The following is a 53,767-nucleotide window of genomic DNA, read 5'->3' on the forward strand; positions in this document are numbered from 1 at the left end:
TCAACTGCCTCTCCAAAGAATCCTTTCTCAGCCTAAACTCAACCCCAAAATCGCCATATGCGATTCCCCTGCCCTCGAGGGGGAGATGTCCGGCAGGACAGAGGGGGTCGTCTCGCGTGGAACACCAGCCTGTTCCGTCCGCTATGGGAGTTGCGTCAAGACCTACCGACCCCCTCTGTCGCCTTCGGCGACATCTCCCCCTCAAGTGGGGAGATTGCCAGCACCTTCAACCGATTTGCATTCCCGTCACCCGCAATCTCCGCTTGAAGGCATTTGTGCAACGCGATACGCCGATTGCAAATTGCAAACCGGAGAGACACGTGAGCGCGCCAGAGACCAGAACCGAAACCGACACGTTCGGTCCCATCGAGGTCGCCGCCGACCGCTATTGGGGCGCGCAGGCGCAGCGTTCGCTGGCCAATTTCAAGATCGGCTGGGAGAAACAACCTGCCTCGATCGTGCGGGCGCTGGGCATCGTCAAGCGGGCGGCAGCGGAGGCCAATATGGAGCTGAAGCGGCTCGATCCGGCAATCGGCAAGGCCATTATCGAGGCCTCCCAGGAGGTCATCGACGGCAAGCTCAACGAGCATTTCCCGCTGGTCGTCTGGCAGACCGGTTCGGGCACGCAGTCCAACATGAACGCCAATGAGGTGATCTCCAACCGGGCAATCGAGCTTCTGGGCGGTGTCATGGGATCAAAGAAGCCGGTGCATCCCAACGACCACGTCAATATGAGCCAGTCGTCGAACGACACCTATCCGACGGCAATGCACATCGCCTGCGCCGAGCGCATCATTCACGACCTGCTGCCGGCGCTAAGACATTTGCATGCGGCACTCGACGCCAAGACCAAGGCTTTCGCCCATATTGTCAAGATCGGCCGCACCCATACACAGGACGCGACGCCGCTGACGCTCGGCCAGGAATTCTCAGGCTATGCGGCGCAGGTCGCCTCCTCGATCAAGCGCATCGAGATGACGCTGCCCGGCCTGCAGGAATTGGCACAGGGCGGCACCGCGGTCGGCACCGGCCTCAATGCACCGGTCGGCTTTGCCGAAAAGGTGGCGGCGCGCATCGCCGCAATCACCGGCATCGATTTCGTCACCGCGCCGAACAAGTTCGAGGCGCTTGCCGCCCATGATTCCATGGTCTTCTCGCACGGCGCCATCAATGCCTGCGCGGCGGCGCTGTTCAAGATCGCCAACGACATCCGTCTGCTCGGTTCCGGCCCGCGTTCGGGCCTCGGTGAATTGTCGCTGCCGGAAAACGAACCGGGCTCGTCGATCATGCCGGGCAAGGTCAACCCGACCCAGTGCGAAGCGATGACGCAGGTTTGCGTGCAGGTCTTCGGCAACAATGCGGCGATCAGCTTCGCCGGCAGCCAGGGCCATTTCGAACTCAACGTCTACAATCCGCTGATGGCCTATTGTTTCCTGCAGTCGGTGCAGCTGCTGGCCGACGCTTCGGTGTCGTTCACTGACAATTGCGTCGTCGGCATCGAGGCCCGCGAAGACAACATCAAGGCAGCGCTCGACCGTTCGCTGATGCTGGTGACGGCGCTGGCGCCGACGATCGGCTATGACAACGCCGCCAAGATCGCCAAGGCGGCGCACAAGAACGGCACAACGCTGCGCGAGGAAGCGCTGGCCACCGGGCTGGTCAGCGAAGCCGATTATGAGCGGCTGGTGCGGCCGGAGGACATGACGCACCCAGGGTAAGTTGATCGCGAAAACGTTACCTGGGTGAACAATCCGTAACCAATCTGGCATCTTTGGTGAACAGTCGGCCTGCGCTAACTAGACGGGTATCCCAAGCCGTTTGGCCAAACCCTTCTGGAGAGTTACGCATGTCCACCAACACGTCCACCAACACTTCGTTTGCCGGTTCCGGCACCGCCTCCGGCGCCTCGGGCACGATCCTGCTCGGCCGCATCCTGCTTTCGGTCATCTTCCTGCTTTCCGGTTTCGGCAAGCTGACGGCGATTGCCGGCACGGCCGGCTATTTCGGCAGCCTCGGCCTGCCGCTGCCGATGGTGACCGCCATTGTCGTCGGCCTTATCGAACTGCTTGGCGGCCTGGCCATCCTCGTCGGCTTCCAGACCCGGATCGTCGGCTGGGTAATGGCGATCTTCACCGTCGCCACCGCGCTGGTCGCCCACACCGGCTGGGCCGATCAGATGCAGATGATCAATTTCATGAAGAACCTCGGCATTGCCGGCGGCTTCGTCGTGCTCGCCTCCTCGGGCCCAGGCGCGTATTCAATCGACGCCAAGCGCGGCTGAAGCAGCCCAGCATTTCCTGAACAAAGGGGCGCGGAATTTTCCGCGCCCCTTTTTCGTTGTCGTTTGTGCCTGTCGGTCCGCTGACCGGAATTCTGCTAGGATCGGGGCTCTTGGCCACCCGGCCGACAACGGAGGTTGCCATGCCCCGCAATGCGCTGCTTTTGCTTTCCCGACTAATGTTCGCCGCACTGTTCGTGCCGTCCGGCTTCCATGCGCTTGCCGACATTGCCGGCACGACCGGCTATTTCGCCGGCCTCGGCCTGCCGCTGCCGACGCTGGCTGCCTGGGGCACCGGGCTGTTCGAACTGATCGCCGGGCTGCTCATCCTCGTCGGCCTCAAGACGCCGATCGTGGCGCTGCTGCTCGCCGCCTTTTGCGTCGCGACAGCGTTCATCGGCCACTATGGCCAGGGCGGCGGCGATCCGACGCTGACCTTCATGCATTCGCAGATGCTGATGAAGGACATCGCGATATCAGGCGGTTTTCTGGCGCTGGCGATGGCTGGCGCGGGTGCATGGTCGGCCGACGGCCGGATGGCTGCAGGGACTGGCTAAGCTGCCGCCCGGCTCGGCTCATTTGCTGTCGAGAAAGACGAACTCCGCAAGCCTGGTTATGTTTATGGGCTGAGAGAGAAAGGCGCCATGCCCCATTTGACCGACGCTGATGGTCAGGCAAACCAGTCTGCTTTCCACCGCGATCGGCAGCCATTCATATCCATATTGATCTGCGCCCTTGGGGGAGTAGCTCCGAAGATTGCTGTCAATCGCGACATACAGGTAGTTACGCAATTGGATCAGGCTTGCCCTCTTCAGGTATGGCAACAGGTCGGTTCGGCCCACGACAGGGTCAAGAAAGTTGCCGAGGGGCTGATGAACGGACAGAGTTCGATCGACAGCGCCAGGACAGAGATTAACGTCCGCAAAAAACGTGTTCATCGAAATCGATCTTTGAAATTTGATCATTTCGTCGCTTATTCTAAATACAAAGTAATTTATCTTTTGCCCACTTTTAGGTTTTAAAAAACCTTTGAGCAGATTGAATGGTGTTTTGCCGTCTGCGCCTTTTGGATAACTCTTCTCAAACTCAAACGCGCCTTTTGCAGCAACGGAAACCTTGGAAACCGTCTGAGCTCTGGCCGCGTCGACAATCAACAATGACAGGACGGAAAGCAGCAGCGGCAGGATTTGACTGGATTTCACGATCTTCTTCCCCTCAGCGTGCAGTCGTCGCGATTGGCATCCATTTCAGTGCCGCGCCTGAAGCTACTTCACCGAAACACTAGGCCCGCCCTCGACCGCCAGCACCAGCCGACGGTTGGTCACCCTTGCCAGTTGTGCCAGCCGGCCGGCGGGCCGCTCGCCGTAAAGATCGGCCAGCGCTGCCGGCAGCACCAGCGCCAGCACGCCATTGCCGCGGTTTTCCCATTTCAGTCGCGACATGACGCCGGGCATTGCCGCCGTCAGGAGATAGACGACGCGCAGCAGCGCCGCCAAGACGCGGGCGCGCTCGAGATAGCGCGGTGTCGCCAGTCCGCGGATTTCCGGAGCGGCTTCATTGAACACGCCCTCGTGGCGAAACAGGCTGACAAGCGCCAGGAAGGCGCGGCCGGGATGATCGACGCCGATGAAGGAGGCGTGGGCGATGATGTTGAGCGATTGCTTGCCGCGATATTCGGGATGGGCACGCCAGCCGATATCGGCGAGCAGGCAGGCGGCGTGGCGGTAGCGCGCCTCATCCCTGGTCTCGTCGATGCCGAAGGCGGCGAACGCCTTGCCGGTCCACTCGACAAGCTCATGCGCGTGGTCGACCGAGCGCGAGCGCAGGCGGGCAAGCTCTTCCGCCGCCGAGATCAGCGGATCGGCTTTCTGCTCGGCCTTGTCGAGCAGCGAATAGAGAAAGCCCTCGCGCACGCCCAGCGCCGACACGATGATCTTCGACGGCTGCATCGCCGCCATGATCTCCTGCAGCACGATGGCGCCATAGGGCAGCAGCGAGCGGCGGTTCTTGGAGATGCCCTCGATGCCTTTGATCTTGTCGATCTCGGCCTTGGCAACCTGCCGGAGGAAGTTCGCGGCGCTTTCGATGCCGATCTCGTAATGGTGCATGACGCCGAGCGGGTAGTTGGTCATTTCCATGTGTAGCCGGGCGAGATTTCGCCAGGTGCCGCCGACCGTGTAGAAGGTCCTGCCCTGCCCGCCCTTCAGCAATTTCGCCCGCGCCAGTTGGTCGCGCGTGATCCTTGCCGCCTGGGTCAGCGAGTTCTTCGCCATGTCCTGCAGGCGCAAGCCGCCCAACGGCAGCGTGATGCCGTCACCGATCGTCTCACCATCGATGTCGATCAGTTCGAGGCTGCCGCCGCCAAGGTCGCCGGCAATGCCGTTGGCCGGGTGGAAACCGGAGATGACGCCGAGCGCCGAATAATGGGCTTCCTCGCGGCCGCTCAGCACCTGGATCTCGGTCTTGAGCACATCCTCGGCGCGGTGGATGAAGTCGGGGCCGTTGACGGCCTCGCGAGCGGCGGCGGTCGCCAGCACATATATGCGCTCGGCGCCGGCCTGGTCGGAGAGTGCGCGGAAACGGCGGAACTCTTCCATCGAGCGCGTCACCGCCTCGGGATCGAGCTTTCCGGTCGAAACGATGCCGCGGCCGAGGCCGGCCAGCATCTTTTCGTTGAACAGCAAGGTCGGCGAACGCGCCAGCCCCTCATAGATGACAAGACGGATCGAGTTCGATCCGATATCGATGATGGACAGCGGTCGGCGGTCCTGAAGCCGGCCCTGGGACGCTGAAATCATCAGCCCGTCGCTGCGTTCTGTTTCTTGCGGCGCTTGAACTGCGCGATGCGCTTGGGCGCATGCGACTTCAACGCATCGCCCCGTCCGGACAGGCTCGGATTGGTCATGAAATATTCCTGCGCGTTGAACGGTTCCTCGCCCTCCTCCAGCACGACGCGCCGGGAGGTTCCGTCAGCCAATACGTCGAAACTTTGCTGGTTGTCCATGATGTTGCCGAGCATGATCTGGCCGAGCACCTGCTCATGCACAGTTGGATTGGTGATCGGCACCATGGTCTCGACGCGGCGGTCGAGATTGCGTGGCATCAGATCGGCCGAGGAGATGTAGACGATCGCCCCGTCCGAGGGCAGGCCGTGACCGTTGCCGAAGCAATAGATGCGGCTGTGCTCGAGGAAACGGCCGACGATCGATTTCACCCTTATGTTCTCCGACAGGCCGGGCACCTGCGGCCTCAGGCAGCAGATGCCGCGCACGACGAGATCGATCTCGACGCCGGCGCGGCTGGCATCATAGAGGGCATCGATGACGATCGGGTCGACCAAGGCGTTCATCTTCATCCAGATGCGGGCCGGCCTGCCCTCCAGCGCGTGGCTGATCTCATCCGAAATGTGCTGGAGGATGCGGTCGCGTAGCGTGAACGGCGAGATGGCCAGCCGCATCTGCTCGGCCGGCTCGGCATAGCCGGTGATGAAGTTGAACAACTGGGCGACATCGCGCGCGATCGTCGGGGCGGTGGTGAAGAAGGACAGGTCGGTGTAGATGCGTGCCGTGACCGGGTGGTAGTTGCCGGTGCCGAGATGCACGTAATTGCGCAGCCTGCCGTCCTCGCGCCGCACCACCAGCGACATTTTCGCATGGGTCTTCAGTTCGAGAAAGCCGAAGACCACCTGGACGCCGGCGCGCTCGAGGTCGCGCGCCCAGCGGATGTTGGCCTCCTCGTCGAAGCGCGCCTTGAGCTCGACCAGCGCGGTCACCGACTTGCCGGCCTCGGCGGCGTCGACCAAAGCGCGTACGATCGGGCTGTCGTTGGAGGTGCGATAGAGCGTCTGCTTGATCGCTACCACTTCCGGATCGGCCATCGCCTGACGCAGGAACTGCACCACGACGTCGAAGGATTCGTAGGGGTGGTGGACGATGATGTCCTTCTCGCGGATCGCGGCAAAACAATCGCCGCCATGCTCGCGGATGCGCTCGGGAAAGCGGGGATTGTAGGGGGTGAATTTCAGATCGTCGCGGGCGACGGCGACGATCTCCGAGATCTGGCTGAGCGCCAGCGGACCGGTGAGCACGCTGATGCGGCTTGCCGAAACGCCAAGCTCGCCGGCGACGAAGTCGCGCAGTTCGGGCGGCATCAGCCGGTCGAATTCGATCCGGATAACCGAGCCGCGGCGCCGCCGCTTCAGCGCCGTCTCGAACAGGCGCACCAGATCCTCGGATTCTTCCTCGACCTCGATATCGCTGTCGCGGATGATGCGGAACGTGCCGGAACCCTTGACCTCGTAGCCCGGGAACAGCTTGCCGATATAAAGACCGACCGCCTCCTCGAGCGGGATGAAGCGGACATGGCGCTTGCGATCCGGCAAGCGGATGAAGCGCCTCAGCGCCACCGGCAGGCGCAAAAGCGCGCTCATTTCCTCGCTGTTCTTACGGTGGCGCAATTGCAACGCCATCGAGAAACCGAGATTGGGAATGAACGGGAACGGATGCGCCGGGTCGATCGACAGCGGCGTCAGCACCGGAAATACCTGCTCCTGGAAATGGTCCTCGAGCCAGATCTTCTCGTCCTTGCTCAGCGCATCGCGGGTGATGCTCTCGATGCCTTCCTTGTCGAGCAGCAGCATCAGCGCCGAAAGGCTTTTCTGCTGGTCCTCCTGCAGGCGCTCGACCTCGCGCAGCAATTGTTCGAGCTGCTGCTCGGGCGTGCGTCCGTCCGGGCTCTTCAGCACGATGCCCTCGCGCACCTGGCCGGCAAGACCCGCAACGCGGACCATGAAGAACTCGTCGAGGTTGGCGGCCGATATCGACAGGAAGCGAACACGCTCGAGCAGCGGATGGTTGGCGTTCAGCGACTCTTCGAGCACGCGCCGGTTGAATTGCAGCCAGGAAAACTCGCGGTTGACGAAGCGGTCGGGATTGCCGCCTTCGCGGCTCGCCGCCTCGACGGTGATGAATTCGTTCTGCACCGGCTTCAGTTCGTTCATGGTTTCCGCTCTTCCCACACCGTTCGACGACCATAGCCTTAACCGGCTTAACTTATCCTCTGACAGGCTTTTGCGACAGTTTCATTTCATCGATCTTGCAAAGAGACGGGTTATGATCCAGATGCAATCGACAAGATCAGGAGACGACGATGGCAGGCGGTTCCATTCCCCATTTCCAGAACGATGCGGGCTATCCGGCAATCGACATCGGCGTCAAGGAATTCATGTGCACCGGCGCCAATCCGCCTTTCGACCACCCCCATGTATTTCTCGACATGGGCGACGACAACGAAAAAGTCTGCCCGTATTGCTCGACGCTCTATCGCTATTCGCCGAAGCTGAAGGCGTTGGAAACGCAGCCGCCGGGCTGCCTCTATCTCGACCAGGCCGCCTGATTCTTCCGCGACAAGCCTGATGCAGGAAACGCAGTCCCGGCAGGTGGTCATCGCCGGGGCGGGCGTCGCCGGGCTGACCGCGGCACTGGCCTTCGCCGAGCGCGGCTATCGGATAAAACTGTTCGAACAGGCGCAGCACCTCGAGGCTGCCGGCGCCGGTATCCAGCTTTCGCCCAACGCGACGCGCATCCTACGGCAGCTCGGCGTACTCGATCGGCTGCTGGCGACGGCGGTGCGGCCGGAGGCGGTCGTGCTCAAGGATGCCGCCACGCTGCGCAAGCTGGCGCGCGTACCGCTTGGCCAGGCGGCCGAAACGCGCTGGGGAGCGCCCTATCTCGTTGCCCACCGCGCGGATCTGCAGTCAGCGCTGATGCAGCGAGTTTCGGAGCAGCCCGGTATCGATCTGATCGCCGGCGCGCGGGTGACCGACATCGCAGCCGGATCGAAAGGTGTTACCGTCACTGCATCGGCTGATGGCGACACGGTCGAGGCTGGCTGTCTGCTGATCGGCGCCGATGGCGTCTGGTCGTCGGTGCGAGAAAAACTGGCCCGCAAGGCGGCCGAATTCGGCAGAAGCCGGTTTTCGGGCGAGCTTGCCTGGCGCGCCACGGTGGCCGCCGACAGCCCCGCCGGACAAGCCTTCAGGGTGATCGGTGCGCCCGATTGCGTTACCGCATTCCTCTATCCCGGCTTCCACATGGTCGCCTATCCGGTCAGCCGTGGCACTGCCTTCAACCTTGCGGCCTTCACCAGGGGCAAGCGCATCGCCGAGGGCTGGTCGGGGCATGCCAACCCCGCCAGCCTCGCCAGCGCCATGCGCGGTACCGCGCCGGCGCTGGTCCGTCTGGCGAGCGAGGCCGCGCCATGGACGGCATGGCCGATCCACACCGTCGAGCAGCGGCGGTGGACGACGCCGGAAGGGATCGCGCTGATCGGCGATGCGGCGCATGCGATGACGCCGTTTGCCGCACAGGGCGCGGCGATGGCGATCGAGGACGCGGTAACCCTTGCCGGTTTCGTTGCCACCTCGCCTGCCGATCTCAGCAGCGCGCTTGTCGCCTGGGAACAGGCGCGGCGGCCGCGCGTCGCCCAGGTCGCCCGCCGCGGCGTCGTCAACCGCCTCGCCTGGCATGCGGCCGGGCCGGTGGCGATGGCCCGCAACCTGTTCCTGGCGATGCGCTCGCCCGAAAAACTCGCCGCCGATCTCGACTGGCTCTATGGCTGGCGGGCGTTGGACGCTCGGCGGTCCTAAGTCGCCTTGTCAATTGTAAAGCCGCATCGAAAGGCCGAGCGAGGCCGGCAGCGGGTTCCACCAGCCGGTGCGCAGCCCGGCCGTGCGCAGTGCAGCCGCCGCCCAGGTGTTGCAGCCGACCAGCGCGTTGAAATGGCCATTGGCTTCGAAGAAACGATCGAAACGGGAATACGCCGCATTCTCGATCGGCATGGCCCCGTTGGGTCCGTGCCGGAAGCTTGCCGCAATGTAATCGAGCAGCGCGGTAAACCGCTCCTCGCCGATGTCGAAGCCGGCGACGTCGGGATGCGGCTCGGCGATGTCGCCTGAAATGTCGACATGCATCACCGAGGCATCGACGGTCAGCGCCTTCATCACCGGCACTGCCTTCAGTTCCGACCAGGTCGGCGTCTCTAGATAGAAGGCGCGGCCGCCCCAGCCGAAGACGATGTAGCGGACCTCCGCCATGTCGGCGGGAATGCCGGCATCGACCAGGAAATGGAAGCGCCGGCGCACATCGTCGTCGACCGGGATGGCGATGTCGGTGTGGATCGGATTTTGCAGCACCAGGATACGGTGGCTTGTGCCGATCGGATCGGCAACGGCCGCCGGCCAGAGCGGGCGCGGCAGCAGCGTGCCCAGCGCCACCGCAAGGACTGCTGCAACGACCAGCAGGCCAAGAAAACGGGCAAGCTTCTTCATGGGAAAGGCATAGAACAAGCAATGCTCAAGGTGAAGCCCCTCCGAAAGTTGCACAGCTGACTTAGAGCTTGACGCGTATCCTCCCCGGGAGGATATGCTCAAGCATGTCAGATCACCTCCACGCCTCGCATCCTTCCATCATAAAGCGCCTAAAGCGCGCGCAAGGCCACCTTGCGGCGGTGCTGGCGATGATCGAGGCGCATCGCCCTTGCGTTGACCTGGCGCAGCAGCTTCATGCCGTCGAAAGGGCCATCAGCAGCGCCAAGCGCGAGCTGATCAACGATCACATCGAGCATTGCCTGACGGACAGCGTCGAAACCGGCGGCAACTCGCTGGCGGAACTCAAGCAGCTGGCGAAATATCTGTGAATGCCATCGTAGCCCCCATTCTGGAATGGCTCGGGTTCGGCTCGCACGCCGCACATCATCACGGCGGTCACGGTCCGCACGGTCACAGCCATGGCGTCATCGACGCGACAATTGCCACCACCGACCGGGGCATCTGGGCAATCAAATGGTCGTTCGTGATCCTGGCGATCACCGCAGCATTGCAGATGGTCGTGGTTGCGTTGTCGGGGAGCGTGGCATTGCTGGCCGATACGATCCATAACATCGGCGATGCGACCACGGCGATCCCGCTATGGATTGCGTTCGTGCTGGCGCGGCGCAAGCCGTCGCGGATCTTCACCTATGGCTTGGGCCGGGTCGAGGATCTGGCCGGCATCATCATCGTGCTCATCATCCTGTTCAGCGCTGTAGTCGCTGCCTACCAAGCCATCGACAGGCTGATCAATCCACAAGTGGTGACACACCTGGGCTGGCTGACTGCGGCGGGCATTGTCGGCTTCCTCGGCAACGAGGCGGTTGCCGTGTTCCGTATCCGCGTCGGTCGGGAAATCAACAGCGCGGCACTGATTGCCGACGGCTACCACGCCCGCACAGATGGACTTACCAGCCTTGCCGTGGTCATCGGAGCCATCGGCGTCTGGTTCGGCTTTTCCTTGGCCGATCCGATCGTCGGTCTGCTGATCACGATTGCGATCTTCGGTATCGTCTGGCAATCGGCCCGCTCGGTGCTGACCCGCATGCTGGATGGAATCGAACCCGGTGTGATGGACGAAATCCGACATGCCGCCGAGCATGTTCCGGGCGCGCGCATTGTCGATGCCAAGGCGCGCTGGATCGGTCATAGATTGCACGCCGACATCGCAATTGCCGCGGACGAAACCCTGCCGCTGTCGGCGGCGAACAAGATCGCCGCAGCGCTGAAGGACGAACTATCCCAGCATATGCCGGCCCTGGCAGAGGCGAATGTGCGGTTTTCAACGGAACGTGGAGAGAACGACCATCCTCACGAGCACACGCATGACCACGGCCACATGCACTGACGCTCGCCGATTTTCTGCTAGTCTCGTCCGATGTTCCAGACGCTCGTCGAATTTCAGCGCACGATCTATCTGACGCTCGGCGAACAGATCAAGCTGCTTGCGGCCGGAGGCAATTGGCTGGCGTTCATGGCCTTCCTGCCGATGGGCGTCGTGTTCGGGGCTGCCCATGCGCTGACGCCGGGGCACAGCAAGGCCGTCCTGGCGACGTATCTTGCCGGTTCGGATGCGAAGGTCTCGCGTGGTCTGCTCGTATCTATCACGCTATCGTTCACGCATGTGACGATTGCCGTTCTGATTGCGGCTCTCTCGCTGCCACTGGTCTCAATAGCATTGGGCAGCGTCGGCCGCGCTCCGCTTCTGGAGCACATCAGTCGCGGGCTGCTCGGCCTCATTGGCGTCTGGATGCTCTGGCGCGCTTTGAGCCACAGCCATCACCACAGGCACGAGGGCGAGGCTGTCGGCGTCATGGCAGGCCTGATCCCATGTCCGCTTACGCTTTTCGCTATGACTTTCGCGATGTCCAGGGGTGTTCCGGCAGCGGGCGTCCTGTTTGCCATCACCATGATGGTCGGCGTGGCGCTGACGCTGTCCTGCGTCGCCGTGTTGTCGATCGTGTTTCGGGAACGGCTTGTACAGTTTTTCGCGCGCCAGCCACGGCTGTTCGAACCATCTCCCGGGCCATCGAGGGCGCCGCCGGTCTCGCCCTTGCCGGCGTCGCTGTCTGGCAGATCACATCAGCTTAAGAGAAAATATGGTTTCAGCCACTGCATGGTGTCCGGTCCGGTGCAGCGGCTGGAACGCGCCAAGGCGACGCCGGTCATGTCACATCGATCACGACCATCAGTCCGCCGCCGCCCTTCTCCTCGACATTGTTGTTCGTGGTGTGATGCGGGATGTGGCAATGGATCAGCCATTTGCCCGGACGCTGCGCCTTCCAGATCACGTCGTAGCGCTGACCCGGCCCGACGTTGATCGTATCGGCAAGGAAACGACCCGAAGCGGGGACCGTCTCGCCGTCGCGGGCAACGACCTCGAACGGTCCGCCATGGATATGCATCGGATGGATGAAGCCGTTGTTGGTGCCGATGAACCGCACCTTGAGCGTCTCGCCGACCTTCATCGGGATCGTCTCGGTCGAGGGATAGGCCTTGCCGTTGATGGTGAAGAAATTCGGCATGCCGCCGTCCATCGGCATCGACGGGTAGGTCAGCCCTTCCCGCACCAGCCATTCCTGAAGCTGGATGACGTAATCATCGTCGGCCGCGACCTCGTCGGCAGGATTGGCGGGATCGATGATCAGCGCACCGTAGAGGCCGAGCGCCTGGGTCCGGTCCGGCTTGGCATGGGGGTGGTAGAAATAGGTTCCGTGCTGGGTTGCGGTGAATTCGTATGAATAGGATTGGCCGGGCTCGATCGGCGCCTGGGTGATCTCGGCCGGCCCATCCATCTGGTTCGGCAGGATCAAGCCATGCCAATGCACCGTCGTTTCCTCAGGCAGGCCGTTGGTGACGTTGATCCTGACCCGATCGCCCTGGCGAATGTGAATTCGCGGGCCGGGAATCTGGCCATTATAGGCATAGGCGTCGACCGCGACGTCCGGCAGGATCTGCCAGCGGACCACTGAAGGCCTGAGCTCGAACACCTTGATGCCATTCTCTATCCGAAACGGCAGTTCCTGGTCGCCCCTTGCCGTCAGGCCATAAGAGGCGGCCACGAGGCGTGGATCGGTAGCGGCCATGTCGCGCATCGTATCAGCCGGCGTGTCGCGATCCATGATCATGCCTCGCGGCATGATCACCCCGCCGACGTCGCGTGCCGACAGCGTCAGGTTCAGCCAGTTCGCCGGCGCGATCATGCCGATGGCGAGCGCCAGCAGGGAGACGGCACCCAGGGCAGCCACCTGCGGCGTTGTGGCATCTGTCTCCATGTGATGGCCGCCGCCTTTGCCTTTGTGGGAAGCTATATCGTGGCGCTGTCCGCGATGGCCACTGGCGTCGGCCTGCTGCATTTGCATCTGCGCATGTTGCCCCGTTGCAGGCTGCTCTCGACCATCGATGCCGGCTGCCTGCGCGCGCTGTGTCATCAGCCCATGCTTCAGCCCCCGGGCGACCAGCCAGACATTGGTCGGGTAGGCAAGCGCAAAGCCGGCGATGACGCCGATCGACATCACGCCCCAGAACAACAGCTCCGTCGGTTCCATCGCGCGCATGTCGCGGCCCATCATCAGGAAGCTCATGACCGGCGCCATGCCGGCCATCATGAAGTTCATGGAGATGAACTCGGGCAGGAAGCTCTTGCGTACGTTTTCCCAATAGGTGCCGCCCATCATCGATTTCATGAACAGCGACTGGAAGATGAACAGGCCGAAGGCAAAGCCGGCGAGATATTCGACGATCAGGTCGATCCACATCGGCAGGCCGAGCGCCGCCGTGACGGCGGCGGCAAGAATGATGCCGGTCGCATCGCCGGCGACGCAGTGGATGGTGGAGCCGACGCCCTGCTTCCAGAGCGGCCGGGTGAACACCTCATGCTCGTCCGGTCGGGGTTCCTTGTCGGCGAGCACGTAGAGCAGCAAGCCGAGCGGACCCATATAGAGGGTGACCAGGATGAAGCCCCATTTCATCACCACCGGCTCGGGATTGTTGCGATATTGGTCGAAGCCGACATAAAGCGTCGAACCCAGCGCCAGCGCGAACCAGACGACGAGGAAATAATCGATCGGTTGGATGAGCATCAGGATGAACCCTTGACCTATCGCCGCACTCGCCCACTCGGCTTGTTATACAACTCCTAATGGCAACAAACGCGGCTGGCGCGCTTATGATCCGCGCCGACCGTACGCTGTTCAGGCAGGCCAATTTTCGTTGTAACCGACTGATCTGATGACGCCTGCCCGCAGCTCCGGAACTGTCAGTCTTATCATTGCGGCTCTCCTCTAGTGGGGTTGTTATGGGGCTTCCCATCACAGGAAGGTCAAGGGCTTTTGAGCCAGCCCAAATCATCGCTGTCGTGCCGAAGCAGCCCTCGAAATTTGCCCCTTGACCTTCCCGTGATGGGAACCTTTATCGTGTCGCAGTTACCCAGTTGGAGCTGCAAACCCATGAACGCTGTCGCTCATAACCCCAGCCGAGCCTGTTTCCGCTCCCGCGATTCAGATTGGGATCGAGGGCATGACCTCCGCCTCCTGTGTCGCCCGCTTGAAAGGCGCTGAAGACGGCGGCATGACGTGACCGAGGCTAGTGTCAACCTGGCTACGGAGCGTGCCACGTGAGTTACACCGCGTGCCGACGCGCGTGACCTTAATCTCGGAGACAACACATGGATCGACGCTGTTTTCTGGCCGCAGGCGTTGCCACGGTTCTCGCCAGCCCGCGCGCCATCGCCCAGATGAAGATGGACGAGATGCCCGGCATGGATATGGGGCACGCGGGCCACGACATGGGCGCGGCACCAAAAAGCGCGACCATGCTGCCTGAGGGCCAGGCGTTGCGCGAGTTGCCGCTGCTAGCCAATGAAGCCAATGCGCCCCGCCTGTTCAGAGCAAACCTCACGGCTGAACCCGCCATGGTTCGCTTTGCAGAAGGGCTCGACACGCCAATCCTTGGATACAATGGTATGAGCCCGGGGCCATTGATCGAGGTGACTGAAGGCGACCGTGTCGAGATTGCATTCACGAACCGAATTCCTGAAGAGACGAGCACCATCCATTGGCATGGCATGCCGGTTCCAGCTGACCAGGATGGCAATCCTATGGACCCCGTTGCGACGGGCACGGAGCGCACCTACAGCTTCGAACTGCCCGAAGGAAGCGCGGGGTCGTACTGGTATCATCCGCATCCGCACGGCAAGACGGCCGAGCAGGTCTATCGCGGACTTGCCGGCGCGTTCGTGGTCAAGCCGAAGGCGGACCCGATCCCGGCCGAGTATGGCGACACTGTGCTGATGTTCACAGACCTTCGCCTTGCCGCCGACGGCACCATGCCGGACAACACCATGGTCGATTTGATGAACGGGCGCGTCGGCGATCACGTGCTGGTCAATGGACAAAAAAATCCCGCGCTATCCGTCCCGTTTGGAACAAAGCGGCGATTTCGGTTCTACAACGCGACTAACGCGCGCTTTTTGCGGCTCTCCTTCGACGGCGCACCCATGACGATCATCGGCACCGATGGCGGTCTGCTGGAGGCGCCGGTGGCAGCCAAGGATGTCCTGCTCAGCCCGGCGGAACGCCTTGAACTGATCGTCTCGTTTGAGAAGCGCGGCCCCGTCACCCTGAGCACGCTCGACTACGATCGCGGCTGGATGGGCGCAGGCCGCCCCGCCGATGCAGGCCTGACATTGCTTACGGTCAATGTTTTGGACACGCCTGCAGAGACGTTTCCTCCGCTGCCGGAAAAGCTTCGACCAATTGCGCAACTTGGCACCCCTGCCGTCAGCCGGCGTTTCGTGTTCACCGAAACGACGACGATGAGCGCGACGGATATGCAGATGGGCTTCCTGATCAACAGCGCGGCGTTCGACATGGGCCGCATCGACGTGGTGTCGAAAACAGGACAGGTCGAGCTCTGGGAAATCGTCAACAAGGCCGACATGGACCATCCGTTCCATGTTCATGGGACGCAGTTCCAAGTGGTCGAGCACGAACGTGGTGGGCAGGTCTCGAAACCGGCCTATCTCGCCTGGAAGGACACGGTCAACGTGGCGCGCGGCGAAACGATGCGGCTTTTGCTGCGCCAGGATCGCCCCGGGCGGAGGATGTATCATTGCCACATCCTGGAGCACGAGCAGCTCGGCATGATGGGCGTCGTCGACGTGCAGGCCTAGCCGGTCGCTCGACGTGGCTGCACTGGCAATCTATGGCGCCCTGTTCACCAGCGCATTCCTAGCCGCAACCATCTTGCCGGTCTCGTCGGAAGTTGTGCTCGCCGGCTTGATCGCCGGCGGCCGTGGCGATCCGGTGCTACTGCTTGCGGTCGCCACAATCGGCAACACGCTCGGCTCGGTGGTGAACTGGACGCTGGGGCGTGGCATCGATACGCTGCAATCTAGGCGATGGTTTCCCATCACCCGTGAACGATACCAGCGGGCCAGCCGGAGCTTTCGCCGCTTTGGCGCGTGGCTGCTCCTATTCGCCTGGCTGCCGGTCGTCGGGGACGCCTTCACTGTCGCGGCAGGCGCGGCCCGCATGCATCTCGGCATATTCGTGATGCTTGTCGCATTGGGCAAGGCTGCACGATATGCGGCAATCGTCGCAGGATTGTGGGTGCTAAGATAATTGCTGATGCTCGCCATCGACCAAAGGGCAGATCCTCCCGAGCATCACCGCTCGTCGAATACGCGTAAGGCCCGAGCAAGACAGAGAGCCCGGTCCGCCGGTCTTGTCCCGAACCGGCGTACAGGATCAGTGCAGGATCTGCGACAGGAACAGTTTCGTGCGTTCATGGCGCGGGTGGTCGAAGAACTCGGCCGGCGTGTTCTGCTCGACGATCTGACCCTGATCCATAAAGATCACCCGGTTGGCGACTTTGCGCGCAAAGCCCATCTCGTGGGTGACGCAGAGCATGGTCATGCCTTCCTCGGCCAGCCCGACCATCGTCTCCAGCACTTCCTTGATCATTTCCGGATCGAGAGCCGAAGTCGGCTCGTCGAACAGCATGATGCGCGGGTTCATGCACAGCGAGCGGGCGATCGCCACGCGCTGTTGCTGGCCGCCGGAAAGCTGGCCGGGATATTTGTTGGCCTGTTCCGGAATCTTGACGCGCGTGAGGAAATGCATGGCGATTTCCTCGGCCTGCTTCCTCGGCATCTTGCGCACCCAGATCGGCGCCAGCGTGCAATTCTCCAGGATGGTCAGATGCGGAAACAGGTTGAAATGCTGGAACACCATGCCGACCTCGCGGCGCACCTCGTCGATCTTCTTCAGATCGTTGGTCAGTTCCTTGCCGTCGACTATGATCTTGCCCTTCTGGTGTTCCTCCAGTCGGTTGATGCAGCGGATCATCGTCGATTTGCCGGAGCCCGACGGGCCGCAGATGACGATGCGCTCGCCGCGCATCACCTTTAGATTGATGTCCTTCAGCACATGGAATTCGCCGTACCATTTGTGCATGGCAATGATGTCGATGGCGACATCGGTGGTGGAAATGTGCATCTTGGCGGCATTGACCTTGATCTCTTCCGCGCTGACGGCGTTTTCTATGGCCATGACAAGGTCCCCTTTTTTAGCGTTTGTGGCCGGTGTCGAGACGGCGTTCCGTGTACATTGAATAGCGCGACATGCCGAAGCAGAACAGCCAGAAGATGAAGGCCGCGAACACCAGGCCGGATCTGGCCGTCTGCGGCGTCGCCCAATTGGCGTCGGAGAAGTTCTGCTTGACGATGCCGAGGAGGTCGAACATCGAGATGACGATGACCAGGCTGGTGTCCTTGAACATGCCGATGAAGGTGTTGACGATGCCGGGAATGACCAGCTTCAGCGCCTGCGGCATGACGACCAGGCCCATCTTCTGCCAGTAACTGAGGCCGAGCGAATCGGCGCCCTCATACTGGCCTTTGGGGATCGCCTGCAGGCCGCCACGCACCACTTCGGCCATGTAGGCGGCGGCAAACAGCGACACGCCGATCAGCGCGCGCAGGAACTTGTCGAAGCTGACGCCGGCCGGCAGGAACAGCGGCAGCATCACGCTGGCAAAGAACAGCACCGTAATCAGCGGGATGCCGCGTACCGTCTCGATGAAGATCACGCACAGCAGCTTGACGATCGGCATGTTCGAGCGCCGGCCGAGCGCCAGCACGATGCCGATCGGCAGCGACACGGCAATGCCGACGAAGGACAGGCTGAGCGTCACCAGCAGCCCACCCCAACGCGACGTCTCGACATGCGGCAGGCCGAACATGCCGCCGACCAGCAGAACGAAGGCGACGACCGGCAGCGCCAGGAAGAGAAGAATGGCGTTCAGCCCTTTGCGCGGTACGCGCGGTATGAGCAAAGGCACCAGCAGTGCCACGAACAGGATGGCCACCACGATCGGCCGCCAACGCTCCTCGACAGGATAGGTGCCGAACATGAACTGGCCGAACTTGGCGTTGACGAAAGCCCAGCAGGCGCCGGTCCAGCCGTCCGACTGGATGCCGCCCTGCGCCACGGTGGCGCAGACCGTGCGGTCCGGTCCCGTCCACTGGGCGTTGATGAAAGCCCAATTGACGATCTGCGGCAGGATCATGGCAACCAGCGCGATGCCGACGATGGTCAAGATGGTGTCGCCCGTGGTGGCAATCAGGTTCTTGCGGATCCAGGCGGTGAGGCCACGCTCGCTCGACGGCGCCGGCTGCGCCAGCGTCATCTCCGTCCGCACCCAGGACATGTCGTGTTCCTGCATGGCCCTACCTCTCCACCAGCGCCATCCTGGCATTGACGACGTTCATGATCGCCGACGTGATCAGGCTGAGCGCGAGATAGACAGCCATCATGATCACCACGCCTTCGACCGCCTGCCCGGTCTGGTTCAAGACAGTGCCGGCAGTCGCCGTCAGGTCCGGATAGCCGATGGCGATGGCGAGCGAAGAGTTCTTGGTCAGGTTCAGATACTGGCTGGTCAGCGGCGGAATAACGATGCGCATCGCCTGCGGCACGACGACAAGCCTGAGGATCGATCCCGAGCGCAGCCCGAGTGCCGCGGCCGCCTCGGTCTGGCCCGTGCTGACGCCCCTGATGCCGGCGCGCACGATCTCGGCGATGAAGGCGGCCGTATAGCAGGACAACGCCAGATAGAGTGACAGGAACTCCGGTCTGACCTGAAAGCCACCGACCAGGTTGAAAGTCGATTGTTTCGGGAATTCGAAGCTCAGAGGAAAGCCGCTCAGCGCGTAGGCCAGCAGCGGCAGGCCGACGATCAACGCTATGGATGTCCAGAGCACCGGGAACGGCTGACCCGTCGCCATCTGCCGCTGCCGCGCCTTGCGGGCGACGAACCAGGCCATGGCAATGCCGAGGAGCAGGGCGACCAGGATCAGCCAGGAGCCCTCGCCCCAGACAGCGCGCGGAAAATAAAAGCCGCGCTGGTTGAGAAAGGAGCCGAACGGCAAATTGATGCTCTCGCGCGGTGGCGGCAGCACGGCGAGTACGCCGGAATACCAGAAGAAGATGACCAGCAGCGGCGGGATGTTGCGGAAGACCTCGACATAGACCGTGCAGATCTTCCTGATCAGCCAGTTGCGCGACAGTCGGCCGATGCCGACGATGAAACCGATGATGGTGGCGGTGATAATGCCGACGACGGCCACGATCACGGTGTTGATGAAGCCGACCAGGATGGCTCGGAAATAAGTCGAATCCGACGAATAAGCGATGGCGCTTTCGCTGATGTCGAAGCCGGCGCGGCCCTTGAGAAAGCCGAAGCCGGAAGCGATGTGCAAGCGCGTCAGATTGACGATGACGTTGTGGGTAACCCACCAGACCCCCGCTACCAGCAGGACGAGGACCAACGCTTGAAAGAATATACCGCGGACACGAGGATCATTGATGAAGGAACCGCGGCTTGGCTCCTCGCGAAGAACTTCCTGCGATGCCATTCGACAGTCCCCTGGAAAGAGAGACCGGAAGGCAGACGATCTGCCTTCCGGATCCATTTTCGATCAGCGGATCGGCGGAGCGTATTGCAGACCACCCTTGGTCCACAGCGCGTTGATGCCGCGCGCGATCTTCAGCGGGCTGCCCGAGCCGACATTGCGCTCGAACATCTCGCCGTAATTGCCGACGGCCTTGACGATGTTGACGACCCAGTCGTTAGAGACGCCGAGATCGGTGCCGATCTTGGTGTCGGCTTCCTGGCCGAGCACGCGCTTGATCTCGGGACTGTCCGAGTTCTTCATCTCGTCGACATTGGCCTTGGTGATGCCGAGTTCCTCGGCGTCGAGCAACGCGAAATAGGTCCACTTGACGATGTGGTACCATTGGTCGTCGCCCTGGCGTACAGCCGGCCCAAGCGGTTCCTTGGAGATGATCTCGGGCAACACGACGTGGTCGGCCGGCGCACCGAGCGTCAGGCGGATGCCATAGAGGCCCGATTGGTCGGTGGTGTATACGTCGCAGCGGCCGGCGTCATAGGCGGCGTTAACCTCTTCCAGCTTTTCGAAGACGACAGGATTGTACTCCATCTTGTTCGACTTGAAATAGTCGGCAAGGTTGAGCTCGGTCGTGGTGCCGCTCTGCACGCAGACCGCCGCGCCCGAAAGTTGCAGCGCCGAATTCACGCCCGGTAGCTTCTTGGCGTTGATCATGAAGCCCTGGCCGTCATAATAAGTCGTGCCGATGAAGTTCAGGCCGAGTGCGGTGTCGCGATTGATGGTCCAGGTGGTGTTGCGCGACAGGATGTCGATCTCGCCCGACTGCAGAGCGGTAAACCGCTCCTTGGCGCTGAGCGGCGTAAACTTCACCTTGGTGCCATCGCCGAACACGGCGGCCGCCACAGCGCGACAGAAGTCCGCGTCGATGCCTTGCCACTCACCCTTGTCGTCCGGCGCCGAGAAGCCGGCCAGACCGGTCGAGACGCCGCATTGGATGAAGCCCTTCGCCTTGACATCGTCGAGCGTGGCCGCCGAAGCCGCCGAAGCCGCGAATCCAAACGCGGCGGCGCCCAAAACGCCGATTGCAATGTGTTTCATGACCCACAGACCCTTTTCTGTTTTTTCCAGGCGAACCTGACTTTTTCCCGTGTGAACGCAGCTATGTATCCCGGCCCATTACCGGAATCCCGCATCGTAACCGACGCGCTGCCTCCCATTCACGAACAACATCGAAGGCGATTATTCCTGTGAGGTCAAGGGAAATGACCAAATCCGAAAGACTTTGAAAACCAACCGCCTGAAATGCCTGAAATTGCAGACAAACGCGCTCGCAAATTGGTCAGCGCGCCAATAAAGCCGGCAAAGTCGGACCGTGACTTGCCAAGCGCACCTGGCAGCCGTCCAGAGGATCTACGGCGCATTGCTGAATTGGCATATTCAAGACCTTGGCCTGGCGAGTGCGGTGCGGTTGCGCGGCCAATGCCGCCGCACTATGGCTAACGACTTACTCATGGGATAAAAAGCAATGGCAAAAGACGGCAGCGAGATGGGCATCAACACGCGGCTCGCCCATTCCGGCAACAACCCGCATGACTATTTCGGCTTCGTCAATCCGCCGGTCGTGCATGCCTCGACCGTGCTCTATCCCAATGCCGCGACAATGGCGGCGCGCAGCCAGAAATACACCTACGGCACGCGCGGCACCCCGACCACCGATGCGCTGACCAGCGCCATCGATGCGCTGGAAGGCTCCGCCGGCACGGTCGCGGTGCCGTCCGGCCTGGCGGCCGTGGTGCTGCCGCTGCTCGCCTTCCTGTCGGCCGGCGATCATCTGCTGATCGTCGATTCCGTGTATCATCCGACCCGCAATTTCGCCGACACGATGCTGAAGCGGCTGGGCATCGAGGTCGAATATTACGAGCCCCGCATCGGCGCCGGCATTGCGGCGCTGCTCAGGCCCAACACCAAGGTGGTACTCACCGAATCGCCGGCCTCCAACACCTTCGAGGTGCAGGACATACCGGCCATCGCCAAGGCAGCACACGCCGTCGGCGCCATCGTCATGATGGACAACACCTGGGCGACGCCGCTCTACTTTCGCCCGCTCGACCACGGCGTCGACATCTCGATCCACGCGGCGACGAAATACCCGGCCGGCCATTCCGACGTGCTGCTCGGCACCGTGTCGGCCAATGCGGACTGCTGGAAGCAGCTTTGCGAGACGTTCAACACGATGGGCTGCTGCGCGGGGCCGGACGACGTCTACCAGGTGCTGCGCGGCCTGCGCACCATGGGCGTGCGGCTGGAGCACCATCAAAAGAGCGCGCTTGCCCTCGCCGGCTGGCTGGAGGGCCAGCCGGGCGTGGCGCAGGTGCTGTATCCGGCGCTGCCCAGCCATCCCGACCATGATCTTTGGAAGCGCGACTTTTGCGGATCGAGCGGCATCTTCTCGATCGTTCTTGCGGGCGGTGGACAAAAGCAGCAGCACGCCTTCCTCGACGCGTTGAAGTTTTTCGGCCTCGGCTATTCCTGGGGCGGCTATGAGAGCCTTGCCGTGCCGGTATTCCTTGGCGACCGCACCATCGCCAAGGGCCCGTATGACGGGCCGCTGGTGCGCCTGCAGATCGGGCTTGAGGATGTCGGGGATTTGAAGGCCGACCTGGCGCGCGGGCTGGCGGCGGCCGCTGAGGCCTGAGCCAGCACCTTTCCAGACTGAGTCAGGAAATCGGCGTAACAGCCTGGAAAAATTGCGATCCTGAGCGATGTCATGGCGACCGATCAGCCGATGACACGGCGTCTACAAAATAGAGACGCCGGTGTGGTGGAGGCGTTAGAATAGCCTCTGCCGGCGCTTGAAACGGATCGAGGCCGGCCAGCGGATTGGTCGGGAACCTTTTGTCGGCCGATTCATCCAATGTCCGATGAGAAGCCTATCAGGAGATCGGCCATGCCTGCTGCGTTGACGGCAACGCCCGCCGCTTCCGGTGACATGCAGCTTGTCGGCCGCGCGCTGGCACGTGATGGCGATGCATTCCGCACCATCATCAAGACGCACAACCAAAGGCTCTACCGCATCGCCCGAGGCGTCGTGCGTAACGACAGCGAGGCCGAGGACATCGTCCAGGAGGCCTATGTCAGCGCCTTTGCCCATCTCGAGGCCTTTCGCGGCGATGCCTCGCTCGCCACGTGGCTATCGCGTATCGTCATCAACGAAGCGCTCGGCCGCTTGCGCAAAAGGCGGCGAATGGTAGCGATGCCTGAAAACCCGCAAGCCGAAATCATCCGGTTTCCCCTCAACCCGAGCGACGATCCGGAGCGGACGATGGCGCAACGGCAGATCCTTGAGCTTGTCGAACGGGCAACCGACAGTCTTCCCGATGTCTACCGGATGGTATTCGTGGCGCGCGTCATCGAGGGATTGAGCATCGAGGAAACCGCCGAACTGCTTGGCGTGCGACCAGAAACCATCAAGACCCGGCTGCACCGCGCCCGCGCGCTGGTGCGCAAGGCGCTGGACGACCAGATCGGCCCGGTGCTGCTCGACGCCTTTCCCTTCGCGGGCCGGCGCTGCGAACGGCTGACCAATGCCGTGATGCAGCGGCTTGGTCTTTCCGGATAGGCCGCGCCGATTTTCGCGGGAACGTTTGGCGGCGACCTGCATCCAATGAGCATCACTGAAAACGAAGCCCGATGCAGTTCCGCGTCGGGGCGAAGGAGAGCATCATGTTTATTCGACCGACCGCGGCACTGGCCGCATTTTTCCTGCTTAGCGCAGCGCCCTTGTCGCAAGCTGCCGACAAGCCGACCGATCCGCAGATCGCACATATCGCCTACACAGCGGGCGTGCTTGACGTCGAGGCGGCCAAGCAGGCGCTGAAGAAATCGAAAAACAAAGAGGTCGTGGATTTCGCCAAGGACATGGTGCGAGATCATGAGGCGGTCAACAAACAGGCTCTCGACCTGGTCAAGAAGCTCAAGGTCACGCCTGAGGATAATCCGACCAGCAAAGCGCTGACCAAGGCAGCGGCCGAGGAACGTGCCAAGCTTGCCAAGCTCAAGGGTGCGGCGTTCGACAAGGCCTATGTCACCAGCGAGGTGGCCTATCACAAGCAGGTCAATGGCGCGCTCGAAACACTGTTGATTCCGTCGGCCAGCAATGCCGAGCTGAAAAGCCTGCTGGAAACCGGCCTGAAAATATTCCAGGGCCACGAACAGCACGCCGAACACGTCGCCGGCATGCTGAAGTGAGGATTGGGCCGATGATGTCGAGGCGGCATCTGTGGGTTGCGCTGGCACTGGCCATGGGTGCCGCGCCGGCCAAGGCCGACACCATTGAGGTGACGATCGAGAAGCTTGTGTTTTCGCCGGCAAAGATCGAGGCGAAGGTCGGCGACACGATCAGGTGGGTGAACAAGGACGTGTTCGCCCACACGGCAACCGTCAACGGCGCCTGGGAAGTGATGATCCCGCCGAAGAAGGCAGCGAGCCTGACGGTGAAGAAGGCGGAATCGGTCGATTATTTCTGCCGCTTCCATCCCAACATGAAAGGCCATCTGACGGTGACGTCGCCCTGACTGGCTGATGCATGCCGCGCAAAAGTGTGCAGCGGTTTTGCGATAACGGCATGCATAAACAAGAGCCTAAAGCGCGCCGCATGAGGCTGGTCGAATGCGACGCGCTTTTAGGCCGCCAGCCATGCCGTCCCAACAAGAAGCGTGACCAGCGTCAACGGCAGGCCGACCTTGAAGAAGGCGATGAAGCCCAGCGGTTTGCCGGAGACCCGCGCGTGCTCGGCAACGATCAGATTGGCGACCGAGCCGAGCAGCGTGAAATTGCCGGCCAGCGTCGAGCTCATGGCGACGACCAGCCAGGCCCGCTCGGGGTTTTCCAGTCCGGGCACGAACGGCTTCAGCGCCAGCACGGCCGGGACATTGCTCATGATGTTGGATAGCACTGCGGTGAAGCCGGACAGCCGCCAGACATCATTCAGCCCGAGGTCCTTTGCCGAGGCGACGATGTCGGGCGTCAGCAGCGTCTTCTCCGCTCCGGCGACGACGATGAACAGCCCGGCGAACATGAACAGCAGCGGCCCATCGATCTCGCGATAGATGCGCTCAGGTTTGATGGCGCGGGTCAAAAGAAGAATGGCGCCGCCGATCAGCGCAGCCTTGGCAACGGGAACGCCGGCAAAGAAGGCGACCGCCAAACCGACACAGACGACCACCGCCTTCACCACCTGCCCCGGCAGCATGCGGCCGCGATAGACTTCGGGGCTGAGCTCGGCCTTGCGCGAAAATTCAGCGCGGTAGACGATGCGGATGATGCCGATGACGGCGACGAGGCCGAACGCCGCGACCGGCGCCAGCGCCGCCGAGAAGGCCGGATAGGAAATCCCCGACAGCGCGCCGATGACCATGTTCTGCGGATTGCCGGTGATGGTGGCGACGCTGCCGCAATTCGAGGCCGTGGCGGTGGCGATCAGATAGGGAACCGGGTTGCGGTTGATGACGCGGGTGACATGGACGACGATCGGCGCCATGACCAGGCAGATGGCGTCGTTGACCAGGAACGCCGACAGGACGCCGGTCAACAGCGTCACCATCACCAGCAGCATGAACGGCGCATGCGCATGCTCGATGGCGAAGCCGCCGAGCGCGCGAAAGGCGCCCGACACTTTCAGATGCGCCACGACGATCATCATGCCGAGCAGAAGCGTGATGGTGTCGAAGCTGATGGCGCGGTAGGCGTCCTCCATGTCGAGCGCGCCGATGGCGATCATCGCCGCACCGCCGAGCAGCGCGATCCCTGCCCGGTCGAGGCGCAGTCCGGGTATCCTGCCGATTGCGACGCCGGCATAGGTCAGGACCAGGATCAGCAATGCCGCCGCGCCCATCGCTGTCATGTGTTGGAAAATCCTGTGCGACTGGCGAGTGAACCTGTCCGGAATGGACCTGAAGATATTGGCGATCCCGACAGGATTCGAACCTGTGACCATCGGCTTAGAAGGCCGGTGCTCTATCCAGCTGAGCTACGGGACCGCTGGCCGGCCGCATGACCGGCGGATTGTGCCGGCAGGGCCGGCATAGGATCAATGCGTCCAGGGCGTCCTGCGGTCATAGCGGAAATTCTCCGCATAGGAAATCTGGCGGCGCTTGATTTCCTTCGGCTCCTCGACCCGAAAAGCCAGCCCTTCCTTCTCGGCATAGGCGACCGCCTCTTCTCTTGTGTCGAAGGTCAGCCTGATCTGGCTGCGCATGTCGCCGGACGTGGTGTAGCCCATCAGCGGATCGATCTTCTTGCGCTGCTCCGGATCGAATTCCAGCACCCAATAGCCGGTCTTGGCCTTGCCGGACTGCATCGCGGTTTTGGCTGGGCTGAAAATGCGGGCTGACATGACCACCTCATTGCTTGTTGCAAGCACACGACCCCGAGACCAGATTACTGTTCTCTGGCCATGCACTAGCCCGTCATTACTGCGCAATGCCGCCGGCAGCAAGGCCGATGGCTTTTTACGCTTGCTTTGGCGGGCTGAAATCACTAGGCAACAGACCGTTCGGAGTGTAGCGCAGCCTGGTAGCGCATCTGGTTTGGGACCAGAGGGTCGGGAGTTCGAATCTCTCCACTCCGACCATTCATCAAGCAAATCTCGTCGGCAGGGCAAGCGGATCACGCTCGAGCATGTCTCCCGTCGCCGGTCATGTTTAAGCGACGGACGGACAGCACGAGCCCGCGCTGCCCGTCCGACATGCAAGCCGTCAGCCCTGGATGAAGGCCAGCAGATCCGGATTGATGATCTCCGGATGCGTGGTGCACATGCCGTGCGGCAGGCCCTTGTAGACCTTGAGCGTGCCATGCTTCACCAGCTTGGCCGCAAGCAGCGCGGAATCGGCGATCGGCACGATCTGGTCGTCGTCGCCATGCATGATCAGGACGGGAACCTCGATCTTCTTGAGGTCGTCGGTGAAATCGGTCTCCGAGAACGCCTTGATGCAGTCGTAATGGGCCTTGGCGCCGCCCATCATGCCCTGGCGCCACCAGTTGTCGACGGCGCCTGGCGAGACCTTGGCGCCCTCGCGGTTGAAGCCATAGAACGGGCCGGCCGGCACATCCCTGTAGAACTGGGCGCGGTTCGCGACCAAAGCGGCGCGAAAGCCGTCGAAGACCTCGATCGGCAGGCCACCCGGATTGCTGTCGGTCTTGACCATGATCGGCGGCACGGCGCCGATCAGCACCGCCTTGGCAACGCGGCCGCCACCGCCATAAAGCGCGACGTAACGGGCCACCTCGCCGCCACCGGTCGAATGGCCGATGTGGATCGCATCCCTGAGATCGAGATGCGCCGCCAGCGCCGCAACGTCGGCGGCGTAGGTGTCCATCTCATTGCCAGTCGCGGTCTGCGACGAGCGGCCGTGGCCGCGGCGGTCATGGGCGATGACGCGGTAGCCCTTTTCGAGGAAGAACAGCATCTGGTTGTCCCAGTCGTCTGAGCTCAGCGGCCAGCCGTGATGGAACACGATCGGCTGGCCCTTGCCCCAGTCCTTGTAGAAAATCTCGGTGCCGTCATGGGTGGTGAATGTGCTCATCGTCCTACTCCTTGATGGAAAAGTCGGGGGGTAACAGGGAAGCTTTTAGCCCCTTCAGCTGGACAAATTATAACAGCGCGGCCAGGGTGAGCATTGGCAAAACGGACATTCAACGTGGCAAAACTGACAAATGACGGCTGCGCGTGATCTGATCGAAATCGGCCTTGTCTTGTATCCCGGCGTGCAGGAAGCGGCCGTGCTCGGCCTGACCGATCTTTTCATGCTGGCAAACCGGCTGGCTGTCGAGCGGTCGCCCGAGGCGGCGAGGCTTCGCGTCAGTCATTGGCAATTGGAGGACGCGGGCCACACCGTAGTCCGCACCTTCGACAGCGACCCCGGCGCCGACAATGAACCAGCCATGGTTATCCTCCCGCCGACCTTGGGAGATCCGATCGCTCGGGAAGCAGCCGCGCCCTATGCCGGCTGGCTCAGGGATCGCCACACGGCAGGCGCGACGCTCGGTTCGGTCTGTGCCGGCGCTTTCGTGCTTGCCGAAACCGGCCTGTTGTCCGGCCGTGCGGCGACGACGCACTGGGCTTATCGCGACGCGCTGGCGCTGCGCTTTCCAGACATCCTGCTCGACGCCGACAGGCTGGTCATCGACGATGCCGATATCATCACCGCCGGCGGCTACATGGCCTGGACCGACCTCGGCCTCAAGCTCGTGGACAGGGTGCTCGGGTCAACCGTGATGATGGACACGGCGCGTTTCATGCTGGTCGACCCGCCGGGCCGCGAGCAACGTTTTTACAGTCCGTTTGCGCCGCGACTGACCCATGGCGATGAAGCGATTCTCAAGGTGCAGCACTGGCTGCAGGCGAACGGCGCGCGCGATGTGACGCTTGGCGCCATGGCCGATCACACCGGGCTGGAGGAGCGGACTTTTCTGCGGCGCTTCCGCAGCGCCACCGGCCTCAAGCCGACCGAATATTGTCAGCACCTGCGGGTCGGCAAGGCGCGCGAGATGCTGGAAACCACGATGCGAGCGATCGACCAGATCGCCTGGGAGGTCGGCTATGACGATCCCGGCTCGTTCCGCAAGGTATTCGCCAGGATAACCGGCCTGGTGCCCGGCGACTATCGCCGGCGGTTTGGCGTGGAACGAGCGGTGCTTGGGGGAGACGATCGGTCTGAAACGGTACCGAGGCTAGAGCAATGACGGACCGACCAATCGCGACCTGCGATGAGTGCGGCAGCACGTATTTTTCCGGCAGCAGCGCAATGGCCAGTCTATGTGCCGAATGCGCATCTCTGCTCTATGGATATCCAAACTGCGAACATCATTTCGAAAGCGGCCGATGCACGGCCTGCGGATGGGACGGCTCTCGATCAAAATACGTCGCCGACATCATTTCCAGGCAAGACCGACAGCGTTGAGAATAGCGCTATCAGCTGGCGAGAAAATCTCACTTCAAGGCGACTGGTCGGATCGCCGCATATGGCAAGCTCGCCGGGAAGAGAACCCCAACCGCCCCATCTCCCGGCGAGCCTACAACCTGATTTGATACGCAATCAGGACCGGGATTAGCCGGCAAGCTCTTTGTTGCAAGACAGGTGCCAGTCTTTTTTCTCGAAATGGGACACAGACGGAAGTGAGCTCCCTGATGTTCACGCCGAGGCTTTTTGCCTGATGTGCCGGATCAGTCGAATTCCTGAAATCAGCAGTAATGCGCCTCCGACTTCCACGACCAGGATCACGGCCGAGCCCCAGGGAATAGCTGGCCAAAACTCCGAAAAGGCTTGCCTGAGCCAGGTGATATGAGCAGGCTCCTCGCCGTAAGCCCTGAGCATCAAGTCCGCGTAATCGAACATCTCTTTGACCACGATCGCCGACCAGAACAGCGATGAGACAAACCATATCAGTGCGATTCGTCTGACGATCGGGCTCATTCCAATACCTACTGTCAAAAAGATCGACTTGATTAGCACACCCGCCAAACGAGATCATCCCGCTATATCTCGAACTCGCCCTGCCCTTCGTCCATGGCGCTGACGGTCTCGGCTGCCAGGGCGCGGGTGATCGGCGTCTTGCGCTCGAGCGCGGTGCGGTCGAGCCGCTCGACCACGCGCATGGCGGTGGCCAGCGAGCGTTCGATGCGGCGCACCAGATATTGCACGACATGCGGCTCGACCTCGACCTGGCGGTCGGTGAACAGCTTTGTGATGACGCCGGCCAGCAGAAGATCGTCGGGTTCGTGGATCTCGACGGTCGCCGCCGCCTTCAGCCGCGACGCCAGGTCGGGCAGCCTGACGCCCCAGGCGGACGGGAAGCGCCGCGCCGTCAACAGCAAGCTCGAGCCGGCGCCGCGCACCGCGTTGATTAGGTGGAAAAGGCCGTGCTCATCGATCGGTTCGGCGTCGATATCGTCGATCAGGGCCGGATGCGGACCGAGGTTTTCGATGCAGTCGCCGATGCGGCCGGCCTCCACTTTCACCGCGTCGGCGCGGGTCCGCCAGATCGAGGCCAGATGGGTTTTCCCCGAGCCGGCCGGCCCGGCCAGCACAACGACCGGCGACGGCCAGTCCGGCCAGCGGTCGACAAGCGCCGCCGCCTGGCTGTTGGTGCTGGAGACGACGAGCTCGTCGCGCGAATAGCCGGTGCCGTGGCCTAGATCGAGCGGCAATTGACGCGGCGGATCGATCTTGTCCGGCATCTGGCTCAACCGCGCGCGCCCCCGCGGCGCCGCACCTGCAGCGGCGGCACCGGCTCGTCGGCATGGCCCTTGTAGAGCGGCGATTCGAGATAGCGGGCGATGGCGAAACGCACCAGAACGGCAACGGCGGCGGAAGCCGGCACGGCAATCAGCAGGCCGACGAAGCCGAACAGCGCGCCGAAGGCAAACAGCGCAAACATCAGCCATACCGGATGCAGGCCAACGCTTTTGCCGACCAGCCTTGGCTGCAGGATGTTGCCCTCGATGAACTGGCCGACGAAGAACACACCGGCCACCGCTGCGATCATGGTCCAGTCCGGCCAGAACTGGACGAAGGCGACGCCGACGGCCAGCACCAGGCCGGTCAGCGAGCCGACATAGGGGATGAAGGAGATCAGCCCGGCGAACAGACCGATGAGGATGCCGAAATTTAGGCCCGTCAGTGTCAGGCCGGTGGCATACATGGCGCCGAGCACCAGGCACAGCGTGCCCTGGCCGCGCACGAAGCCGGCGGTCGCCGTGTTGATGTCCCTGGCGATCGTCCTGACGGTCTTGACATAGTCGCGCGGCACCCAGCTGTCGACGATTGCCACCATGCGGTCCCAGTCGAGCAGCATGTAGAAGGCGACGACCGGCGTCACGACGAACAGGCTGACCACCGAGACCAGCGCCACACCGGAGCTCCAGATCGAGGTGAAGACGGTGGTCAGGAGGCCGAAGCCGGAGGTCAGCAGCGAGTTCAGGCCTTCGCGCAGGCCGTTGGCGTCGACGCCGAATTTCTCTTCCAGCCATTTCGGGTCGAAGCTGGTGATAAGGCTCTGCAGCCGGGTCAGATAGTCCGGCAGCTTGCTGGCGAAATCAGCCATCTGCGAGGCAAGTACCGGAACCAGGATGACGACGGCCAGCACCAGGACGACGATAAAGGCGATGAGGATGACCACCGTCGCCATCAGCCTGGACAGGCCGAGCCGCTCCAGCCGGTCGGCGACAGGGTCGAGGAAATAAGCGAGCACCATGCCGGCGACGAAGGGCAGAAGGATGCCGCTGAAGACATAAAGGAAGACGGCGAGGATGATGGCGCTGACCAGCCAGAAACGGATCTGCCGGCGAAACGACGCCGATGCCGCAGCCTCCGCTGCCGCGGCTTCAGCCTCGGCGTCGATGGACCGTTCGTCAGGTGCCCGGTGGTCAGGTGCCCCGTGTTCAGGTGCCGGGTGTGGAGCCTTCGCCATAGCCGCTCATATGCCTCAGCCAAGCCACGAGATAGGCCGCGGCCGAAGCCACGGTCAAGACCCCGGACAGCAATATGAGGGCCGGCCTCAGCGGATCGAGACGGATGTCGAAGGCGAGTTCGCCCAACACCACTGCCGCCAGCACGATCTGGATCGCGGTGTTGGCCTTCGACACCAGGAGCGGCTTCATCTCGACCGGATGCGCCATGACGGTGGATAAAAGCACGGCGCAGACGATCAGTGCGTCGCGCGACACCATGGTAACGACCAGCCACAGCGGCAGTTCGCCGCTGAAGCCCAGGACCACGAAAACCGAGACCAGCAGCAGCTTGTCGGCCATCGGATCGAGATAGGCGCCGAGCCTGGAAAACTGGTTGAAATGACGGGCGATGAAGCCGTCGACGCCGTCGGAAATGCCGGCAATGAGGAAGCCGGCAAAGGCCCAGTCCCAGCGTTCCTGCAGCATGGCCAGCACCACGGCCGGCACCAGCACGAAGCGCATGATCGTGATCATGTTGGGGATGGTCAAACGCATATCCCGTCGCTCTTGTTTGTCGATACATGATGGAGATGGAGGGTTACGGCAAGTGAGAAGCGACACAGAAGCTGCCAATCTCCCCACGAGGGCGCCAGCAATGAAATAGGTCAAGACCGATGTCGATTTCGGGGAGGCTCATTCGTCTCACGATAGGAAGCCGAGGAAATTTGCCCAGCAAGGAAACGGACGCGATGACAATCACTATCACAGCATTTGAACGATCGCCCGATGGCGGCAAGGGACTGGCGCGCGAAACGCGCGTTCGCTGGGCGCTCGAAGAAGTGGGGCAGCCGTATGAGGTTCGTCTTGTTTCCTTCGCAGAGATGAAGGCGCCTGGCCATCTGGCCATCCATCCCTTCGGCCAGATCCCCACCTATGAGGAAGGTTCTCTCTCGCTGTTCGAAACCGGCTCGATCGTCTTTCACCTTGCTGAGCAGCATGCGGGATTGCTGCCGAAGGATCGCAATGCCCGCGCGCGTGCGATCACGTGGATGTTTGCCGCACTTAACACCGTCGAGCCGCCGATCCTCGAATTAACGACGGCAAGAATATTCGAACGTGACAAGCCTTGGAGCGAGGAGCGCTTGCCGTTGGTAAAGGACCGTGTTCGCGCTCGGCTGGACAAACTCTCGGCCCACTTGGGCGTCGCCGACTGGCTCGATGATACGTTCAGCGCAGGCGATTTATTGATGGTATCGGTGCTGCTGCGACTAAGAATGTCAGGCATTTTGGACGAATATCAAAACTTGGCTGCCTATGTAGCGCGCGGGGAAGCTCGGCCGGCTTATATCCGGGCTTTCGCCGCGCAATTTGCAATCAACGCAGAGGTGCGTGAAGAATAGCCAGCGTTGAACTAACCAAATGGAAGCGAGCCCGAAGCGCGCTATCCTTTGGCCGTTAGGAAACAAGGCGCGCTGTGGATGGACTAATAGGCCGCTAGCAAGGCACGATGCGCAACAGAGAGGGAGTGGAACCTTGTCTTTGGCCGTTGGCGAAGCGCGTAAGTATCTCGATACATTCATGACGGGACATGGCTTTCGCCGCATCCGGAAAGGCGTCTTCGAAGTCGACCGGGGCGACGATATCAGCCTGATTCTCGAAGAGGCCTTTACTGCAAGCTATGGCGATGTTCATTTGAACATGCTCGTTTACCTGGACTTTCTTACCGTCAGGCCGTTGCTTGAAAGGCTGTACGGCAAAAAATGGATCTGGCCCGGACTGTCGCAGTTTCATCCTGAAACGATATTTAACAATGAGCTGAAAGCTTATGCTCGTTACTTCGAGCACCTTGACCAGACGAGCATAGACAGGTTGCTGGGGAAATATGTCGAGCTGGCGCGACGGATCAGCGCTCAGAACCCGGACCTCGCCAGTTACGTCGCCGGACATAGCGAGTTGCTCGACAAACCTTACGAATTCACACAGCCCTTCGCAGTTCGAATTCCTCGCGCTGATTGCCTGCGAAATCGAACTTGGGCACTACGAGCGGGTAAAGCAGGCTGTGCACTGGATTCGAACGAACAATGGCGGAATAGCGCTGAGCGGCTACGCCAAGGCACAACTCGACCGCGTCGACATGGTTCTGGCGGAACGAGAGAGGCGTCCATAAGGGGGGCAGCTTGGGCGACTGTCCACTCCTTTGTCGAGCCAAGACCGTCTGATCCCGCCGTCATCCTTGCGAGGTGCGGCCGTTCATGCGAAGAGCCCGTGAAGCGACAGCCTATTTCCCCACTGCTGAATGACGATGGCGCAGAGAATCACAATCGCTTGGCGAGTAACGCTTTGTTATCTGGCCGGACTGACAGAAAGTCTTTTGGTCTTCGCATTTTTCGGAGCCCCGCACCGCAAGGTGGCGACGCAAGATCTCCTGTGGGCCTTCGCTCTTGAGCTGGCCGTGGGCGTGGTCGTCTCTTGGCCCCTCTGGCTGACCGCCGCTGTCGTCGCGTTCGTTTTCTCAAGATCAGTCGTTGTAAATCCAGGTCTGTGGGCTGCCGCGGCGGCTTTGCTCGCCGCCGGCTTCTCGTATGGAACTCAGCCCTTCGACGGTGAGATCAGGTCTCTTGCCACCGTCGGTGGCCTCGCCGCAATTCTGGCAGGGATTTCTTTTTACTGTTGGAGTGTATCACGCCCGGTTCCCGCGGCATCCAACTGAAAACACCATTAATCGCGCGCTTGCCTTGCGGGGCAAAACCGTTCATGCGAAGAGCCCGCACGCGAGTGAAAACAGCGACAGGCAAGCGCAACAGATGAGCAGGCGCCGGAAATGAGCAAGCGCAAGAACGGGCTCACCTATGCCGAAGCGGGCGTCGACATCGATGCCGGCAACCTCATGGTCGAGAAGATCAAGCCGCTGGTGCGCGCCACCCGCCGGCCGGGCGCCGATGGCGAGATCGGCGGCTTCGGCGGCCTGTTCGACCTCAAGGCAGCCGGCTTCACCGATCCGGTGCTGGTCGCCGCCAATGACGGCGTCGGCACCAAGCTGAAGATCGCCATCGACGCCGGCAAGCATGACACGATTGGCATCGACCTGGTCGCCATGTGCGTCAACGACATCGTCGTGCAGGGCGCCGAGCCGCTGTTCTTCCTCGACTATTTCGCCACCGGCAAGCTCGATCCCGACCAGGGTGCTTCGATCGTCGGCGGCATCGCCGAGGGCTGCCGGCAGGCCGGTTGCGCGCTGATCGGCGGCGAGACGGCGGAAATGCCCGGCATGTATCACGACAAGGATTATGACCTTGCCGGCTTTGCCGTCGGTGCCGCCGAACGCGGCCAGCTGCTGCCGACCGACGACATCGTCGAAGGCGACGTGCTGCTCGGCCTTGCCTCCTCGGGCCTGCATTCGAACGGCTTTTCGCTGGTCCGCCGCATCGTCGCGGTAAGCGGCCTTGGCTGGGGCGATCCGGCGCCGTTCAATGACGAGGCGACGCTGGCCGAGGCGCTGCTCGAGCCGACGCGCATCTACGTCAAGTCGATCCTCAAGGCGATCCGCAACACGCATGGCATCAAGGCGCTGGCCCATATCACCGGCGGCGGCTTTCCCGAAAATATCCCGCGCGTTCTGCCCAAGGATTTTTCGGCCGAGCTCGATCTCGGCGCCATCGAGGTACCGCCGGTGTTCTCATGGCTGGCCAAGACCGGCGGCGTCGCGCCGGAAGAGATGATGCGGACCTTCAATTGCGGCATCGGCATGATCCTGGTCGTCGCCTCCGGCCAGGCGGCGCAGGTCGCTGCCGTTCTGCAGGAGGCCGGCGAGACGGTGACGCCGATCGGCCAGATCGTGCCGCGCCGCGATGCCGGCGTCATCTATCGGGGCTCGATTGGCCTATGACCAGGAAACGGACGGTCGTACTGATCTCGGGGCGCGGCTCCAACATGACGGCGCTGGTTGCGGCGGCGAGCAACCCGGCCTATCCGGCCGAGATCGTCGGCGTCATCTCCGACCGCGCCAATGCCGCCGGCCTTGGCATCGCCGCGGCGCGCGGCATCGCCACCAGAGTGATTTCGCGCTCCGACTATGCCAGCAAGCAAGCGCATGACGAGGCGATCGATGCGGCCCTCTTATCGTTCGGCGCCGAGATCGTCGCGCTGGCCGGCTATATGCGCATCCTCGGCGCGCGCTTCGTGGACAAGTGGCAGGGCCGCATGATCAATATCCACCCTGCCCTGCTGCCTGCCTTCAAGGGGCTGGATACGCATGCGCGGGCGTTGCGCGCGGGCATGCGCATCCATGGCTGCACGGTGCATTTCGTCACGCTCGACATGGATGACGGGCCGATCATCGCCCAGGCCGCCGTGCCGGTGATGGTCGGCGACAATGAGGACACGCTGGCCGCGCGCGTGCTCAAGGCCGAGCACCAGCTCTATCCGCTGGCGCTGGGGCTGGTCGCCGAAGGCAAGGCGCGGATGGAAGGCGGCCGCACGGTGTTTTCGCGCTTCGCCGACGATGCCGACAACGCCACGTCGGTGGTGATCGCGCCCGACCCGATGCGCGAAGAGACCGATCTCGAGCACCTGGCGCGGATAACGCCGTAAGAGTCAGTTCTTGAATTTGGTAGCAAATTTTGCTACCGTTTTCGTGAGGAGACGGCTTGATGGCGACAGTCGAAAAAGTCAGCGTAGCGCTTTCCCCGGAACTGCTGGACATGGTCAAAGGCGCGGTGGCCAGCGGGCAGTACGGTTCGGCAAGTGAAGTGATCCGCGAGGCACTGCGCGAATGGCGGCTTCGCCAGCCCTTGCGCGAGGCCGAAGCGGAGCGGTTGCGGAAAGCCTGGACGGAAGGGCTGGAGAGCGGTCCGTTTGCGCCGTTCGACATCGAGGACATAAAACAGAAAGCCCGCAGCCGGTTGGGCAACACCAGCAAAAACCGGCGGAATGGCTGACATCCGCATTGTCCACAGCCCGGCGGCAGGAGACGACCTGATCGATATTTGGTTTGGCATTGCAAGGGACAACCCGCTTGCCGCGGACCGCTTTTTGGATGCTATTGCCGAGCGCATCGTGCAATTGGGCACATTCCCGGAATCCGGTCCCAAGAGGCCCGACATCGCTGCCGAGGTGCGGGCGTTGACGATCGGCAACTATCTCGTGCTTTATCGCCTGGCCGAACAGCGCGTCGAGATCGTCCGCGTCGTGCATGGCGCACGCGACGCTTCGGCCTTATTTTGAATCCATGAAGCAACTGCTGCTCCTGCGTCACGCCAAGTCGAGTTGGGACGATCCCAACCTCATCGACTTCGAACGGCCGCTGTCCGCGCGCGGGCTGAAGGCAGCGCCGCTGGTCGGCCGCGAACTGGCCCGGCGCGGCTGGCTGCCGGAGTTGGCGCTGGTGTCGCCGGCGCTGCGCACCCGCGACACGTGGCGGCTGGTCTCGGCGGAATTGCCGGCGAAGGTGCAGGCCAAATTTGCCCAGGCGCTTTACGAGGCAGCAGCGGCGGACATCCTCGCCAAGGTGCGGCAAGTGAAGGCGGGGACCGGAACGCTGCTGGTGCTTGGCCACAATCCCGGGTTGGAGGAGTTCGCGCGCGGTCTTGCCGGGGCTGGATCTGATGAAGCGGCGCTGAAAAAACTGGCGGAAAAATTCCCGACCGCGGCCCTGGCTCGGTTCGACGTCGATGGCGATTGGGCCGGTCTCACCTTCGGCAGCGCCCGGCTGACGCACTGCATTTGGCCGAAGGATCTTCGCTAGGCCCGGGGATCGCCGACCCTTTCGACCGACCGGGCTTTGCCCAAACAAGAGCGGCGGGCCAGGCCCGCCGCTCTTTGTGCTCCCGGTTAAGGAACTAACGGCCCCAATTGCCCCGGCCAGATTGGGGCACTACGGGCTGATCCGTGCCAAACCAGGTCGTCGCCTCGGTGTCGACGGCGTTGTGCTCGGCCGTCAGCGGCTTGCGGATGGAACCGGTAAACCCGCTGTCGACGGTGCCGACAGGCGCGTTGCCAACAGGCGCGGCCGGCTGGTTGACGCCGTCCGAGCCATAGTGATCGCTGCCTGCAAAGGCGCTGCCCGTGGCGACGAGGACGATGGTGGCGACGGTAAGAGCAGTCTTGGTCATTTCAGGTACTCCAATGTACTGGTCATTCGTGAGTTGTCGTTGCTTTCGACGCATTCGAGATGAGAGCGCTGTCCGCGCCGACGAATACGCACCCGGCTTTTTCCGATGTGCACGTTGCTGGACGATTTCAGCAACCGAGATTGTGGCTACAGATGAAACCTGCAAATCAAAGTATTCGATTGGCGCAGGATGCTATTCGGCGCACACGCCCGTTGATACGCGACAGCAAGAGTAGCGGGCCAAGCCCGCTGCTCTTTGTGTTGCGGGCCGTGATAATCAGCGGCCCCAGATGCCTTGGCCGGATTCAGGCGCCACCGACTCGGAGGTTATCTTGGCACCGGTATGCTCGGAAGTAACTGGCTTGCGGATCGAACCGGTGAAGGTGTTGTCGACGTTGGCAGCAGCAGCGGCCGGCTGGTTGACGTTGTCCGAGCCATAATGGTCGCTGCCGGCAAAAGCAGTGCCGGTGGCAACGAGGATGGCGGCGGCGGTAAGAGCGAGCTTGGTCATTTCGGTACTCCGGTAGTTCTTTGGTCTGTCCGTCAAGTGGCGTGCCTCGGGAGGAATTCGCGTCGCTCGGACCACCCCGAGATGGGTCGGCAAGTCTGTCGTTTCCAATCACGAAAATTTTGTGCCGGTGCGCCAAATTGGCCGCTTGAAAATCGACATGCAGCTCCATGCGCCACAATGTTCTTTCTTCTTTTCAACTAGCTAGTTATGCGGTCAGTGGTGATTTGCCGCGCGAACATTCTTTGAGCCGGCGTTCACCCTTTCCTGTACTCTCAGTCAACGGAACCGAACCGTTCGGTTCGAGTTCTTTACGTTTGGCGGATCAGCGCTTTCAGAGGCTCGATCGACATTCCTGCCGACGGATCAATGCGCCGTGAAATTCACGCTGCCAGCTCGGCGCCAGCGGCGTCGTGCTTGGGCCGCGCGCTGGCCAGAAGCACGACGGGGCAGTTGCAGGCGGCTAAAACAGCGCCGGCGGTTTCACCGAAGAACAGGTCCTCACCCGGACGTTGGGTGACGCCCATCACGACGATCACCGCTCCTTTGGCCGCCTCCCGGGTGATCGCCTTGTCGGGTGTAACGCGGGTATGGAACGCTGTGTCGATATGCAGGCCGTAGCGGCCCGCCAGATCAGCGATGTCTTTCAGGACGGCCTCTTCGCGGCTATGCGACACCGATATCGACCTGCGGTCCTTGGCTGCCTTTTGCGAGACGTAGAGAACCTTGATCCGCGCCCGGTTTGGACGGGCCAGCGCCAGCGCCAGGTCGGCGGCGCGACGCGCCACCTGGGTACCGTTGACGGGGACGAGAATGCTGGTGCCGGCCTTCAGCGTCGGCATCTTTTCGCCAGCATTGCCGCCGTTCAGGACCAGGCAAAGCGGGCCGTCAAATCCTGCGGCAATGTCGTTGAGGGCCGGCGCGAAGGCGCCATCGGCGGTCAGCACATTGTCCAGGCCGACCAGCAACAGGCCGTATCCCTTGCGGGCCTCTTCGGCGATCGTCTCACCCGTGGCCTCCAATTCGGTGCGGGCCGTCAGGTGGACTTTGTCGACAAGCGTATCTTCGATCCGTTTCACCGCCTGAGCGCTTTTTCTTGCGCCCTTCTTGATTTCCTGCAGGGCGCGCTCCTGTCCCTTGCTGTCGGTCGGCCTGTCAACTCGGCCGTCTTTCGGCTGAAGCAAGGTGGTGGGCAGGCGAAGCAAGGTGGTGGGCATGCCGCTGCCTCCGCCGACCAGTCCGGCGAGATATGCAGTGAACTTGCCGATCCTGCTGTCGTCGACCAGCACCAGCAGCCGCTCCAGCCTGGAAATGAAGCCGTATTCGTCCAACGCCTCGCGCTCGACACGCTGCTGCTCGTCGTGCCCAACCGGCAGCCGGCCGAGCGCCCAGCGCAGCATCGGCGGCATGGCCAAGGTGGTGATCACGGCCATGGTGACGATCATGGTGAAGAGATTGTGCGACAGGATGTTCATCGACAGGCCGATGCTGGCGACGATCACCTCGGTGGAGCCGCGTGCGTTCATGGCACTGCCGACGGCGATTGCCTCCTTGAACGACATGGCGGCGAGCTTGGCGCCGATGAAGGCGCCGCCAAACTTGCCGATGCTGGCGATGACCACGAGAGCGCCCGTCAGCATGGCAAGGGTTGGATCGGCGAGCACCGTGAGATCGGCGGAAAGCCCCGCCATGCCGAAGAAGATCGGCATGAACAGCGCGGTGATGACGCCGCGCAGCTGGCCTTCGATATGGCTGGAGAGGATGGGCGATTCCCCGACAAGGATGCCGGCGACGAACGCCCCCAGCACGGTATGGACGCCTATCAGATTAGTGATCAGCGCCATCGCTCCCATGATGATGAGGATCATGGTGATCACCGCAAACTCGCTGCGGAATTGATCGTTGGTCCAGCGGATCAAGGTGAAGACAAGACGGCGGCCAATGGTGAAGGAGAACACCATGAACAGTGCCACCGCGGCGATGGTGGTCACCAGCGGTACGAGCTGCAGCCTGCCGTTGGTGGCGATGCCGAAGGTTACGGCGATGACCAGCCAGCCGATCGTGTCCTCGATGATCGCCGAGGAAATAATCACCTGTCCGAGGTTGCGGCGCATGAAGTTCATCTCGCGCACCACCATGGCGACGACCTTGACCGACGAGATCGACAGCGCCGTGCCCAGGAACAGCCCGGCGACGGTGCGCTGCGTGGGCTCAGCCAGCAATGCGTCCGGCAGGAACTGCGCCAGCGCGAAACCGAAGATGAAGGGCACCACGACGCCGGTAGCCGAAATGGAAAAACAGGCCGCGCCAACCCGGCGCACCAGCCGCAGGTCCGTCTCCATGCCGGTCAGCAAAAGCAGCATCAGGATGCCGAGCTGCGAGACGGCGTCGATCATGCCCTTTTGCGCAGGATCACTGGGAAAGATCAGGTGCTGGGCCGACGGCCACAGCCAGCCGAACAGCGAAGGACCGAGCAGGATGCCGCCGATCAGTTGGCCCATGATTGCCGGCTGGCCATAACGCTGCAGCACTTCGCCCAGGCCGCGCCCGACAAGCAGCAGAAGCACGATCTCGGCGACGAAAGCGCCTTCGCCCGAACCACCCATGCCGGAGGCCCGGGTACCGGCAACGAGCGTCTCCGCTGCCCAGGCCGCGCCCGCGGGGACGAAAGCGCAAACCAGCAGTGTCAGGCTGGAACGTGTCGGAGCCTGCCAAGCCATGAAACCCCCATCGCCCAATGCACGTGTCCAACAACGCGCGACACGGCGTTGCGTTGCTAGACGTGGACGTCACCGAAGGAGAGTTCGCCGTCGTCGCTCTCTGTCAGAAAGGCTGTCACCAGCAGGCCTGCATAGAGGACGGCGACCAGCACGACGATGGCGCCACCAGGAACGGGACCCAGGGCAGCACTGGTGACGGCCTCACGCATCGACCCGACGAAGCCGATGCGGACGCCTTCGGTCAGAAGACTGGGGGTCGACAGTTTGAGGATCCAGGCCAGCAGCAGAATCAGCAGCATGTAAATGTAATTGCGACGCAGGCGGCGCGCCAAAGCCACGCGTTGCGAAATCAGGAATTTCGGCGCGCGCAGGCTCTCGCCGACGATCAACAGCCAATCGGACGCGAAGTCCGGCTGCGGCGAGAATATCTGCGCGAAATAGTGCCGTTCGAACTGGCGCACGCGAGCCCGATAGAAGTCGAAGAAGCGATATCGGCGGGCCTCTATCCACAGCAGCAGCAGAACAAGCAGCATGGCAAACAGCAGCACGCCATGGTGAGCGCTGGCTGTCGAAAGCGAAACGGACAGCATGGCTGCGACAACGGTTATCGCCCAGTTGCTCGTCCGGTCCAGGCGGTCACGCCACCCAGCCATGCGCGCAATCTCGGCGCGATGAAAGTGGGACATTGTGGTTACGAGTTCGCCGGACGACAGTGTCCTTCCGATAGGATCCGGCGCCGGCAACACTTCTGCCATGACAATGCCTCCACCCGCCACGCGAAAACGGCCGGATGGAGATATCGTTCCGACGCTCAATCCGCCGGGCGCAGCCAGACCTTGTTGTCGTGGAAGGCCGCGCCGCCATAGGGCGCCGGCGCATCGGCGCCGGTCAGCACGTTGATGCCCTCGCCGCGCTCATGGGCGCTGTTGGGCCAGATGCCTTCGGCGACGACGACGCCGCGCTTGATGCCGTCGAACAGCTTTGCGTGCAGCACCACCTCGCCACGCTGGTTGCCGACCTCGACACGGCCGCCGTCGGCGACGCCGAGTGCCGCCGCATCATCGGGATGCAAGAGCAGCTCCGGCCGGCGCTCTTTTGCCTGCGATACCGGCGTTTCGGCAAAGGTCGAATTGAGGAAATTGCGCGCCGGCGAGGTGGTCAGCCGGAACGGGTGCGCCTCGTCCGCCACTTCGATCAGGTCGACATGGTCGGGGAATTCCGGCAGGCTCGCCACCGGCCCGAACAGGCCCATGCTTTTCGGTGGCCGGTTGGGTGCGGCCTGGCCCGTCCAGTCGGCGCGAAAATGGAACTTCTTGTCGGCATGGCCGAAGCCGTCGAGGAAATGCGCGGCCTCGAAATCCGGCTGCAAATCGACCCATTTCTGCTCTTCCAGGCTCGAAAAGCTGCCCAGCCCGCGCTTGCCCAGGATGATATCGATATGCTGCTGCTCGGTCATGCCGAAGCCCGGACGGTCGGCGACACCGAGCCTCTTGCCGAGCTCCTCGATGACGAAATGGTTGGTGCGCGGGCCTTCCGGCGGGTCGATCAGCTTCGGCCCGAGTGTGATGTGCTGGTTGCCGCCACCCTTGTAGACGTCGTCATGCTCGAGAAACATCGTCGCCGGCAGGACCACATCGGCGAGCTTGGCGGTGTCGGTCATGAACTGCTCGTGCACGCAGGAAAACAAATCGTCGCGCAGAAAACCTTGCTTCACCAGCCGCTGCTCCGGCGCGACATTGACCGGATTGGTGTTCTGGATCAGCAGCGCCGTCACCGGCGGGCCGCCATAGAGCGCATCCTCAGCCCCTGTCAGCACCGGGCCGATCCGCGAATGATCGAGATGACGGATCGCGGGGTCGCGCATCCGTGTGCCTTCGAGCAGTTCCTGGTTGAGCTTGAAGATGCCCGAATTGGAATGGAAGGCGCCGCCGCCCTCATATTGCCAGCAGCCGGTAACCGCCGCGATCGAGGCCGCGGCGTGCATGTTGACCGAACCGTTGCGCTGCCGCGAAAAACCGTAGCCGAGGCGGAAATAGGTCTTCTTCGTCGTGCCGACGAGACGGGCGAAGGCCTCGATTTCGTCGACGGAAAGCCCGGTGATGTCAGCGGCCCATTGCGGTGTCCGCGTCTTGAGATGCGCTTCCAGACCGTGCGGGTCGTCGGTGTATTTTTCCAGATAGGCGCGGTCGGCCATGCCGTCGCGGAACAGCACGTGCATGACAGCGCACGCCAGCGCGCCGTCGGTGCCGGGCTTCAGCACCAGGCCGAGATCGGCCTGCTTCATCGTTGCATTTTCGTAGACGTCGATGACGACGATCTTGGCGCCGCGTTCCTTGCGCGCCTTGATGGCGTGGGTCATGACGTTGACCTGCGTGACCACGGCATTGGTGCCCCAGATCACAACGCAGTCGGACTTTGCCATCTCCCGCGGGTCGGGACCGCGCAGCGCGCCGGCGCCCATCATCCAGCCGGTCCAGGCCAGATTGGTGCAGATCGAACCGAAGAAGCCGGAGTATTTCTTGGCGTGCCTGAGCCGCTCGATGCCGTCGCGCTGCACCAGCCCCATCGTGCCGGCATAGTAATAGGGCCAGACCGTCTCCGAGCCATATTTTGCCTCCGCTGCGATGAATTTTTCAGCGACCAGATCGAGCGCCGCCTCCCAGCTCGCTTCCTTCCAGGCGCCGTCGCCCTTGGCGCCGGCCCGCACCAGCGGCTTCAGTAGGCGGTCGGGATGATGGACGCGATCGGCGTAACGGGCGACCTTGGCGCAGATGACGCCGGCCGTATAGCTGTTGGCCTTGGCGCCATGGACGCGACCGATACGCCTGGCGTCGAGCAGCTCGACCTCGAGCGCGCAGGTCGAAGGGCAATCATGCGGACAGGCCGAATGGCCGATTTTGAGCTTGGCGTGCTGATTCATGGGAGCAAACTAGCCGGTTGTGATAGCGGCGTGTAGGGCCAGATGGGCGGGCCTACATCCCCCTCTGGGCTATTCGTCGGAAAGGCCGATCAAGTCCAAGAATGCATCAAAGTCCGGCGCAATGGGCCAAACGCTTTCGATAAGATCACTATTTGTCATGTCAAACGCAACGAGCGGATAAAGCCCCGCGGTGCGTAGATCGAACGCAATCGCGTCGCCGCCCCCGTTGCTGCCGATAACGAAAAAACCCGGAAAGAACTCCTTGAATGTCCCCTGTTGCTCTATTTCGATCACCTCTTCCGCGGCGTGCAAGGCAAGCCATAGCGGCTGGACTGGCAGGGGGCCCTCACCACCGTTGCTGAAAGAGAGAAGGGCAACATAGCTTTCAGGCAGGACCAAAGGCCCCACGTCCCTGAGTTTCTCGATCGCTTCGTCTGACGCTCCATCGTTTTTGCGCCACTCCCGACCTTCAAGCATCTCATTCACCCCCTACGGCGAACCACGTGGGTATCCAGGAACGTACCCGGCCACATGACCGCGACAGGCTTGAGCAACGCGTCGTAGGCGCGGCATTTCGGGCATCTCCCCCGCGAGGGGGGAGATTGCGCTCTTCCTACTCCGCCGTGCCTTCCTCGTACTCCGCCGACATCGACAGCCATTTTTCCTCGTGGCCGGCCAGCTGTTGCGCGAGTTGCGAGCGCTCCTTGGCCAGCCTTGTCGCGGTCGAGGGGTCCTTTTCGTAGACGGCCGGATTGGCGAGTTCGTCCTCGATCAGGTCGATGCGCTTGCGGAGACGGTCCATCAGCGCTTCGGTGGCGCGGATTTCCTTGGCCAGCGGCTCGAACGCAGCGCGGCGCGCGGCTGCGTCGCGGCGGCGGTCGGCCTTCGAGGCTTTGTCCGCCTCGCGCTTGCCGCGGCGGTCGCCGGAGACGCCGGTGACCAGCGTCTTGTAATCCTCGAGATCGCCGTCATACGGATTAACCGCGCCGTCCTTGACCAGCCACAGCCGGTCGGCGGTCGCTTCGAGCAGATGGCGGTCGTGCGAGATCAGGATGACCGCGCCGGGAAAATCGTTCAGCGCATGGATCAGCGATTCACGGCTGTCGATATCAAGATGGTTGGTCGGTTCGTCGAGGATGAACAGGTTCGGCCCCTCGAAGGCCGACAGGCCCATCAAAAGCCGCGCCTTCTCGCCGCCGGACAGGTCCTTGGCGGCGGTGTTCATCTTTTCGGTGGTCAGGCCGAACTGGGCGACACGGCCGCGCACCTTGGATTCCGGCGCGTCCGGCATCAGCCGGCGGACGTGTTCATAGGCGTTTTCATCAGGCCTGAGGTCGTCGAGCTGGTGCTGGGCGAAGATTGCTACCTTCAGCCCGGGCGCCACCGTCATGCTGCCGGTCTCCGGCTTCAGCCGGCCGGCCAAAAGCTTGGCGAAAGTCGACTTGCCGTTGCCGTTGGCGCCGAGCAGCGCGATGCGGTCGTCGGCATCGATGCGCAGCGTCATCTTCTTCAGGATCGGCTCGCCCTCGGTGTAGCCGACGTTGACGTTGTTCAGCGCAATGATCGGCGAGGCCACCGTCTTCACCGGCTCGGGGAAGGAGAACGGCCGAACCGCGTCATTCACGATCGCGGCGATCGGCTTCATCTTCTCCAACGCCTTGATGCGCGACTGCGCCTGCCTCGCCTTCGACGCCTTGGCGCGGAAGCGCTCGACGAAGGATTCCATGTGCTTGCGCGCGGCTTCCTGCTTGACGCGGCCCTTCTCCTGCAACTCGCGCTGCTCGGTATATTGGCGCTCGAATTGGTCGTAGCCGCCGCGCCAGAAGGTCAGCTTCTTCTGGTCGAGATGGACGATCGAGTTGACGGCGCGGTTGAGCAGGTCGCGATCGTGCGAAATCAAGAGCACGGTGTGCGGGTATTTCGACACGTAGTTTTCCAGCCAGAGCGTGCCTTCGAGATCGAGATAATTGGTTGGCTCGTCGAGCAGCAGCAGATCGGGCTCGGCAAACAACACGGCGGCCAGCGCGACGCGCATGCGCCAGCCGCCGGAGAAGGACGAGGCCGGGCGCCGCTGCGCGGCATCGTCGAAGCCGAGGCCGGCGAGAATGGTGGCCGCGCGTGACTCGGCCGAGTGCGCATCGATATCGGCCAGCCGCATGTGGATGTCGGCGATGCGGTGCGGATCGGTCGCCGTCTTTTCCTCTTCGAGCAGTGCACTCCGCTCAAGGTCGGCCTTGAGCACGATCTCGATCAGCGGCTCCTCGGTGCCCGGCGCTTCCTGCGCGACCTGGCCGATGCGCGTATTCTTGGGCAGGCTGATCGAGCCGGTCTCGGAGGCGAGATCGCCGGTGATCGCCTTGAACAAGGTCGTCTTGCCGGTGCCGTTGCGGCCGACAAGGCCGGCCTTGCTGCCGGCCGGCAAGGTCAGCGAGGCATGGTCGAGAAGCAGGCGTCCGGCCATGCGGAGCGAAAGGTCGTTGATGATCAGCATGGCCGGGCTTTTGCACGGGACAACCATGCTTCGCAAGGGCTTGAGCCCGGTTCGCCGCATAAGCCGCGAAAACCGACAAAGCTGGTGATGTCGACCCCGCGCGCCGCGACTTCCCGCAAAACGCAAAAAGAACCCGCTATCCTGAGGGGGGACAAGGAGAGCGGGCCCTTTCGTGAACGGCGGCCTTGGGAGCGTCCGATCGACCTCCAAACACGCAGCAGCCTGGTTTGTTCCATGGGAAGAACGAACTATGTGATGAACAAACGCTGCTGTGGCCGGCAGGTTTGTCCACAGGGGCGTGCCGTCTGTACGCTATCGACCATGACGCTGCGGAAAGACTCGGCTATCCTTGGATGTGCGGCGGGCCTGATCTCCGCCTGGCCGGCGCCATCAGCTTCCTCCCAAGCGGCGCCGGCCACCTTCCTTGACCGGCGCCGACGCCATTTGAGGCGGTCATTGTTTCGGCGGCGTGCCGGGCTGATCCCCGCCGGTCGTCGACTTCGGCACCGGATTCTTGTCGACCTGCGGGTTCTGATCGACCGTGTCGCCAGGGGCCTTGGTCGGCTGGATGTTGTTGTCGCAACCCGCAACGGTCAGAGCTGCCATAAGCAGCAGGATTGAGCGCTTTTTCATCGCAGTCTCCTCTCGCCCGACAACGAGGCGTCGGCGATTTGGTTGCGCGGCCCGTGTCGTTCCTGCATTCGCCAAGGGGCCTGGGAACAAAATGCCGCGTCTCCGGTTGCTGCACAATCAATGGAGGAAGGCATGATCCGTCTGCTCATCGCCGGGGCAATCGTCTATGTCGCCTATCGCGTCGCCAAGAAAGTGATCGACGAGGTGCCCGACGATTTCGATCCGCTGCTGCTGCCGCCACCACAGGACGATCGCGAGGCGCTGCGGCGGCAATCGGCAAGGATGGGCGTCGAGCCGGAGCGTTAGTCGACAGGCCTGCCCGCAAGGCTTCTTCGTTCACGAGCCCTATTCCGGCTCCGCAAACCGTTGCGAACAAAGCAGAAACGATGCTTGATGGGCGATGAACCTCGCCGCCCGTGATTCGTCCTTCCAGCCGGCCTATCTGGCGAAGCTCAACGCCGAGCAGCGGCTTGCCGTCGAACATGGCGACGGCAAGATCGCCGGACCGTTGCTGGTCATTGCCGGCGCCGGCTCCGGCAAGACCAACACGCTGGCGCACCGGGTCGCGCATCTGATCGTCAGGGGTGCCGACCCGCGCCGCATCCTTTTGATGACATTTTCGCGCCGTGCCGCAGCGGAAATGGCCAAGCGGGTCGAGCGCATCGCCGGCGAGGTGCTGGGGCGCGATGCCTCGGTGATCACCGATGCGCTGAGCTGGGCCGGCACGTTCCACGGCATCGGCGCCAGGCTGCTGCGCGATTATGCGCTGGAGATCGGTCTCGATCCGGCCTTCACCATCCACGATCGCGAGGATTCCGCCGACCTGATGAACCTCGCCCGCCACGAGCTTGGGTTTTCGAAGACTGAAGCCCGCTTCCCGACCAAGGGCACCTGCCTTGCGATCTATTCGCGCGCCGTCAACGCACAGGCGGCGCTCGGCGAGGTGCTGGGTTCGGTGTTCCCGTGGTGCGCCGGCTGGGCCGAACAGCTGAAGCAATTATTCGCACGATATGTCGAGGCCAAGCAGGCGCAGAATGTGCTCGATTACGACGACCTGCTGCTCTACTGGGCGCAGATGGCCGGCGAGCCGGAAATCGCCGCGCATCTGGGTGCGCGTTTCGACCATGTGCTGGTCGATGAATACCAGGACACCAACCGGCTGCAGGCCTCGATCCTGACGGCCCTCAAGCCCGACGGATCGGGGCTGACGGTGGTCGGCGACGACGCGCAGTCGATCTTTTCGTTCCGCGCCGCGGAAGTGCGCAATATCCTGGATTTTCCGAAGCAGTTCGCGCAGCCGGCCGAGGTCGTCATGCTGGAGCGCAACTACCGCTCGACCGAGACCATCCTGGCGGCGGCCAATGCGGTGATCGGCGAAGCTTCAGAACGTTTCACCAAAAATCTCTGGACCGAGCGCAAATCGGCGGAAAAGCCGAAGCTGGTGAGCGTGCGCGACGAGACCGAGCAGGCGAGCTACGTCTGCCAGGCGATACTGACCGAACGCGAAGCCGGAACCGTTCTCAAAGCACAGGCGGTGCTGTTTCGCGCCTCGCACCATAGCGGCCCGCTGGAGATCGAGCTGACGCGCCGCAACATCCCCTTCGTCAAGTTCGGCGGGCTGAAATTTCTCGATGCAGCTCACGTCAAGGACTTGCTGGCCGTACTGCGCTTTGCCGAAAACCCGCGCGACCGCGTCGCCGGCTTTCGCGTGCTGCAACTTCTGCCGGGCATCGGCCCTTCGGCCGCCAATGCGATCGTCGAGACCATGGCAAATTCGCTTGACGAGACGATGGGGCTTGCCCGCTATCGGCCGCCGCAGCGTGCCGCCGACGACTGGCCGGGCTTTGTCGCGCTCTATAGCGGCCTGCGTGCCGGCGCGCAAAAATGGCCGGCCGACATCGAACAGGTCAGGCTCTGGTACGAGCCGCATCTGGAACGTATCCACGAGGATGCAACGACGCGCCGGGCCGATCTCCTGCAGCTCGAGCAGATCGCTTCCGGCTATGCGTCGCGAGAGCGCTTCCTCACCGAGCTGACACTCGATCCGCCGGACGCGACCAGCGACGAAGCCGGCCCGCCACACCGCGACGAGGATTATCTGATCCTGTCGACGATCCATTCGGCCAAGGGCCAGGAGTGGAAGAACGTCTTCGTGCTCAACACCGTCGACGGCTGCATCCCGATCGATCTCGGCGTCGGCAGCAAGGAGGACGTCGACGAGGAGCGGCGGCTGCTCTACGTGGCGATGACGCGGGCCAAGGACAGCCTGCACCTGGTCATGCCGCATCGCTTTTTCGTCCACGGCCAGGCGGCGCGCGGCGACCGCCATGTCTATGCCTCGCGCACGCGCTTCATCCCGCGCTCTATCCTCGGCGCCTTCGAGCAGGTGGCATGGGCCAGCGTCCAGGCCAGAGACGATCCGCGCCGCCAGCCGCAGGTGCGTGTCGACCTCGGCGCCCGCATGCGCGGCATGTGGAAATAGGCACCCGCCTCGACGTCGGCGCTGCTCGCCCGGCGACCGCTCCCAGAGCCGGCGAAAAAAACAATCCCGGCAACATGGAACCTCGCGCCGTGATCCGCGTTTCTGCCCGACCCCCAGACCGGAGAACGGCGTCCGCCGTGACCTCCGCCCATTCGAGAGGCCAGAATGCACGACAGGACGTTTTCCACCCCGGTCGCCCTAACTGTTGGCGCCGGCTACAAGCGTACGATCGCTTCGTTCTCCGAGATGCACGAATTCCTGACCGAGTTCCCGCCTTCGCGCCGCCGGCTGAGCTATGGCGCCGCGGTAAAGGCCTGCGAGGCGGCACGTGCCGGCGATATCTCGGCCGAAGCGGCACGCGACGCCCTGATCACCTTCGCCGTGACGGCAGGCATCCTCTGGCCGGCCGCCCAGCCGGCAGTCTCGGTCAAGCCGGTCGCCCGGGGCCTCGGCGGCTACGCCGCCTGACAGAAACGACCATCAATGGACCGTCATCGGGCCGCCGCCGGGCGGGTCGCCCGCTGCCGCAGTTTCGAAACTGACCTGATCGCGGCCGTTCGATTTGGCCTTGTAAAGGTGCTTGTCCGCCACCACGAACATCTCGGCGTAGGTGGTCGGCCCGCTGAAGGCGACGCCGCCGATGCTGACCGTGAGAGGACAGGGCCGGCCGCCAGGCGTGAACTCCGCCTCACGGACGCGCCGGCGAATTGTCTCCGCCACCAGCCAGGACTGCGAAGGATCCGCGCCGGGAAGGAAAACCGCAAATTCCTCGCCGCCGATCCGGCCGACGATGTCGGCGCCGCGTAGCTGGCCCTGGATTGTCCTGGCGATCAGCTTGAGCGCCTGGTCTCCGCAGTCGTGGCCGAGGCGGTCATTGACGGATTTGAAATGGTCGGCATCGACGATCAGCAAGGCTCCGGCATTTACGACGGAATGGCTGCGGGCCTGTTCGAGATAGGCCTCGACGAGCATGGAAAATGCACCCCGGTTGAATACCGCCGTCAGGCTGTCGGTCGCCGCGACGACGGCCAGTACCTTCTGCGCGATCGCCAGCTGGCGCATTTTCCACATGAGGAAGAAGAAGAACGAGCTGGCCAGGACAAGCGGCAGCAGCAGGTCTGTGAGCTGCGCCCGCCACAGCGCTTCCGGCGACAAATACGGGAAATTGAAGGAATCGACGAAGAACGCGGCTGCAATGCAGACCGCCGTGCCCGCGACGGTAACCGCCACGACCCTGCCCCAGCTCGTCGGGGACAAATCGATCTGCATGCTTTTGCTCCTGCTTCAGCCGGCTACCTTGAAGCAACAGCGCAAACGAAGTCCTAAGACTTTGCTTTCAATTCGATCGCAGTCGAAGCGAACCAGCCGTCGAGATGGCGGCCAGATAAGGAGATCGGTCCTAAATCAGCTGCCTTCTGATGCTCATCCGGGTGACCGCGGTCACAAGAATGGCGCCGATCATGAAATAGATGGTCGCCACGATGTCGCCCTGGTGGAAATAATAACCGGAGTTGAGGAGCGCCAGGACCACGGCGAAGAACGCCACGAGGCGCAAGGGTTCATTGGGCATGCGTGCCAATTCTCGCTGTTGCTGCTGAATGCTGCTGAAGCGGCCGCCCTCACGACCGTGCGCTCCATAAAATGTTTTGGCGCGTTTTGCAATCTCGGCAGATCGTCCTCTATCCACCGTCCGCTTCACCAGCCGCCCCAGGTTCAGGCGAAGGCCCTGCCCTCCTCGCTGCGCTGGAACATCGTCAGGTCCAGTCCGAGGCTTGGTTTGCCCAGAATGGTCAGGATCGCATGCGCCTGGCCGCGGTGGTGGGTCTGGTGGTTGAAGAAGTGGTCGAGCGCCGGCGCCAGCCGCTGCGAGACGGTGCGCATATCCGAGACGGTCATGTAGGAGAAGCGGCCCGACAGCGCCTTGTCGCTCAGGCCGTCGACCCAGTCGATGATCCGTTTGTCCTCGGCCTCGCGCGCCAGCCGCAAGCCTGGCAAGGCGCGGTGCAGGACCGTGTCGAGCCTTGCCGGCGCGTCGCCCTCACCGGTGAAGCGTTTCATCCAGATACGGTCGGCTGCCAGGAGGTGGTTGAGCGTTCCCATCATTGAACCGAAGAAGACGCCGATATTGCGGTCGAACTCTTCCTCGTCGAGATCGGCGGCGGCATCGTAGATGCGGCCGTTGGCCCATTGATTGTAGGCCGCAAACATCCTGAAATGCTGTTTCATTCTTCTCTCGACCTGCGAGACCCCCTGCGCGGGTCTGTTTCGGCCATAGTTAGACTGCAAGGACGCTGCCGCCAATGACCATTCTGCTCTATGACCTTGTCGGACGCGACGCCGCCCGCCATTCAGCCCACATTGCTGGAAGGCGGCGATGGCGCTGGCCCACAAAGGGCTCGACATCACCAGCGTGCCGACCCGTTTCCTCGAAGTGCCGAAGGTGGAAGGCGGCGTCTCGAAGCTCGTTCCGCTGATCCGCGACGGCGAGACGGTGGTCGCCGATTCCTTCGCCATCGCGCTCTATCTCGAGGAGGCCTATCCCGAGCGGCCGACATTGTTTTCCGGCGACGGCGGCAAGGCGACGGCGCGCTTCATCGAACGCTGGTCGCAGCTGACCATCCATCCCTACGTCACTTCCGCGGCGATACTGGACCTACATGCCATGCAGGACGAGGCGAACGCCGCCTACTTCCGGCAGAACCGCGAGCAGCGCTTCGGCAAGCGCCTGGAGGCGGTTTACGCCACCCGCGACGCCGGGCTCGCCGGCTTCCGCGCCTCGCTGGAGCCGCTGCGCTCGATGCTTGGCTATCAGCCCTTCATCGGCGGCCGGTCGCCGCTATTTGCCGACTACATCGTTTTCGGCGCGCTGCAATGGGCGCGAATCGCCACGCCCTACCGGCTGCTCGACGACGGCGACATCGTGGCGCAATGGTTCGAACGATGCCTCGATCTGCATGGCGGCCTCGGCCGTAACGTCGTGGCGGCAGCGATCTCCCGCCTCGAGAGTTGAAATCGGCAGTTTTCATCGGCGGCGGCACATTTTGTTCTTGCTTTGTGCCGGCAGCTATGCTATTAATCCCGATATGGTGATGATTCGCACCGACGCCCGCCCGGCCTGCCGAGGCGGGTTTTGTTTTGCCGATCGAGGTCCAACGGCGTTGCCGGCAGGGACGTCGTCCGGCCTTAGCTGAAAGTTGCCAGCCGGCGAAATGCGACAATGCGGGTAGACGAAGTGTCGCTCGAAGCGCCTCATCAGCGCCTGGATCGAAGCAAACAAGACGAACATCCGGCGAACCGGGCAATCACAACAAAGGCAGCGCGCCATGACCGCAAACCCAGAGTTCCCGGCCGATTTTCGCGCTGCGCTCGCCAACCTTTTCCTGTGGCGGCGCGACGTCAGGCGGTTCAAGTCGACGCCGCTCCCCGATGGAGCGCTGGAGCGGCTACTGGAGCTTGCCAGCGCCGCACCGTCCGTCGGGCTGAGCCAGCCCTGGCGCTTCGTCGTCGCCGAGAGCGAGGCATGCCGCGCCGCCGTCAGGGCCTGCTTCGAGCGCTGCAACGCGGAGGCACTCCAAAGCTTTTGCGGTGAACGCGCCGCCCTGTATTCGCGCCTGAAGCTTGCCGGCTTGAATGAGGCGCCCTGCCAACTTGCGGTTTTCGCCGACCGCGCAACCGAGCAAGGGCATGGGCTCGGCCGCATGACCATGCCAGCCACCATAGACTATTCCGCTGTCATGGCGGTCCACACGATGTGGCTGGCGGCGCGCGCCGAAGGAATAGGTATGGGCTGGGTCTCGATCCTCGATCCGGCCGAGATGGCGACCATCCTGGACGTGGCGCCGGAGTGGACGCTGATCGGTTACTTCTGCATCGGCTACCCCAGCGAGAACCACAGCGTGCCGGAACTGGAACGGGAAGGCTGGGAAACGCGGCGGCCGTCTATCGTGACAAGGCGGTAGTGGAATGGCGCGGGGAAGAATGACTCCTCCCTGCAGGGCTGTGAATGTCATGGATGGTTTCGCCGATCGTCAGCATTGCCAGCAAGACACCATGGCAAAGCCAGTCGTGACGGGCTTGACCTGAGGAAGGGCATAGAATGTTTCGCTACGACATGCAGGCCGAGATCTGGGTCTATCCGGGCAAGGGCGGCTGGCATTTCGTGACGCTGCCGCCGGAGGTTGGAGCCCGGATCAAGACGGCGATGGTGGGGATGGCAAGGCCCTGGGGCTCGCTTGGCGTGGAAGCCGTCGTCGGCCAGACCAGATGGCGGACATCGCTGTTTCCCGACAAGAAATCCGGCAGCCTGCTCTTGCCGATCAAGACCGCGGTGCGGGTTCGCGAAGGCCTCGGGGCTGGCGACACGGCCAACCTGACGATCGAGATGCAGTTATGACGGCGTAGTCTCAGGCTTGCGACGACGCGCTATAGGGCGGCCAGTCGATCGGACCCAAAGTGGGTACCGGTTGTCGGAAAATCCGATGCTCGGCAAAAAGATGGAGCGGCGGCATGGTTCGACTTGAAAGTCCGCCGCCCCAGCGCAGAATGCGCGCCGGGCCGGCCTCCCCTTGGCAAGGCGGCGGGCGGCTTGTATAGAGCCCGCCACCCTCAATTCCACTCTCCATCACAAGGACGATCCCATGGCGCTCGAACGCACCTTTTCCATGATCAAGCCGGACGCGACCCGCCGCAATCTCACCGGCGCTATCACCAAGATGCTGGAAGATGCCGGTCTGCGCGTCGTCGCTTCGCGCCGGGTGTGGATGAGCCGCCGCGAGGCGGAAGGTTTCTATGCCGTCCACAAGGAGCGTCCGTTCTTCGGCGAGCTGGTCGAATCCATGTCGTCGGGCCCGACAGTCGTGCAGGTACTGGAAGGCGAGCACGCCATTGCCAAGAACCGC

General features: G+C 62.6%; 55 protein-coding genes, 2 tRNA genes and 2 pseudogenes (1 of these 59 cut by a window edge). 30 read left to right on the forward strand and 29 right to left on the reverse strand.

The window, feature by feature from the left end; genetic code table 11:
* The first annotated feature begins 320 nt into the window (after positions 1 to 320).
* The 3 genes from fumC (at position 321) to NKJ20_RS23325 (ending at position 2,835) form a co-directional block, all read left to right on the forward strand.
* Positions 321 to 1,718 carry a class II fumarate hydratase gene (fumC, locus tag NKJ20_RS23315; RefSeq protein WP_352452768.1) on the forward strand — a complete coding sequence of 466 codons (1,398 nt, stop codon included), beginning with the start codon at positions 321 to 323 and terminating at the stop codon, positions 1,716 to 1,718.
* 128 nt (positions 1,719 to 1,846) lie between these two features.
* Positions 1,847 to 2,281 (forward strand): DoxX family protein, encoded by a 435-nt coding sequence (locus tag NKJ20_RS23320; protein ID WP_352452770.1) that lies wholly within the window; start codon positions 1,847 to 1,849, stop codon positions 2,279 to 2,281.
* Between the two features lie 140 nt (positions 2,282 to 2,421).
* Positions 2,422 to 2,835 (forward strand): DoxX family protein, encoded by a 414-nt coding sequence (locus tag NKJ20_RS23325; RefSeq protein ID WP_352452771.1) that lies wholly within the window; start codon positions 2,422 to 2,424, stop codon positions 2,833 to 2,835.
* Between the two features lie 18 nt (positions 2,836 to 2,853).
* Here NKJ20_RS23325 and NKJ20_RS23330 read toward each other — a convergent pair whose 3' ends face one another.
* The 3 genes from NKJ20_RS23330 to NKJ20_RS23340 all read right to left on the reverse strand — a co-directional run bounded on the left by NKJ20_RS23330 (position 2,854) and on the right by NKJ20_RS23340 (position 7,277).
* The gene (locus NKJ20_RS23330) at positions 2,854 to 3,480 is read right to left on the reverse strand and encodes a hypothetical protein (RefSeq protein ID WP_352747296.1); all 627 of its coding nucleotides are present in this window, start codon (positions 3,478 to 3,480) and stop codon (positions 2,854 to 2,856) included.
* Positions 3,481 to 3,543: 63 nt separating this feature from the next.
* Positions 3,544 to 5,076 (reverse strand): exopolyphosphatase, encoded by a 1,533-nt coding sequence (gene ppx / locus NKJ20_RS23335; RefSeq protein ID WP_352747298.1) that lies wholly within the window; start codon positions 5,074 to 5,076, stop codon positions 3,544 to 3,546.
* The gene (locus tag NKJ20_RS23340; RefSeq protein ID WP_352747300.1) at positions 5,076 to 7,277 is read right to left on the reverse strand and encodes an RNA degradosome polyphosphate kinase; all 2,202 of its coding nucleotides are present in this window, start codon (positions 7,275 to 7,277) and stop codon (positions 5,076 to 5,078) included. The genes ppx and NKJ20_RS23340 overlap by 1 nt, the downstream gene beginning before the upstream one ends.
* Before the next feature lie 149 nt (positions 7,278 to 7,426).
* On the opposite strand from NKJ20_RS23340, the gene NKJ20_RS23345 reads away from it, so the two are divergent.
* Positions 7,427 to 7,672 carry a zinc-finger domain-containing protein gene (locus NKJ20_RS23345; RefSeq protein ID WP_023677627.1) on the forward strand — a complete coding sequence of 82 codons (246 nt, stop codon included), beginning with the start codon at positions 7,427 to 7,429 and terminating at the stop codon, positions 7,670 to 7,672.
* Positions 7,673 to 7,691: 19 nt separating this feature from the next.
* On the forward strand, positions 7,692 to 8,924 hold the full coding sequence (locus NKJ20_RS23350) for an FAD-dependent monooxygenase (protein WP_352747301.1): 1,233 nt from the start codon (positions 7,692 to 7,694) through the stop codon (positions 8,922 to 8,924).
* A 9-nt stretch (positions 8,925 to 8,933) separates the two neighbouring features.
* Here the strand turns inward: NKJ20_RS23350 and NKJ20_RS23355 are convergent, their stop codons facing one another.
* Entirely contained in the window at positions 8,934 to 9,605 is a 672-nt protein-coding gene (locus NKJ20_RS23355; RefSeq protein WP_352747302.1) for a TIGR02117 family protein, read from the reverse strand.
* 104 nt (positions 9,606 to 9,709) lie between these two features.
* Between NKJ20_RS23355 and NKJ20_RS23360 the strand changes: the two genes are divergently transcribed.
* From NKJ20_RS23360 to NKJ20_RS23370, 3 genes and pseudogenes are all read left to right on the forward strand, one after another.
* Positions 9,710 to 9,973: a metal-sensing transcriptional repressor gene (locus NKJ20_RS23360; RefSeq protein ID WP_023719742.1), complete on the forward strand. Its 264-nt coding sequence runs from the start codon at positions 9,710 to 9,712 to the stop codon at positions 9,971 to 9,973.
* Positions 9,970 to 10,992: a cation diffusion facilitator family transporter gene (locus NKJ20_RS23365; RefSeq protein ID WP_502894987.1), complete on the forward strand. Its 1,023-nt coding sequence runs from the start codon at positions 9,970 to 9,972 to the stop codon at positions 10,990 to 10,992. Before NKJ20_RS23360 ends, NKJ20_RS23365 begins: the two co-directional genes overlap by 4 nt.
* Positions 10,993 to 11,022: 30 nt before the next feature.
* Positions 11,023 to 11,735: pseudogene (locus tag NKJ20_RS23370) on the forward strand (HoxN/HupN/NixA family nickel/cobalt transporter).
* Between the two features lie 74 nt (positions 11,736 to 11,809).
* On the opposite strand, the gene NKJ20_RS23375 reads toward NKJ20_RS23370, so the two are convergent.
* Positions 11,810 to 13,726 (reverse strand): multicopper oxidase domain-containing protein, encoded by a 1,917-nt coding sequence (locus NKJ20_RS23375; RefSeq protein WP_352747304.1) that lies wholly within the window; start codon positions 13,724 to 13,726, stop codon positions 11,810 to 11,812.
* A 653-nt stretch (positions 13,727 to 14,379) separates the two neighbouring features.
* On the opposite strand from NKJ20_RS23375, the gene NKJ20_RS23380 reads away from it, so the two are divergent.
* Both NKJ20_RS23380 and NKJ20_RS23385 read left to right on the forward strand, forming a co-directional pair.
* A complete protein-coding gene (locus NKJ20_RS23380; RefSeq protein WP_352747306.1) occupies positions 14,380 to 15,816 on the forward strand; it encodes a multicopper oxidase family protein in 1,437 nt (478 codons plus the stop codon).
* Positions 15,817 to 15,829: 13 nt separating this feature from the next.
* Entirely contained in the window at positions 15,830 to 16,267 is a 438-nt protein-coding gene (locus NKJ20_RS23385; protein ID WP_352743421.1) for a YqaA family protein, read from the forward strand.
* Between the two features lie 126 nt (positions 16,268 to 16,393).
* Here the strand turns inward: NKJ20_RS23385 and NKJ20_RS23390 are convergent, their stop codons facing one another.
* The 4 genes from NKJ20_RS23390 to NKJ20_RS23405 form a co-directional block, all read right to left on the reverse strand.
* Positions 16,394 to 17,143 carry an amino acid ABC transporter ATP-binding protein gene (locus tag NKJ20_RS23390; RefSeq protein WP_031194215.1) on the reverse strand — a complete coding sequence of 250 codons (750 nt, stop codon included), beginning with the start codon at positions 17,141 to 17,143 and terminating at the stop codon, positions 16,394 to 16,396.
* A 70-nt stretch (positions 17,144 to 17,213) separates the two neighbouring features.
* Positions 17,214 to 18,371 carry an amino acid ABC transporter permease gene (locus NKJ20_RS23395; RefSeq protein ID WP_352452782.1) on the reverse strand — a complete coding sequence of 386 codons (1,158 nt, stop codon included), beginning with the start codon at positions 18,369 to 18,371 and terminating at the stop codon, positions 17,214 to 17,216.
* Positions 18,372 to 18,375: 4 nt separating this feature from the next.
* Complete coding sequence (locus tag NKJ20_RS23400; protein ID WP_352452783.1) at positions 18,376 to 19,563, reverse strand: amino acid ABC transporter permease; 1,188 nt, start codon at positions 19,561 to 19,563, stop codon at positions 18,376 to 18,378.
* Between the two features lie 63 nt (positions 19,564 to 19,626).
* A complete protein-coding gene (locus NKJ20_RS23405; RefSeq protein ID WP_254820740.1) occupies positions 19,627 to 20,655 on the reverse strand; it encodes an amino acid ABC transporter substrate-binding protein in 1,029 nt (342 codons plus the stop codon).
* Between the two features lie 427 nt (positions 20,656 to 21,082).
* Here NKJ20_RS23405 and NKJ20_RS23410 point away from each other — a divergent pair, with 427 nt between their 5' ends.
* From NKJ20_RS23410 to NKJ20_RS23425, 4 genes are all read left to right on the forward strand, one after another.
* Entirely contained in the window at positions 21,083 to 22,252 is a 1,170-nt protein-coding gene (locus tag NKJ20_RS23410; protein WP_352743417.1) for a cystathionine beta-lyase, read from the forward strand.
* A gap of 252 nt (positions 22,253 to 22,504) precedes the next feature.
* Positions 22,505 to 23,176 (forward strand): RNA polymerase sigma factor, encoded by a 672-nt coding sequence (locus NKJ20_RS23415; protein ID WP_023677637.1) that lies wholly within the window; start codon positions 22,505 to 22,507, stop codon positions 23,174 to 23,176.
* A gap of 104 nt (positions 23,177 to 23,280) precedes the next feature.
* Positions 23,281 to 23,805: a DUF4142 domain-containing protein gene (locus tag NKJ20_RS23420; protein WP_352747308.1), complete on the forward strand. Its 525-nt coding sequence runs from the start codon at positions 23,281 to 23,283 to the stop codon at positions 23,803 to 23,805.
* A 14-nt stretch (positions 23,806 to 23,819) separates the two neighbouring features.
* Positions 23,820 to 24,131 carry a cupredoxin domain-containing protein gene (locus tag NKJ20_RS23425; protein ID WP_352747391.1) on the forward strand — a complete coding sequence of 104 codons (312 nt, stop codon included), beginning with the start codon at positions 23,820 to 23,822 and terminating at the stop codon, positions 24,129 to 24,131.
* Positions 24,132 to 24,238: 107 nt separating this feature from the next.
* Here the strand turns inward: NKJ20_RS23425 and NKJ20_RS23430 are convergent, their stop codons facing one another.
* The 3 genes from NKJ20_RS23430 to NKJ20_RS23440 form a co-directional block, all read right to left on the reverse strand.
* Complete coding sequence (locus NKJ20_RS23430) at positions 24,239 to 25,459, reverse strand: anion transporter (protein ID WP_352747310.1); 1,221 nt, start codon at positions 25,457 to 25,459, stop codon at positions 24,239 to 24,241.
* 59 nt (positions 25,460 to 25,518) lie between these two features.
* Positions 25,519 to 25,595: transfer RNA gene (locus NKJ20_RS23435), tRNA-Arg, on the reverse strand.
* A gap of 50 nt (positions 25,596 to 25,645) precedes the next feature.
* On the reverse strand, positions 25,646 to 25,951 hold the full coding sequence (locus NKJ20_RS23440) for an ETC complex I subunit (protein WP_023677641.1): 306 nt from the start codon (positions 25,949 to 25,951) through the stop codon (positions 25,646 to 25,648).
* 160 nt (positions 25,952 to 26,111) lie between these two features.
* Between NKJ20_RS23440 and NKJ20_RS23445 the strand changes: the two genes are divergently transcribed.
* Positions 26,112 to 26,188 (forward strand) — tRNA-Pro (locus NKJ20_RS23445).
* A gap of 124 nt (positions 26,189 to 26,312) precedes the next feature.
* Here NKJ20_RS23445 and NKJ20_RS23450 read toward each other — a convergent pair.
* A complete protein-coding gene (locus tag NKJ20_RS23450; protein ID WP_352747313.1) occupies positions 26,313 to 27,140 on the reverse strand; it encodes an alpha/beta fold hydrolase in 828 nt (275 codons plus the stop codon).
* A gap of 130 nt (positions 27,141 to 27,270) precedes the next feature.
* Between NKJ20_RS23450 and NKJ20_RS23455 the strand changes: the two genes are divergently transcribed.
* A complete protein-coding gene (locus NKJ20_RS23455) occupies positions 27,271 to 28,299 on the forward strand; it encodes a GlxA family transcriptional regulator (RefSeq protein ID WP_352747316.1) in 1,029 nt (342 codons plus the stop codon).
* Positions 28,300 to 28,748: 449 nt separating this feature from the next.
* Here the strand turns inward: NKJ20_RS23455 and NKJ20_RS23460 are convergent, their stop codons facing one another.
* From NKJ20_RS23460 to NKJ20_RS23475, 4 genes are all read right to left on the reverse strand, one after another.
* Positions 28,749 to 29,030 (reverse strand): hypothetical protein, encoded by a 282-nt coding sequence (locus tag NKJ20_RS23460; RefSeq protein ID WP_352747319.1) that lies wholly within the window; start codon positions 29,028 to 29,030, stop codon positions 28,749 to 28,751.
* 62 nt (positions 29,031 to 29,092) lie between these two features.
* Positions 29,093 to 29,794, reverse strand: a complete 702-nt coding sequence (hdaA, locus tag NKJ20_RS23465) for a DnaA regulatory inactivator HdaA (RefSeq protein WP_352747321.1) — start codon at positions 29,792 to 29,794, stop codon at positions 29,093 to 29,095.
* A 5-nt stretch (positions 29,795 to 29,799) separates the two neighbouring features.
* Complete coding sequence (locus tag NKJ20_RS23470; RefSeq protein ID WP_352747324.1) at positions 29,800 to 31,026, reverse strand: AI-2E family transporter; 1,227 nt, start codon at positions 31,024 to 31,026, stop codon at positions 29,800 to 29,802.
* Positions 30,998 to 31,555: a CDP-alcohol phosphatidyltransferase family protein gene (locus NKJ20_RS23475; protein ID WP_023677645.1), complete on the reverse strand. Its 558-nt coding sequence runs from the start codon at positions 31,553 to 31,555 to the stop codon at positions 30,998 to 31,000. Before NKJ20_RS23475 ends, NKJ20_RS23470 begins: the two co-directional genes overlap by 29 nt.
* 200 nt (positions 31,556 to 31,755) lie before the next feature.
* Here NKJ20_RS23475 and NKJ20_RS23480 point away from each other — a divergent pair, with 200 nt between their 5' ends.
* Complete coding sequence (locus NKJ20_RS23480; protein WP_352747325.1) at positions 31,756 to 32,406, forward strand: glutathione S-transferase family protein; 651 nt, start codon at positions 31,756 to 31,758, stop codon at positions 32,404 to 32,406.
* A gap of 94 nt (positions 32,407 to 32,500) precedes the next feature.
* On the opposite strand, the gene NKJ20_RS23485 is transcribed toward NKJ20_RS23480, so the two are convergent.
* Positions 32,501 to 32,953 carry a hypothetical protein gene (locus NKJ20_RS23485; protein ID WP_352743408.1) on the reverse strand — a complete coding sequence of 151 codons (453 nt, stop codon included), beginning with the start codon at positions 32,951 to 32,953 and terminating at the stop codon, positions 32,501 to 32,503.
* Positions 32,954 to 33,308: 355 nt separating this feature from the next.
* Here NKJ20_RS23485 and NKJ20_RS23490 point away from each other — a divergent pair, with 355 nt between their 5' ends.
* The 6 genes from NKJ20_RS23490 (at position 33,309) to NKJ20_RS23515 (ending at position 36,749) form a co-directional block, all read left to right on the forward strand.
* Positions 33,309 to 33,716 carry a hypothetical protein gene (locus NKJ20_RS23490; protein ID WP_352747328.1) on the forward strand — a complete coding sequence of 136 codons (408 nt, stop codon included), beginning with the start codon at positions 33,309 to 33,311 and terminating at the stop codon, positions 33,714 to 33,716.
* 111 nt (positions 33,717 to 33,827) lie between these two features.
* Positions 33,828 to 34,892: a phosphoribosylformylglycinamidine cyclo-ligase gene (gene purM / locus NKJ20_RS23495; RefSeq protein ID WP_023677649.1), complete on the forward strand. Its 1,065-nt coding sequence runs from the start codon at positions 33,828 to 33,830 to the stop codon at positions 34,890 to 34,892.
* On the forward strand, positions 34,889 to 35,596 hold the full coding sequence (gene purN, locus NKJ20_RS23500) for a phosphoribosylglycinamide formyltransferase (RefSeq protein ID WP_352747331.1): 708 nt from the start codon (positions 34,889 to 34,891) through the stop codon (positions 35,594 to 35,596). Before purM ends, purN begins: the two co-directional genes overlap by 4 nt.
* Before the next feature lie 59 nt (positions 35,597 to 35,655).
* On the forward strand, positions 35,656 to 35,943 hold the full coding sequence (locus tag NKJ20_RS23505) for a type II toxin-antitoxin system ParD family antitoxin (protein WP_352457662.1): 288 nt from the start codon (positions 35,656 to 35,658) through the stop codon (positions 35,941 to 35,943).
* Complete coding sequence (locus tag NKJ20_RS23510; RefSeq protein ID WP_352747333.1) at positions 35,936 to 36,229, forward strand: type II toxin-antitoxin system RelE/ParE family toxin; 294 nt, start codon at positions 35,936 to 35,938, stop codon at positions 36,227 to 36,229. The genes NKJ20_RS23505 and NKJ20_RS23510 overlap by 8 nt, the downstream gene beginning before the upstream one ends.
* 4 nt (positions 36,230 to 36,233) lie before the next feature.
* Positions 36,234 to 36,749, forward strand: coding sequence for a SixA phosphatase family protein (locus tag NKJ20_RS23515; protein WP_352747336.1), 516 nt, complete (start codon positions 36,234 to 36,236; stop codon positions 36,747 to 36,749).
* 94 nt (positions 36,750 to 36,843) lie between these two features.
* Here the strand turns inward: NKJ20_RS23515 and NKJ20_RS23520 are convergent, their stop codons facing one another.
* The 8 genes from NKJ20_RS23520 to NKJ20_RS23555 all read right to left on the reverse strand — a co-directional run bounded on the left by NKJ20_RS23520 (position 36,844) and on the right by NKJ20_RS23555 (position 46,387).
* Entirely contained in the window at positions 36,844 to 37,116 is a 273-nt protein-coding gene (locus tag NKJ20_RS23520) for a DUF680 domain-containing protein (protein WP_352616713.1), read from the reverse strand.
* Between the two features lie 276 nt (positions 37,117 to 37,392).
* The gene (locus tag NKJ20_RS23525; protein WP_352747338.1) at positions 37,393 to 37,626 is read right to left on the reverse strand and encodes a DUF680 domain-containing protein; all 234 of its coding nucleotides are present in this window, start codon (positions 37,624 to 37,626) and stop codon (positions 37,393 to 37,395) included.
* 380 nt (positions 37,627 to 38,006) lie between these two features.
* Positions 38,007 to 40,229, reverse strand: coding sequence for a cation:proton antiporter domain-containing protein (locus NKJ20_RS23530; RefSeq protein WP_502894990.1), 2,223 nt, complete (start codon positions 40,227 to 40,229; stop codon positions 38,007 to 38,009).
* A gap of 170 nt (positions 40,230 to 40,399) precedes the next feature.
* The gene (locus tag NKJ20_RS23535; protein ID WP_352616706.1) at positions 40,400 to 41,098 is read right to left on the reverse strand and encodes a DUF2270 domain-containing protein; all 699 of its coding nucleotides are present in this window, start codon (positions 41,096 to 41,098) and stop codon (positions 40,400 to 40,402) included.
* 56 nt (positions 41,099 to 41,154) lie between these two features.
* Positions 41,155 to 43,263: a molybdopterin-containing oxidoreductase family protein gene (locus NKJ20_RS23540; protein ID WP_352747343.1), complete on the reverse strand. Its 2,109-nt coding sequence runs from the start codon at positions 43,261 to 43,263 to the stop codon at positions 41,155 to 41,157.
* A gap of 69 nt (positions 43,264 to 43,332) precedes the next feature.
* Positions 43,333 to 43,740 (reverse strand): SMI1/KNR4 family protein, encoded by a 408-nt coding sequence (locus tag NKJ20_RS23545; RefSeq protein ID WP_352747345.1) that lies wholly within the window; start codon positions 43,738 to 43,740, stop codon positions 43,333 to 43,335.
* Positions 43,741 to 43,876: 136 nt separating this feature from the next.
* Complete coding sequence (locus NKJ20_RS23550) at positions 43,877 to 45,754, reverse strand: ABC-F family ATP-binding cassette domain-containing protein (RefSeq protein WP_352747346.1); 1,878 nt, start codon at positions 45,752 to 45,754, stop codon at positions 43,877 to 43,879.
* A 453-nt stretch (positions 45,755 to 46,207) separates the two neighbouring features.
* Complete coding sequence (locus NKJ20_RS23555) at positions 46,208 to 46,387, reverse strand: hypothetical protein (protein ID WP_023677659.1); 180 nt, start codon at positions 46,385 to 46,387, stop codon at positions 46,208 to 46,210.
* A 132-nt stretch (positions 46,388 to 46,519) separates the two neighbouring features.
* On the opposite strand from NKJ20_RS23555, the gene NKJ20_RS23560 reads away from it, so the two are divergent.
* The 3 genes from NKJ20_RS23560 (at position 46,520) to NKJ20_RS23570 (ending at position 49,337) form a co-directional block, all read left to right on the forward strand.
* Positions 46,520 to 46,693 carry a hypothetical protein gene (locus tag NKJ20_RS23560; RefSeq protein WP_023677660.1) on the forward strand — a complete coding sequence of 58 codons (174 nt, stop codon included), beginning with the start codon at positions 46,520 to 46,522 and terminating at the stop codon, positions 46,691 to 46,693.
* A gap of 94 nt (positions 46,694 to 46,787) precedes the next feature.
* On the forward strand, positions 46,788 to 48,869 hold the full coding sequence (locus tag NKJ20_RS23565) for an ATP-dependent helicase (RefSeq protein ID WP_352747348.1): 2,082 nt from the start codon (positions 46,788 to 46,790) through the stop codon (positions 48,867 to 48,869).
* 165 nt (positions 48,870 to 49,034) lie between these two features.
* Positions 49,035 to 49,337, forward strand: coding sequence for a DUF982 domain-containing protein (locus NKJ20_RS23570; protein ID WP_023677662.1), 303 nt, complete (start codon positions 49,035 to 49,037; stop codon positions 49,335 to 49,337).
* A gap of 12 nt (positions 49,338 to 49,349) precedes the next feature.
* On the opposite strand, the gene NKJ20_RS23575 is transcribed toward NKJ20_RS23570, so the two are convergent.
* From NKJ20_RS23575 to NKJ20_RS23585, 3 genes are all read right to left on the reverse strand, one after another.
* Complete coding sequence (locus NKJ20_RS23575) at positions 49,350 to 50,138, reverse strand: GGDEF domain-containing protein (RefSeq protein ID WP_352452963.1); 789 nt, start codon at positions 50,136 to 50,138, stop codon at positions 49,350 to 49,352.
* A 130-nt stretch (positions 50,139 to 50,268) separates the two neighbouring features.
* Positions 50,269 to 50,568, reverse strand: coding sequence for a hypothetical protein (locus tag NKJ20_RS23580; RefSeq protein WP_156937369.1), 300 nt, complete (start codon positions 50,566 to 50,568; stop codon positions 50,269 to 50,271).
* A 14-nt stretch (positions 50,569 to 50,582) separates the two neighbouring features.
* Positions 50,583 to 51,095: a DinB family protein gene (locus NKJ20_RS23585; RefSeq protein WP_352747351.1), complete on the reverse strand. Its 513-nt coding sequence runs from the start codon at positions 51,093 to 51,095 to the stop codon at positions 50,583 to 50,585.
* A gap of 74 nt (positions 51,096 to 51,169) precedes the next feature.
* Here NKJ20_RS23585 and NKJ20_RS23590 point away from each other — a divergent pair.
* The 4 genes and pseudogenes from NKJ20_RS23590 to ndk form a co-directional block, all read left to right on the forward strand.
* Positions 51,170 to 51,879 (forward strand): annotated as a pseudogene (locus NKJ20_RS23590) (glutathione S-transferase family protein).
* A 313-nt stretch (positions 51,880 to 52,192) separates the two neighbouring features.
* Complete coding sequence (gene bluB / locus NKJ20_RS23595; RefSeq protein WP_352747354.1) at positions 52,193 to 52,828, forward strand: 5,6-dimethylbenzimidazole synthase; 636 nt, start codon at positions 52,193 to 52,195, stop codon at positions 52,826 to 52,828.
* 137 nt (positions 52,829 to 52,965) lie between these two features.
* The gene (locus NKJ20_RS23600) at positions 52,966 to 53,262 is read left to right on the forward strand and encodes a DUF1905 domain-containing protein (protein ID WP_352747357.1); all 297 of its coding nucleotides are present in this window, start codon (positions 52,966 to 52,968) and stop codon (positions 53,260 to 53,262) included.
* Positions 53,263 to 53,506: 244 nt separating this feature from the next.
* A protein-coding gene (ndk, locus tag NKJ20_RS23605; RefSeq protein ID WP_352747360.1) for a nucleoside-diphosphate kinase crosses the window boundary here: on the forward strand, positions 53,507 to 53,767 show its 5' portion. The gene runs 162 nt beyond the window's last position; only the first 261 of its 423 coding nucleotides appear in the window; its start codon is at positions 53,507 to 53,509; the stop codon falls past the right edge of the window.

Origin of the sequence: Mesorhizobium sp. M0185 (assembly GCF_040322175.1) — a bacterium.
GTDB lineage: Bacteria > Pseudomonadota > Alphaproteobacteria > Rhizobiales > Rhizobiaceae > Mesorhizobium.

Excerpts from the sequence above, each read along its gene's own strand:
- NKJ20_RS23320 (WP_352452770.1), top strand. The coding sequence starts at position 1,847 with ATGTCCACCAACACGTCCACCAACACTTCGTTTGCCGGTTCCGGCACC.
- NKJ20_RS23325 (WP_352452771.1), top strand. The coding sequence starts at position 2,422 with ATGCCCCGCAATGCGCTGCTTTTGCTTTCCCGACTAATGTTCGCCGCA.
- ppx (WP_352747298.1), bottom strand. The coding sequence starts at position 5,076 with ATGATTTCAGCGTCCCAGGGCCGGCTTCAGGACCGCCGACCGCTGTCC.
- NKJ20_RS23340 (WP_352747300.1), bottom strand. The coding sequence starts at position 7,277 with ATGAACGAACTGAAGCCGGTGCAGAACGAATTCATCACCGTCGAGGCG.
- NKJ20_RS23345 (WP_023677627.1), top strand. The coding sequence starts at position 7,427 with ATGGCAGGCGGTTCCATTCCCCATTTCCAGAACGATGCGGGCTATCCG.
- NKJ20_RS23350 (WP_352747301.1), top strand. The coding sequence starts at position 7,692 with ATGCAGGAAACGCAGTCCCGGCAGGTGGTCATCGCCGGGGCGGGCGTC.
- NKJ20_RS23355 (WP_352747302.1), bottom strand. The coding sequence starts at position 9,605 with ATGAAGAAGCTTGCCCGTTTTCTTGGCCTGCTGGTCGTTGCAGCAGTC.
- NKJ20_RS23360 (WP_023719742.1), top strand. The coding sequence starts at position 9,710 with ATGTCAGATCACCTCCACGCCTCGCATCCTTCCATCATAAAGCGCCTA.
- NKJ20_RS23375 (WP_352747304.1), bottom strand. The coding sequence starts at position 13,726 with ATGCTCATCCAACCGATCGATTATTTCCTCGTCGTCTGGTTCGCGCTG.
- NKJ20_RS23380 (WP_352747306.1), top strand. The coding sequence starts at position 14,380 with ATGAAGATGGACGAGATGCCCGGCATGGATATGGGGCACGCGGGCCAC.
- NKJ20_RS23390 (WP_031194215.1), bottom strand. The coding sequence starts at position 17,143 with ATGCACATTTCCACCACCGATGTCGCCATCGACATCATTGCCATGCAC.
- NKJ20_RS23395 (WP_352452782.1), bottom strand. The coding sequence starts at position 18,371 with ATGCAGGAACACGACATGTCCTGGGTGCGGACGGAGATGACGCTGGCG.
- NKJ20_RS23400 (WP_352452783.1), bottom strand. The coding sequence starts at position 19,563 with ATGGCATCGCAGGAAGTTCTTCGCGAGGAGCCAAGCCGCGGTTCCTTC.
- NKJ20_RS23405 (WP_254820740.1), bottom strand. The coding sequence starts at position 20,655 with ATGAAACACATTGCAATCGGCGTTTTGGGCGCCGCCGCGTTTGGATTC.
- NKJ20_RS23410 (WP_352743417.1), top strand. The coding sequence starts at position 21,083 with ATGGCAAAAGACGGCAGCGAGATGGGCATCAACACGCGGCTCGCCCAT.
- NKJ20_RS23415 (WP_023677637.1), top strand. The coding sequence starts at position 22,505 with ATGCCTGCTGCGTTGACGGCAACGCCCGCCGCTTCCGGTGACATGCAG.
- NKJ20_RS23420 (WP_352747308.1), top strand. The coding sequence starts at position 23,281 with ATGTTTATTCGACCGACCGCGGCACTGGCCGCATTTTTCCTGCTTAGC.
- NKJ20_RS23425 (WP_352747391.1), top strand. The coding sequence starts at position 23,820 with ATGTCGAGGCGGCATCTGTGGGTTGCGCTGGCACTGGCCATGGGTGCC.
- NKJ20_RS23430 (WP_352747310.1), bottom strand. The coding sequence starts at position 25,459 with ATGACAGCGATGGGCGCGGCGGCATTGCTGATCCTGGTCCTGACCTAT.
- NKJ20_RS23440 (WP_023677641.1), bottom strand. The coding sequence starts at position 25,951 with ATGTCAGCCCGCATTTTCAGCCCAGCCAAAACCGCGATGCAGTCCGGC.
- NKJ20_RS23450 (WP_352747313.1), bottom strand. The coding sequence starts at position 27,140 with ATGAGCACATTCACCACCCATGACGGCACCGAGATTTTCTACAAGGAC.
- NKJ20_RS23455 (WP_352747316.1), top strand. The coding sequence starts at position 27,271 with ATGACGGCTGCGCGTGATCTGATCGAAATCGGCCTTGTCTTGTATCCC.
- NKJ20_RS23460 (WP_352747319.1), bottom strand. The coding sequence starts at position 29,030 with ATGAGCCCGATCGTCAGACGAATCGCACTGATATGGTTTGTCTCATCG.
- hdaA (WP_352747321.1), bottom strand. The coding sequence starts at position 29,794 with ATGCCGGACAAGATCGATCCGCCGCGTCAATTGCCGCTCGATCTAGGC.
- NKJ20_RS23470 (WP_352747324.1), bottom strand. The coding sequence starts at position 31,026 with ATGGCGAAGGCTCCACACCCGGCACCTGAACACGGGGCACCTGACCAC.
- NKJ20_RS23480 (WP_352747325.1), top strand. The coding sequence starts at position 31,756 with ATGACAATCACTATCACAGCATTTGAACGATCGCCCGATGGCGGCAAG.
- NKJ20_RS23485 (WP_352743408.1), bottom strand. The coding sequence starts at position 32,953 with ATGTCCGGCGACGTAACTGGCGAGGTCCGGGTTCTGAGCGCTGATCCG.
- NKJ20_RS23490 (WP_352747328.1), top strand. The coding sequence starts at position 33,309 with ATGGCGCAGAGAATCACAATCGCTTGGCGAGTAACGCTTTGTTATCTG.
- purM (WP_023677649.1), top strand. The coding sequence starts at position 33,828 with ATGAGCAAGCGCAAGAACGGGCTCACCTATGCCGAAGCGGGCGTCGAC.
- purN (WP_352747331.1), top strand. The coding sequence starts at position 34,889 with ATGACCAGGAAACGGACGGTCGTACTGATCTCGGGGCGCGGCTCCAAC.
- NKJ20_RS23505 (WP_352457662.1), top strand. The coding sequence starts at position 35,656 with ATGGCGACAGTCGAAAAAGTCAGCGTAGCGCTTTCCCCGGAACTGCTG.
- NKJ20_RS23510 (WP_352747333.1), top strand. The coding sequence starts at position 35,936 with ATGGCTGACATCCGCATTGTCCACAGCCCGGCGGCAGGAGACGACCTG.
- NKJ20_RS23515 (WP_352747336.1), top strand. The coding sequence starts at position 36,234 with ATGAAGCAACTGCTGCTCCTGCGTCACGCCAAGTCGAGTTGGGACGAT.
- NKJ20_RS23520 (WP_352616713.1), bottom strand. The coding sequence starts at position 37,116 with ATGACCAAGACTGCTCTTACCGTCGCCACCATCGTCCTCGTCGCCACG.
- NKJ20_RS23525 (WP_352747338.1), bottom strand. The coding sequence starts at position 37,626 with ATGACCAAGCTCGCTCTTACCGCCGCCGCCATCCTCGTTGCCACCGGC.
- NKJ20_RS23530 (WP_502894990.1), bottom strand. The coding sequence starts at position 40,229 with ATGGGTGGTTCGGGCGAAGGCGCTTTCGTCGCCGAGATCGTGCTTCTG.
- NKJ20_RS23535 (WP_352616706.1), bottom strand. The coding sequence starts at position 41,098 with ATGGCAGAAGTGTTGCCGGCGCCGGATCCTATCGGAAGGACACTGTCG.
- NKJ20_RS23540 (WP_352747343.1), bottom strand. The coding sequence starts at position 43,263 with ATGAATCAGCACGCCAAGCTCAAAATCGGCCATTCGGCCTGTCCGCAT.
- NKJ20_RS23545 (WP_352747345.1), bottom strand. The coding sequence starts at position 43,740 with ATGCTTGAAGGTCGGGAGTGGCGCAAAAACGATGGAGCGTCAGACGAA.
- NKJ20_RS23550 (WP_352747346.1), bottom strand. The coding sequence starts at position 45,754 with ATGCTGATCATCAACGACCTTTCGCTCCGCATGGCCGGACGCCTGCTT.
- NKJ20_RS23555 (WP_023677659.1), bottom strand. The coding sequence starts at position 46,387 with ATGAAAAAGCGCTCAATCCTGCTGCTTATGGCAGCTCTGACCGTTGCG.
- NKJ20_RS23560 (WP_023677660.1), top strand. The coding sequence starts at position 46,520 with ATGATCCGTCTGCTCATCGCCGGGGCAATCGTCTATGTCGCCTATCGC.
- NKJ20_RS23565 (WP_352747348.1), top strand. The coding sequence starts at position 46,788 with ATGAACCTCGCCGCCCGTGATTCGTCCTTCCAGCCGGCCTATCTGGCG.
- NKJ20_RS23570 (WP_023677662.1), top strand. The coding sequence starts at position 49,035 with ATGCACGACAGGACGTTTTCCACCCCGGTCGCCCTAACTGTTGGCGCC.
- NKJ20_RS23575 (WP_352452963.1), bottom strand. The coding sequence starts at position 50,138 with ATGCAGATCGATTTGTCCCCGACGAGCTGGGGCAGGGTCGTGGCGGTT.
- NKJ20_RS23585 (WP_352747351.1), bottom strand. The coding sequence starts at position 51,095 with ATGAAACAGCATTTCAGGATGTTTGCGGCCTACAATCAATGGGCCAAC.
- bluB (WP_352747354.1), top strand. The coding sequence starts at position 52,193 with ATGACCGCAAACCCAGAGTTCCCGGCCGATTTTCGCGCTGCGCTCGCC.
- NKJ20_RS23600 (WP_352747357.1), top strand. The coding sequence starts at position 52,966 with ATGTTTCGCTACGACATGCAGGCCGAGATCTGGGTCTATCCGGGCAAG.